The organism is Methylobacterium sp. J-118, assembly GCF_057836565.1.
This window is the reverse complement of sequence record NZ_JBYQFA010000001.1, coordinates 3,616,524-3,671,136: the sequence shown is the minus strand read 5'-3', so window position 1 is coordinate 3,671,136 and position 54,613 is coordinate 3,616,524. Positions and strand designations below refer to the sequence as shown.

General features: G+C 71.1%; 54 protein-coding genes, 1 pseudogene and 1 riboswitch (2 of these 56 only partly in view). Of the genes and pseudogenes, 31 read left to right on the top strand and 24 right to left on the bottom strand.

Features of this window, described 5'->3' with window-relative positions; all coding sequences use genetic code 11:
• The 3 genes from hslU to AC3IF3_RS17705 form a co-directional block, all read left to right on the top strand.
• On the top strand, positions 1 to 531 hold the 3' portion of the coding sequence (gene hslU / locus AC3IF3_RS17715) for an ATP-dependent protease ATPase subunit HslU (protein ID WP_243973793.1). Its footprint begins 783 nt before the window's first position; only the last 531 of its 1,314 coding nucleotides appear in the window; the start codon falls outside the window, past its left edge; its stop codon occupies positions 529 to 531.
• A 66-nt stretch (positions 532 to 597) separates the two neighbouring features.
• Positions 598 to 1,719, top strand: coding sequence for a Fic family protein (locus tag AC3IF3_RS17710; RefSeq protein ID WP_489229706.1), 1,122 nt, complete (start codon positions 598 to 600; stop codon positions 1,717 to 1,719).
• Between the two features lie 13 nt (positions 1,720 to 1,732).
• Complete coding sequence (locus tag AC3IF3_RS17705; RefSeq protein WP_489217497.1) at positions 1,733 to 2,662, top strand: EamA family transporter; 930 nt, start codon at positions 1,733 to 1,735, stop codon at positions 2,660 to 2,662.
• Here the strand turns inward: AC3IF3_RS17705 and AC3IF3_RS17700 are convergent.
• From AC3IF3_RS17700 to AC3IF3_RS17685, 4 genes are all read right to left on the bottom strand, one after another.
• On the bottom strand, positions 2,628 to 3,029 hold the full coding sequence (locus AC3IF3_RS17700) for a PTS sugar transporter subunit IIA (protein ID WP_243973829.1): 402 nt from the start codon (positions 3,027 to 3,029) through the stop codon (positions 2,628 to 2,630). The two genes, AC3IF3_RS17705 and AC3IF3_RS17700, sit on opposite strands and share 35 nt — an antisense overlap.
• A 175-nt stretch (positions 3,030 to 3,204) precedes the next feature.
• A complete protein-coding gene (locus AC3IF3_RS17695) occupies positions 3,205 to 3,648 on the bottom strand; it encodes an HPr kinase/phosphorylase (RefSeq protein WP_489229705.1) in 444 nt (147 codons plus the stop codon).
• A complete protein-coding gene (locus AC3IF3_RS17690) occupies positions 3,645 to 5,450 on the bottom strand; it encodes a stimulus-sensing domain-containing protein (protein ID WP_489229704.1) in 1,806 nt (601 codons plus the stop codon). The genes AC3IF3_RS17695 and AC3IF3_RS17690 overlap by 4 nt, the downstream gene beginning before the upstream one ends.
• 17 nt (positions 5,451 to 5,467) lie before the next feature.
• Complete coding sequence (locus tag AC3IF3_RS17685; RefSeq protein WP_243973797.1) at positions 5,468 to 6,178, bottom strand: response regulator transcription factor; 711 nt, start codon at positions 6,176 to 6,178, stop codon at positions 5,468 to 5,470.
• Between the two features lie 289 nt (positions 6,179 to 6,467).
• Here AC3IF3_RS17685 and AC3IF3_RS17680 point away from each other — a divergent pair, with 289 nt between their 5' ends.
• From AC3IF3_RS17680 to lepA, 3 genes are all read left to right on the top strand, one after another.
• Positions 6,468 to 7,253, top strand: a complete 786-nt coding sequence (locus AC3IF3_RS17680; protein WP_489229703.1) for a HugZ family pyridoxamine 5'-phosphate oxidase — start codon at positions 6,468 to 6,470, stop codon at positions 7,251 to 7,253.
• A gap of 25 nt (positions 7,254 to 7,278) precedes the next feature.
• On the top strand, positions 7,279 to 7,515 hold the full coding sequence (locus AC3IF3_RS17675) for a hypothetical protein (protein ID WP_409564917.1): 237 nt from the start codon (positions 7,279 to 7,281) through the stop codon (positions 7,513 to 7,515).
• Between the two features lie 227 nt (positions 7,516 to 7,742).
• Positions 7,743 to 9,545, top strand: a complete 1,803-nt coding sequence (lepA, locus tag AC3IF3_RS17670; RefSeq protein WP_243973799.1) for a translation elongation factor 4 — start codon at positions 7,743 to 7,745, stop codon at positions 9,543 to 9,545.
• A gap of 198 nt (positions 9,546 to 9,743) precedes the next feature.
• Here lepA and AC3IF3_RS17665 read toward each other — a convergent pair whose 3' ends face one another.
• The 6 genes and pseudogenes from AC3IF3_RS17665 to AC3IF3_RS17640 form a co-directional block, all read right to left on the bottom strand.
• Positions 9,744 to 10,061 (bottom strand): c-type cytochrome, encoded by a 318-nt coding sequence (locus AC3IF3_RS17665; protein WP_489231328.1) that lies wholly within the window; start codon positions 10,059 to 10,061, stop codon positions 9,744 to 9,746.
• Between the two features lie 180 nt (positions 10,062 to 10,241).
• Positions 10,242 to 11,510: a PQQ-dependent sugar dehydrogenase gene (locus AC3IF3_RS17660; RefSeq protein ID WP_243973801.1), complete on the bottom strand. Its 1,269-nt coding sequence runs from the start codon at positions 11,508 to 11,510 to the stop codon at positions 10,242 to 10,244.
• Between the two features lie 114 nt (positions 11,511 to 11,624).
• Entirely contained in the window at positions 11,625 to 13,127 is a 1,503-nt protein-coding gene (locus AC3IF3_RS17655; RefSeq protein ID WP_489229702.1) for an NAD(P)/FAD-dependent oxidoreductase, read from the bottom strand.
• Between the two features lie 107 nt (positions 13,128 to 13,234).
• Complete coding sequence (locus AC3IF3_RS17650; RefSeq protein ID WP_489229701.1) at positions 13,235 to 13,441, bottom strand: hypothetical protein; 207 nt, start codon at positions 13,439 to 13,441, stop codon at positions 13,235 to 13,237.
• 24 nt (positions 13,442 to 13,465) lie between these two features.
• Positions 13,466 to 13,846, bottom strand: a pseudogene (locus AC3IF3_RS17645) (NAD-dependent epimerase/dehydratase family protein); the annotation flags it as partial.
• A 125-nt stretch (positions 13,847 to 13,971) separates the two neighbouring features.
• Entirely contained in the window at positions 13,972 to 15,171 is a 1,200-nt protein-coding gene (locus AC3IF3_RS17640) for a glycosyltransferase family 87 protein (RefSeq protein WP_489229700.1), read from the bottom strand.
• Positions 15,172 to 15,368: 197 nt separating this feature from the next.
• Between AC3IF3_RS17640 and AC3IF3_RS17635 the strand changes: the two genes are divergently transcribed.
• On the top strand, positions 15,369 to 17,189 hold the full coding sequence (locus AC3IF3_RS17635; RefSeq protein ID WP_489229699.1) for a hypothetical protein: 1,821 nt from the start codon (positions 15,369 to 15,371) through the stop codon (positions 17,187 to 17,189).
• On the opposite strand, the gene AC3IF3_RS17630 is transcribed toward AC3IF3_RS17635, so the two are convergent.
• The 7 genes from AC3IF3_RS17630 to AC3IF3_RS17600 form a co-directional block, all read right to left on the bottom strand.
• Positions 17,161 to 18,390 carry a molybdopterin molybdotransferase MoeA gene (locus tag AC3IF3_RS17630; RefSeq protein WP_489229698.1) on the bottom strand — a complete coding sequence of 410 codons (1,230 nt, stop codon included), beginning with the start codon at positions 18,388 to 18,390 and terminating at the stop codon, positions 17,161 to 17,163. The genes AC3IF3_RS17635 and AC3IF3_RS17630 overlap by 29 nt on opposite strands.
• Positions 18,387 to 18,878, bottom strand: coding sequence for a cyclic pyranopterin monophosphate synthase MoaC (gene moaC, locus AC3IF3_RS17625; protein WP_489229697.1), 492 nt, complete (start codon positions 18,876 to 18,878; stop codon positions 18,387 to 18,389). Before moaC ends, AC3IF3_RS17630 begins: the two co-directional genes overlap by 4 nt.
• A gap of 3 nt (positions 18,879 to 18,881) precedes the next feature.
• On the bottom strand, positions 18,882 to 19,763 hold the full coding sequence (gene trpC, locus AC3IF3_RS17620) for an indole-3-glycerol phosphate synthase TrpC (protein ID WP_489229696.1): 882 nt from the start codon (positions 19,761 to 19,763) through the stop codon (positions 18,882 to 18,884).
• Positions 19,760 to 20,797, bottom strand: a complete 1,038-nt coding sequence (gene trpD, locus AC3IF3_RS17615) for an anthranilate phosphoribosyltransferase (RefSeq protein WP_489229695.1) — start codon at positions 20,795 to 20,797, stop codon at positions 19,760 to 19,762. Before trpD ends, trpC begins: the two co-directional genes overlap by 4 nt.
• 35 nt (positions 20,798 to 20,832) lie before the next feature.
• The gene (locus tag AC3IF3_RS17610) at positions 20,833 to 21,447 is read right to left on the bottom strand and encodes an anthranilate synthase component II (RefSeq protein ID WP_489231327.1); all 615 of its coding nucleotides are present in this window, start codon (positions 21,445 to 21,447) and stop codon (positions 20,833 to 20,835) included.
• 96 nt (positions 21,448 to 21,543) lie between these two features.
• Positions 21,544 to 23,064 carry an anthranilate synthase component I gene (trpE, locus tag AC3IF3_RS17605; RefSeq protein ID WP_489229694.1) on the bottom strand — a complete coding sequence of 507 codons (1,521 nt, stop codon included), beginning with the start codon at positions 23,062 to 23,064 and terminating at the stop codon, positions 21,544 to 21,546.
• Between the two features lie 3 nt (positions 23,065 to 23,067).
• The gene (locus tag AC3IF3_RS17600; RefSeq protein WP_489229693.1) at positions 23,068 to 24,969 is read right to left on the bottom strand and encodes a SurA N-terminal domain-containing protein; all 1,902 of its coding nucleotides are present in this window, start codon (positions 24,967 to 24,969) and stop codon (positions 23,068 to 23,070) included.
• A 185-nt stretch (positions 24,970 to 25,154) separates the two neighbouring features.
• Between AC3IF3_RS17600 and tpiA the strand changes: the two genes are divergently transcribed.
• Together tpiA and ppk2 are read left to right on the top strand one after the other, a co-directional pair.
• Positions 25,155 to 25,916 carry a triose-phosphate isomerase gene (gene tpiA / locus AC3IF3_RS17595; RefSeq protein ID WP_243973812.1) on the top strand — a complete coding sequence of 254 codons (762 nt, stop codon included), beginning with the start codon at positions 25,155 to 25,157 and terminating at the stop codon, positions 25,914 to 25,916.
• An 87-nt stretch (positions 25,917 to 26,003) separates the two neighbouring features.
• Positions 26,004 to 26,915 carry a polyphosphate kinase 2 gene (ppk2, locus tag AC3IF3_RS17590; RefSeq protein WP_489229692.1) on the top strand — a complete coding sequence of 304 codons (912 nt, stop codon included), beginning with the start codon at positions 26,004 to 26,006 and terminating at the stop codon, positions 26,913 to 26,915.
• A 43-nt stretch (positions 26,916 to 26,958) separates the two neighbouring features.
• Here the strand turns inward: ppk2 and AC3IF3_RS17585 are convergent, their stop codons facing one another.
• Positions 26,959 to 27,405 (bottom strand): nuclear transport factor 2 family protein, encoded by a 447-nt coding sequence (locus AC3IF3_RS17585; RefSeq protein ID WP_489229691.1) that lies wholly within the window; start codon positions 27,403 to 27,405, stop codon positions 26,959 to 26,961.
• Between the two features lie 247 nt (positions 27,406 to 27,652).
• On the opposite strand from AC3IF3_RS17585, the gene secG reads away from it, so the two are divergent.
• The 4 genes from secG to AC3IF3_RS17565 all read left to right on the top strand — a co-directional run bounded on the left by secG (position 27,653) and on the right by AC3IF3_RS17565 (position 31,926).
• Positions 27,653 to 28,054 (top strand): preprotein translocase subunit SecG, encoded by a 402-nt coding sequence (secG, locus tag AC3IF3_RS17580; RefSeq protein WP_243973815.1) that lies wholly within the window; start codon positions 27,653 to 27,655, stop codon positions 28,052 to 28,054.
• A 147-nt stretch (positions 28,055 to 28,201) separates the two neighbouring features.
• Complete coding sequence (pyrG, locus tag AC3IF3_RS17575; RefSeq protein ID WP_243973816.1) at positions 28,202 to 29,830, top strand: CTP synthase; 1,629 nt, start codon at positions 28,202 to 28,204, stop codon at positions 29,828 to 29,830.
• Between the two features lie 57 nt (positions 29,831 to 29,887).
• Positions 29,888 to 30,340 (top strand): DNA polymerase III subunit chi, encoded by a 453-nt coding sequence (locus AC3IF3_RS17570; protein ID WP_489217480.1) that lies wholly within the window; start codon positions 29,888 to 29,890, stop codon positions 30,338 to 30,340.
• Between the two features lie 2 nt (positions 30,341 to 30,342).
• A complete protein-coding gene (locus AC3IF3_RS17565; protein WP_489229690.1) occupies positions 30,343 to 31,926 on the top strand; it encodes a S10 family peptidase in 1,584 nt (527 codons plus the stop codon).
• A 61-nt stretch (positions 31,927 to 31,987) separates the two neighbouring features.
• On the opposite strand, the gene AC3IF3_RS17560 is transcribed toward AC3IF3_RS17565, so the two are convergent.
• The gene (locus AC3IF3_RS17560; protein WP_489231326.1) at positions 31,988 to 33,001 is read right to left on the bottom strand and encodes a DUF4424 family protein; all 1,014 of its coding nucleotides are present in this window, start codon (positions 32,999 to 33,001) and stop codon (positions 31,988 to 31,990) included.
• Between the two features lie 116 nt (positions 33,002 to 33,117).
• Positions 33,118 to 33,312: riboswitch (cobalamin riboswitch) on the top strand.
• A 35-nt stretch (positions 33,313 to 33,347) separates the two neighbouring features.
• On the opposite strand from AC3IF3_RS17560, the gene AC3IF3_RS17555 reads away from it, so the two are divergent.
• The 9 genes from AC3IF3_RS17555 to cobJ are packed head-to-tail and all read left to right on the top strand — an operon-like array spanning position 33,348 to position 42,669.
• Positions 33,348 to 33,530, top strand: a complete 183-nt coding sequence (locus AC3IF3_RS17555; protein WP_489229689.1) for a CbtB domain-containing protein — start codon at positions 33,348 to 33,350, stop codon at positions 33,528 to 33,530.
• Between the two features lie 16 nt (positions 33,531 to 33,546).
• Positions 33,547 to 34,284: a CbtA family protein gene (locus AC3IF3_RS17550; RefSeq protein WP_243967188.1), complete on the top strand. Its 738-nt coding sequence runs from the start codon at positions 33,547 to 33,549 to the stop codon at positions 34,282 to 34,284.
• Entirely contained in the window at positions 34,277 to 34,678 is a 402-nt protein-coding gene (locus AC3IF3_RS17545) for a DUF1636 family protein (protein WP_489229688.1), read from the top strand. The genes AC3IF3_RS17550 and AC3IF3_RS17545 overlap by 8 nt, the downstream gene beginning before the upstream one ends.
• Positions 34,675 to 35,709: a cobalamin biosynthesis protein CobW gene (gene cobW, locus AC3IF3_RS17540; RefSeq protein WP_489229687.1), complete on the top strand. Its 1,035-nt coding sequence runs from the start codon at positions 34,675 to 34,677 to the stop codon at positions 35,707 to 35,709. The genes AC3IF3_RS17545 and cobW overlap by 4 nt, the downstream gene beginning before the upstream one ends.
• Positions 35,710 to 35,755: 46 nt before the next feature.
• Positions 35,756 to 39,088, top strand: coding sequence for a cobaltochelatase subunit CobN (gene cobN / locus AC3IF3_RS17535; RefSeq protein ID WP_489229686.1), 3,333 nt, complete (start codon positions 35,756 to 35,758; stop codon positions 39,086 to 39,088).
• Positions 39,085 to 40,443 (top strand): precorrin-3B synthase, encoded by a 1,359-nt coding sequence (locus tag AC3IF3_RS17530; RefSeq protein ID WP_489229685.1) that lies wholly within the window; start codon positions 39,085 to 39,087, stop codon positions 40,441 to 40,443. Before cobN ends, AC3IF3_RS17530 begins: the two co-directional genes overlap by 4 nt.
• Entirely contained in the window at positions 40,440 to 41,132 is a 693-nt protein-coding gene (locus AC3IF3_RS17525; RefSeq protein WP_489229684.1) for a precorrin-8X methylmutase, read from the top strand. Before AC3IF3_RS17530 ends, AC3IF3_RS17525 begins: the two co-directional genes overlap by 4 nt.
• Positions 41,132 to 41,911, top strand: coding sequence for a precorrin-2 C(20)-methyltransferase (locus AC3IF3_RS17520; protein ID WP_489229683.1), 780 nt, complete (start codon positions 41,132 to 41,134; stop codon positions 41,909 to 41,911). Before AC3IF3_RS17525 ends, AC3IF3_RS17520 begins: the two co-directional genes overlap by 1 nt.
• Positions 41,908 to 42,669 (top strand): precorrin-3B C(17)-methyltransferase, encoded by a 762-nt coding sequence (gene cobJ / locus AC3IF3_RS17515; protein WP_489229682.1) that lies wholly within the window; start codon positions 41,908 to 41,910, stop codon positions 42,667 to 42,669. Before AC3IF3_RS17520 ends, cobJ begins: the two co-directional genes overlap by 4 nt.
• Here cobJ and AC3IF3_RS17510 read toward each other — a convergent pair.
• On the bottom strand, positions 42,636 to 43,418 hold the full coding sequence (locus tag AC3IF3_RS17510) for a cobalt-precorrin-6A reductase (RefSeq protein ID WP_489229681.1): 783 nt from the start codon (positions 43,416 to 43,418) through the stop codon (positions 42,636 to 42,638). The genes cobJ and AC3IF3_RS17510 overlap by 34 nt on opposite strands.
• 13 nt (positions 43,419 to 43,431) lie before the next feature.
• Here AC3IF3_RS17510 and cbiE point away from each other — a divergent pair, with 13 nt between their 5' ends.
• Genes cbiE through AC3IF3_RS17490 form a run of 4 tightly spaced genes read left to right on the top strand, consistent with a single transcriptional unit; the run spans position 43,432 to position 47,157 of the window.
• Positions 43,432 to 44,664 (top strand): precorrin-6y C5,15-methyltransferase (decarboxylating) subunit CbiE, encoded by a 1,233-nt coding sequence (gene cbiE / locus AC3IF3_RS17505; protein ID WP_489229680.1) that lies wholly within the window; start codon positions 43,432 to 43,434, stop codon positions 44,662 to 44,664.
• On the top strand, positions 44,661 to 45,065 hold the full coding sequence (locus tag AC3IF3_RS17500) for a cobalamin biosynthesis protein (protein WP_489217469.1): 405 nt from the start codon (positions 44,661 to 44,663) through the stop codon (positions 45,063 to 45,065). Before cbiE ends, AC3IF3_RS17500 begins: the two co-directional genes overlap by 4 nt.
• A complete protein-coding gene (gene cobM / locus AC3IF3_RS17495; protein ID WP_489229679.1) occupies positions 45,062 to 45,838 on the top strand; it encodes a precorrin-4 C(11)-methyltransferase in 777 nt (258 codons plus the stop codon). The genes AC3IF3_RS17500 and cobM overlap by 4 nt, the downstream gene beginning before the upstream one ends.
• A complete protein-coding gene (locus tag AC3IF3_RS17490; RefSeq protein WP_489229678.1) occupies positions 45,835 to 47,157 on the top strand; it encodes a cobyrinic acid a,c-diamide synthase CobB in 1,323 nt (440 codons plus the stop codon). Before cobM ends, AC3IF3_RS17490 begins: the two co-directional genes overlap by 4 nt.
• Positions 47,158 to 47,201: 44 nt before the next feature.
• On the opposite strand, the gene AC3IF3_RS17485 is transcribed toward AC3IF3_RS17490, so the two are convergent.
• Entirely contained in the window at positions 47,202 to 47,609 is a 408-nt protein-coding gene (locus AC3IF3_RS17485; RefSeq protein ID WP_489220366.1) for a helix-turn-helix domain-containing protein, read from the bottom strand.
• 381 nt (positions 47,610 to 47,990) lie between these two features.
• Here AC3IF3_RS17485 and hmuQ point away from each other — a divergent pair, with 381 nt between their 5' ends.
• Complete coding sequence (hmuQ, locus tag AC3IF3_RS17480; RefSeq protein WP_243967200.1) at positions 47,991 to 48,338, top strand: heme-degrading protein HmuQ; 348 nt, start codon at positions 47,991 to 47,993, stop codon at positions 48,336 to 48,338.
• A 450-nt stretch (positions 48,339 to 48,788) separates the two neighbouring features.
• Positions 48,789 to 50,294 carry a sugar transferase gene (locus AC3IF3_RS17475; RefSeq protein WP_243967201.1) on the top strand — a complete coding sequence of 502 codons (1,506 nt, stop codon included), beginning with the start codon at positions 48,789 to 48,791 and terminating at the stop codon, positions 50,292 to 50,294.
• Between the two features lie 33 nt (positions 50,295 to 50,327).
• Here AC3IF3_RS17475 and AC3IF3_RS17470 read toward each other — a convergent pair whose 3' ends face one another.
• Positions 50,328 to 50,813, bottom strand: a complete 486-nt coding sequence (locus AC3IF3_RS17470; protein ID WP_243967202.1) for a Fur family transcriptional regulator — start codon at positions 50,811 to 50,813, stop codon at positions 50,328 to 50,330.
• Positions 50,814 to 50,936: 123 nt separating this feature from the next.
• Here AC3IF3_RS17470 and AC3IF3_RS17465 point away from each other — a divergent pair, with 123 nt between their 5' ends.
• Genes AC3IF3_RS17465 through AC3IF3_RS17455 form a run of 3 tightly spaced genes read left to right on the top strand, consistent with a single transcriptional unit; the run spans position 50,937 to position 52,755 of the window.
• The gene (locus AC3IF3_RS17465) at positions 50,937 to 51,071 is read left to right on the top strand and encodes a hypothetical protein (protein WP_489229677.1); all 135 of its coding nucleotides are present in this window, start codon (positions 50,937 to 50,939) and stop codon (positions 51,069 to 51,071) included.
• A complete protein-coding gene (locus AC3IF3_RS17460) occupies positions 51,068 to 51,883 on the top strand; it encodes a metal ABC transporter ATP-binding protein (protein WP_489229676.1) in 816 nt (271 codons plus the stop codon). The genes AC3IF3_RS17465 and AC3IF3_RS17460 overlap by 4 nt, the downstream gene beginning before the upstream one ends.
• Positions 51,884 to 51,930: 47 nt before the next feature.
• Positions 51,931 to 52,755 (top strand): metal ABC transporter permease, encoded by an 825-nt coding sequence (locus AC3IF3_RS17455; RefSeq protein ID WP_489231325.1) that lies wholly within the window; start codon positions 51,931 to 51,933, stop codon positions 52,753 to 52,755.
• Between the two features lie 44 nt (positions 52,756 to 52,799).
• Here the strand turns inward: AC3IF3_RS17455 and AC3IF3_RS17450 are convergent, their stop codons facing one another.
• Positions 52,800 to 53,663, bottom strand: coding sequence for an SDR family oxidoreductase (locus tag AC3IF3_RS17450; protein ID WP_489229675.1), 864 nt, complete (start codon positions 53,661 to 53,663; stop codon positions 52,800 to 52,802).
• Positions 53,660 to 54,613, bottom strand: partial view of a tRNA epoxyqueuosine(34) reductase QueG gene (gene queG, locus AC3IF3_RS17445; protein WP_489231324.1) — the 3' portion only. Its footprint extends 192 nt past the window's final position; 954 of the gene's 1,146 nt are visible here — the last part of the coding sequence; the start codon falls outside the window, past its right edge — the gene reads right to left on this strand; its stop codon occupies positions 53,660 to 53,662. The genes AC3IF3_RS17450 and queG overlap by 4 nt, the downstream gene beginning before the upstream one ends.

Here is a 54,613-nt window from a genome sequence, read left to right as displayed (position 1 = left end):
TCCTCCGGCGACGTCTCCCGAGAGGGCGTCCAGCGCGATCTGCTGCCCCTGATCGAGGGCACGACGGTCGCCACCAAGCACGGTCCGGTGAAGACCGACCACATCCTGTTCATCGCGTCGGGCGCCTTCCATGTCTCGAAGCCGGCGGATCTCCTGCCGGAGTTGCAGGGCCGGCTGCCGATCCGGGTCGAATTGCAGCCCCTGACGGTGGACGATTTCCGCCAGATCCTGACCAGCACGGAGGCGAGCCTGCTCAAGCAGACCGTCGCCCTGATGGAGACCGAGGGCGTGACCCTCACCTTCACCGAGGATGCCGTCGATGCGCTCGCGCGGGTCGCCGTCGAGGTGAATGCGTCGGTGGAGAATATCGGCGCCCGCCGGCTCCAGACGGTGCTGGAACGGGTGATCGACGAGATCTCGTTCACCGCCACCGACCGGTCGGGTGAGACGGTGCCGATCGATGCCGCGTACGTGCGCGACCGGGTCGCCGACCTGGCGGCCAATGCGGATCTGAGCCGGTTCATCCTGTGAGGGCTGCCGGACGGGTTCTCCCGTCTCCGGCGATGCGTCGATTGAACTGCGCAATCGACGCATGTTATGCGTCGATTGATGTACATCTACAACCGGCCGGAGTGGCCACATTTCCGCTGGGACGACGCGGCGTTGCTCGCTCCACTGGGGGTTGTTCGCTACAGGCAGGGCCGCCTGCTCGGCCGGATGGAAGGACTCGGCTTCAACGTCCGCGAGGAAGCCGTCCTGGAGACGCTCACCCGGGACGCCGTCGAGACGAGCCAGATCGAAGGCGAGAGCTTGGCTCGCGACCAGGTTCGATCGTCCCTGGCGCGACAGCTCGGGATCGAAACCGCTGGACTCGTCCCGGCGGGACGGCAGGTCGAGGGGATCGCCACCGTGGTCCTCGACGCGACGCAGCGGTTCGCGGAGCCTCTGACGTCCGCGCGCCTGTTCACGTGGCATTCGGCCCTGATTCCGGATCGTGACGTCGGGCGACAGCCGATCACTGTGGGTGCTTGGCGAACCGATGCACTGGGACCGATGCGCGTCGTGTCGGGTTCATGGCGACGCGAGCGGGTGCACTTTGAGGCCCCTCCCGCCGCCCAGGTGGCCGCGGAGATGGAACGCTTCCTGAACTGGTTCGAGGACGCCGACGATACGACCGACGCCGTTCTCAGGGCGGCCATCGCGCACATCTGGTTCGTAACGATCCATCCGTTCGATGACGGCAACGGCCGCATCGCCAGAGCCATCGCCGACATGGCCCTCGCCCGGGCCGAGGGGACGGGACGCCGATTCTACAGCATGTCGGCGCGTCTGCGCACCGAGCGGAATGCCTATTACGAGACGCTTGAGGCGACCCAGAAGGGCGATCTCGAGATCACGGCGCGGCTCGCTTGGTTCCTCGGCGTGCTCGATTCGGCGATCGCCGATGCGGAGACCATGCTCGATGCGGTGCTGCGCAAGGAGCGTTTCTGGCGGGCCCTGGATGCCAAGCCGGTGAATTCGCGTCAGAGGGCGATGCTCACGCGTCTCCTCGACGGTTTCGAAGGAAACCTGACCTCGTCCAAATGGGCGCAGATCGCGAAATGCTCGCACGACACGGCGCTCCGCGATATCGACGATCTCCTCGTCCGGGGATTGCTGGTTCGCGGTCCGGCCGGCGGACGTAGCACCCGCTACATCCTGGTCGAACCGCAATCCTGAAGGGCTAGCCCGCGTGTCCCGCAACAGCTTCGGCGTCGGCGATCCGGCCCTCTCGGTCGCGGCCCTCGTCGCCGGCATGGTCTCCCTGCAATGCGGCGCGACCTTCGCCAAAAGCCTGTTCCCGGCCGTGGGTGCGGCCGGGACCGCATCCCTGCGGGTCGGCTTCTCGGCGCTGATCCTCATTGCGCTCTGGCGGCCGTGGCGTCGGAGCCTGCCGTTGCGGGAGGCGGGTTGGATCGCGCTGTACGGCGCCGCGCTGGGGCTGATGAACCTGCTCTTCTACCTCGCCCTGGCGCGCCTGCCCCTGGGGCCGGCGGTGGCGATCGAATTCGCCGGACCGCTCGCCGTCGCGCTCGTCGCCTCGCGCCGCCGCTCCGATTTCCTGTGGATCGGTGTCGCCGTCCTGGGCCTGACGCTGCTCTTGCCGATCGGCACGGGGGACGGGCTCGATCCCCTGGGCATCGCCCTGGATCTCGGCGCCGCCCTGGCCTGGGCGCTCTATATCCTGTTCGGCCAGCGCGCCGGGCGGGCCGATGGCGGTCAAGCGGTGTCGCTGGGGATGCTGACCGCCGCCCTCGTGGTCGCGCCGTTCGGCGTGGCCGAGGCCGGTGCCGGGCTGCTCGCCCCCGGCATCCTGACGGCCGGTCTCGCTGTGGCGCTGATGACGAGCGCCCTGCCCTATTCCCTCGAGATGGTCGCGCTCCGGCGCCTCGATCGGAAGAGTTTCGGCGTGCTGATGAGCCTGGAGCCCGCGGTCGCGACCTGCGCGGGGCTGGCGCTGCTTGGCGAGCGAATCAGCGCCGTGCAGGGGATCGCGATCGGCTTGGTGATCGCGGCATCGGTCGGGATCACCGCGCGCTCCCGACAGCCGGCGCCCGCAGCGACGATCCTGGGACCGGAGGGGCCATCTACTTCCCCGCGAGAACCCGCGAGGCGACGTTGATATATTTGCGCCCGGCTTCCTGGGCGTGCAGCACCGCGTCGCCGAGGTTCTCCTCGTCGCGGACACTGGCCAGCTTGATCAGCATCGGCAGGTTGATGCCCGCCACCACTTCCACCGAGCCGCCGTTCATACAGGACAGGGCAAGGTTGGAGGGCGTGCCCCCGAACATGTCGGTGAGCACCACGACGCCCTCGCCGCTATTCACGCGACAGACCGCGGACATGATGTCCCGTCGTCGCAGCTCCATATCGTCCTCCGGCCCGATCGTGATCGTCTCGATCTGATCCTGCGGGCCGACCACGTGCTCCAGGGCGGCCTTGAACTCGGTCGCCAGCAGCCCGTGGGTGACGAGCACCATGCCAATCATCGACACGTGTTCCAACGTCCTGTGTGTGCCGCCATGTTGTGCATCGCACAGACCCCCACAAGGCAAACGCGACTTTTTTGCCTGGACATCAACCGGATCATGCCACGGCCGCCTCTGACACGCCATGGGGCAACACCACCGCTGCGCGACTCGGGCCGGCTGTGCGGCTGCGAAGTCACGGCCGATGCTTTCGCAGCGCCGCACGAACGAGGAGCGCCGCCAGACCGGCGGCGCGGACCTGTGCATCGAGGACGAGGCGCGGGAGCACGACGCCGAGGAGGTCGGCGGGCTCGGGCGGTTCCAGGAGGCGCGGCGACGAGGCGACGAGGTCAACCACGAGGTGAAGCTCCGTCTCTGTCCTGATCGCCAGCCCGAGATCGGCGACCGGCAGGATCCCCTGCCCCCGGACCTCGACCCGGCCGGCGAGTTCGCCATGGGGGCGAGCGACGAGGCGCCCGTCCCGGACCGCGCAGATGACCCGATCGTCGGCCACGAAGGCGCCGTCCGCCCCGGCAGCCAGGAGAAGGGCGAGACTCGATTTCCCGGATCCGGACTCGCCGCGGATGAGGATGCCGCCGCCGCCGAGGGCGCAGCAGGCGCCGTGGAGCGTGGTTGTCACGCGTGGAGCTGGCGCGGTGCGGCCGGCAGACGGACGATGAAGCGCGCGCCGCGAACGGTCGGCTCGCCATCCTCGTCGGGGGCGCCGGGCCGGTTCTCGGCCCGGATCGTGCCGCGGTGGGCCTGCACGATCTGGCGCGAGATCGACAGGCCGAGCCCGGAATTCTGGCCGAAGCCCTGCTCCGGGCGGTCGGTGTAGAAGCGCTCGAAGATGCGCTCCAGGGCATGCTCGGGAATGCCCGGCCCCTCGTCCTCGCAGATCAGCTCGACCTCGCTCCGGACCCGGCGCAGCACGACGCGGACCTTCGCGTCGGTGGGCGAGAACGAGCGGGCGTTGTCGAGGAGATTGTTCACCACCTGACCGAGCCGGCTGTCGTGACCGACGATCGTGAACGGCGCGTCGTGGTCCGACGCATTGGCCTCGACATCGAGCTGGATCAGGCAGTCCTTGGGGCGGCGCCGCTCGTTGGCCACGGACACCACGGTGGTCAACAGCCGCCGGAGATCGACCCGCCGGGCCTCCGCCCGGGCGAGTTCGGCATCGAGGCGCGAGGCATCGGCGATGTCGCTGATCAGCCGGTCCAAGCGCTTCACGTCGTGCTGGATGATCGCCATCAGCCGGCCGCGCGAATCGTCGTTCCGGGCGAGCGGCAGCGTCTCGACGGCGCTGCGCAGGGAGGTCAGCGGGTTCTTCAACTCGTGGCTGACATCGGCGGCGAAGCTCTCGATGGCGTCGATGCGCCGGTAGAGCGCCTGGGTCATGTCGCGCAGCGCCCCCGACAGGTGGCCGATCTCGTCGGTCCGCTCGGTGAAATCGGGGATCTCCTCACGGGTCTTGATGCCCATCCGGACCTTCTCGGCGGCTTCCGCGAGGCGGCGCACCGGCCCCGCGATGGCGCCGGCGAGCAGGAACGACAGCACCACCATCACGGCCGAGGCCACGAGGAACACCTGCAGCAGGCCGAACCGCTCCGAGGCGATCACCCGGTCGATGGCGTCACCCTGGGTCGAGATCAGGAGCGCGCCGCGGACCGACCCGGCGCGGTGGATCGGTACCGCCACCGACACGGTGGTCTCGCCGATCTGGTTGCGGCGCACGAGGCTGCCGCGGTTGCCGCCGAGCGCCGCCTGCACTTCCCGGAGCGAGTGGCCGTTGACCGGCCCCGTCTCCTCCGCCGGCTCGGCCCGGCTGCCGAACAGGCCGCTCAGCTTCGTCTGAACCGTCTGGAAGGCCGATTCGAGCATCCCGGGCTTGTGCGGCCGGGGCTGCAGCGGATCCTGGCGGCCGGCGTCGCCGCGCTTGAACAGCGTCCGGGTGTCGAACAGGAGGCCGCCCTCCTGATCGTAGACCCGGGCCCGGTTGCCGGTGGGCGTCACCAGGCGCGAGAGCAAAGGCGCCACCTTCTCGGGATTGAGCGAGAAGGCGAGCGGCTGCGATTCCTCCTCCGCGGACTCCCCGGCCTGCTGCTGGAGCAGCCGGTCGGGATCGATGCGGATCGTGTCCGTGTCCACCGACGCGGAGGCGGCGATCGCGCCCGCGATGATCTCGCCCTGGATGGCGAGGCTCTGGATCCGCGCCTGGATCAGGCCCTGGCGGAACTGGTTGAGGTACAGGAACCCGACGAGCAGGGCGATCAGCCCGACGAGGTTGAGGACGACGATGCGGCGCGTCAGGCTCGACGAGGCGCGCTGGCCGATCGCGTCCCAGAGGGCGCGGGGCCAAGCGAGCGGGCGGGACAAGGCCTGGGCCAGGGACGCGCGCGGCTCGGCATCCTCGGTCTGGGCTGGTGTGCGCGTGGACATGCGGCGGATCTTGGGGATCACGCCTCCTTGAACCGGTAGCCGACGCCGTAGAGCGTCTCGATCATGTCGAAGCTCTGATCGGTCACCTTGAACTTCTTGCGCAGGCGCTTGATGTGGCTGTCGATGGTGCGATCGTCGACATAGACCTGATCGTCGTAGGCCGCGTCCATGAGGGCGTTGCGGCTCTTGACCACGCCCGGGCGCTGGGCGAGCGCCTGGAGGATCAGGAACTCGGTGACCGTCAGGGTCACCGCCTCGCCCTTCCACGTGCAGGTGTGGCGCTCCGGATCCATCATCAGCGCGCCGCGCTCGAGGGAGCGGGCCGCCACCTCGGCCTCGCTGCGGGGGGGCGAGCCGGGCGCCTCTTTGGCGAAGCGGCGGAGCACCGCCTTCACGCGCTCTACCAGGAGGCGCTGCGAGAACGGCTTATGGATGAAGTCGTCCGCGCCCATCTTGAGGCCGAACAATTCGTCGATCTCCTCGTCCTTCGAGGTCAGGAAGATCACGGGCAGGTCGGATTTCTGCCGCAGGCGCCGGAGCAGCTCCATGCCGTCCATGCGCGGCATCTTGATATCGAAGATCGCCAGATCCGGCGGAGAGTGGCGCAGGCCGTCGAGGGCGGAGGCGCCGTCCGTGTAGGTCTGGATGCGGTAGCCTTCGGTCTCAAGAGCGATCGACACGGAGGTGAGAATGTTCCGGTCGTCGTCGACGAGGGCGATGGTCGGCATGCGCGGTCCCTGACTGAACGGGTTCGGGCGCGGTCCCGGCTTACGCACAGGCCGCGCCGCGCCCGGCCCCCGTGGGGCAGACGAGTGCACGAACCGGGCGGTTTCGGCGCAGCCCGGCGCGCGCAAAGGGACAGGTGCTTTAGTACGGCCGATCGGAAAAAGCGAGCGGCGGTCATAGCTTGGCCGTAACGGCCGATCTGACGCGGGCCGGGCGCCTCGCGCGCCGACCGTCGCGGGGCTAACGTGGCGCAGGAATATGGCGGCCATTCGACAGGGGGAGGATGGGCTTATGGGCGAGACGACCGAGACCGCGCCGGGGCCGCGGGGACCGGCCCGGCCCCTGCCGGCGGATCAGGCGCCGTTCGACGCGATCGGCCTGGCGCGGACCCTGCTGCGCGGCATCCGCTCCGGCGCGCTCGCGACCCTCGACCCGGACGGCACCCCCTTCGCGTCGCTCGTCACGATCGCCACCGACGTGGACGGGACGCCGCTGATGCTGCTGTCGCGGCTCTCGGCCCATACCCGCAACCTGCTGGCCCGGCCGCGCTGCTCGCTGCTGTTTTCGCAGGGGGGCAAGGGCGATCCCCTGGCCCATCCCCGGCTCACCGTGGTCGGCCACGCCGTGCAGACCCCGGACGCCCGGGCTCGGGAGCGGTTCCTCGCCCGGCATCCCAAGGCCAAGCTCTATGCCGACTTCCCGGATTTCGGCTTCTTCGCCCTCGATGCAGAGGCCGGCCATCTCAACGGCGGCTTCGCCAAGGCCGCGACGCTGACGCGCGCGCAATTGCTCCTCGACCTCGCTGGCGCCGAAGAGATCGTGGCGGGGGAGCGCGGGGCCGTGGAGCACATGAACACCGACCACGCGGACGCGCTGGCGCTCTATGCCGCGGGTACCGGGGGCGAGGCAGGGGTGCCCTGGCGAGTCACCGGTCTCGATCCCGAGGGGATGGACCTGATGGCCGGCGACCGCACCGCCCGGGTCACCTATCCCGAGCGCGTCACCGACATGGGGACGTTGCGCAAGAGCCTCGTCGCCATGGCCGCGCGGGCGCGCGCGACCGGCGCGGACACGTGAGTGTGCAAGGACTTCACGATGGGGCATGGCGAAAAGTCGCTGGATGCCCCATATCGGCCCCATGAGCGACACCCAGACAGACACCTACCCCTTCAGCCTCGACGTGGAGCCCGTCGGCGACAGCGGCTCCCTGTACCAGTGGAGCATCCGCAAGCACGGCAAGCTGCACCAGCGCTCGGACCGGAAGCATCCGACCGAGGCCAAGGCGCGCTCCCACGGCGAGGCCGAGATCGAGCGCCTGATCCGCGACCGCGGCCGCTGAGCCGCCGGCCCGGATCTCGGCGACGGACTTGTCCTGCGGCGGGGGCCGGATCATTCCGGCCCCCGCCGTTCGTGCGCCGGTCCGATGACCGGTGACGGGATGACCCGTGGGACGTCCCTGCGCTTGGCGCGTCCCCGCCGCGCTGCTATCCCGCGCGTGAACCGATCCATCCGAACACGCCCCGACGTCAGACGGTGCGCGCCGTCGCGCGCCCGAACGGAATGCCGATGACAGCCCCGATCGAATTTATCCGCAACTTCTCGATCGTCGCGCATATCGACCACGGCAAATCGACGCTCGCGGACCGGCTGATCCAAGCCACCGGCACCGTGGCGCTGCGCGACATGAGCGAGCAGATGCTCGACTCGATGGATATCGAGAAGGAGCGCGGCATCACCATCAAGGCGCAGACCGTGCGCCTGGAATACAAGGCGCAGGACGGCCAGGACTACGTCCTGAACCTGATGGACACCCCCGGCCACGTGGACTTCGCCTACGAGGTCTCCCGGTCGCTCGCCGCCTGCGAGGGCTCGCTGCTGGTGGTCGACGCCTCGCAGGGCGTGGAGGCGCAGACGCTGGCCAACGTCTACCAGGCCCTCGACGCCAACCATGAGATCGTGCCCGTCCTCAACAAGGTCGACCTGCCGGCCGCCGAGCCCGAGCGGGTGAAGGAGCAGATCGAAGAGGTGATCGGCCTCGACGCCTCCGAGGCCGTGGCGATCTCGGCCAAGACCGGGCTCAACATCGAGGCGGTGCTGGAGGCGATCGTCACCCGCCTGCCGGCCCCCAAGGGCGAGCGCGACGCGCCGCTCAAGGCGCTCCTCGTGGACAGCTGGTACGACGCTTACCTCGGCGTCGTCGTGCTGGTGCGGATCGTCGACGGCGTGCTCAAGAAGGGCATGACCATCCGCATGATGGGCGCCGACGCGGTCCACGGCGTCGACCGGATCGGCGTGTTCCGGCCGAAGATGGCCGAGATCGACGCGCTCGGCCCCGGCGAGGTCGGCTTCTTCACCGGCTCGATCAAGGAGGTCGCCGACACCCGCGTCGGCGACACGATCACCGAGGACAAGCGTCAGACCACCGCGATGCTGCCGGGCTTCAAGGAGGTCCAGGCGGTGGTGTTCTGCGGCCTTTTCCCGGTGGACGCGGCCGAGTTCGAGAATCTGCGTTCGGCCATGGGCCGGCTCCGGCTGAACGACGCCTCGTTCTCCTACGAGATGGAGAGTTCGGCCGCGCTCGGCTTCGGCTTCCGCTGCGGCTTCCTGGGGCTCCTCCACCTGGAGATCATCCAGGAACGGCTGGAGCGCGAGTTCAACCTCGACCTGATCTCGACCGCGCCCTCGGTGGTCTATCGCCTGAAGATGCGCGACGGCACCGTCAAGGAGCTGCACAACCCGGCCGACATGCCGGATGTGATGAAGATCGAGCTGATCGAGGAGCCCTGGATCCGCGCCACGATCCTCACCCCCGACGAGTATCTCGGCGGCGTCTTGAAGCTCTGCCAGGACCGCCGCGGCGTCCAGATCGACCTCAACTACGTCGGTAAGCGCGCCATGGTGGTCTACGACCTGCCGCTGAACGAGGTCGTCTTCGATTTCTACGACCGGCTGAAATCGATCTCGAAGGGCTACGCCTCGTTCGACTACCACGTCTCCGACTACCGCGAGGGCGACCTCGTGAAGATGTCGCTGCTGGTGAACGCCGAGCCGGTGGACGCGCTCTCGATGCTGGTCCACCGCACCCGCGCCGAATCGCGCGGCCGGGCCATGTGCGAGAAGCTGAAGGACCTGATCCCCCGCCACCTGTTCCAGATCCCGGTCCAGGCGGCGATCGGCGGCAAGATCATCGCCCGCGAGACGATCAAGGCCCTGTCCAAGGACGTCACCGCCAAGTGCTACGGCGGCGACATCTCGCGCAAGCGCAAGCTGCTGGACAAGCAGAAGGAAGGCAAGAAGAAGATGCGCCAGTTCGGGCGCGTGGAGATCCCGCAGGAGGCGTTTATTGCGGCGCTGAAGATGGACGATTGAGCCGCGTCGCGGCTCACCCTCCCCCCTCTGCGGGGGAGGGTGGCCCCTGCGTCAGCAGGGGTCGGGAGAGGGGAACCCGGGTTCAGGACAAGGCGCGGCCTTCATGCAGCACAGCGCCTCATTCGGCACCGTCGCTCCCCTCTCCCGACCCCCTTCGGGGGCCACCCTCCCCCGCAGAGGGGGAGGGAGACGCGCGGGTCAGCCCGGCGGCAGCACGTCGACCTGGATGCCTGAGTAATACGCCGCCAAATTCGCAATTTCGGCGTCCGACAGCTCCCTCGCGACCACGTTCATGATCTCGTTCTGCCGCTTGCCGTCGCGGTAGTCGGTGAGCTGCTTCACCAGATAGGGCTCGACCTGCCCGGCGAGGTTCGGCGCCTCCGGCAGCTTCGAGAGCCCGTCCATCCCGTGGCAGGTCTGGCAGGCGGTCGCGCGCTTCTTGCCCGCGGCGGCATCGCCGGCCTGAGCCGCAAACGGGACAAGGGAGGCGATCAGGACAAGAAACGGACGGATCATCATCGGGCTCGGATTGCGCAACGGTACTCTCCTCCCCTGGCGATCCTGGGCCTGCCCGGGATCGCTCAAGCTTGCGTTGAGGAGTAGGAGGTGGGGGTGGAGCAGAAGGCACCACAGCGCCTCATCCGGAACCACCCCCACCCTCGATCCCTCCCCACAAGGGGGAGGGAAGAGCCCCACTTATTTCTCGTAGGAGATCCGGTAGATCGCCCCGGCGGAATCGTCGGAGACCAGCAGGGAGCCGTCGAGCATCACCGCCACGTCCACCGGGCGGCCGAGATACTCGCCGTCGCCCGTGAGCCAGCCTTCCGCGAACGGCTTGACCGCACCGAGCTTCCCGTCCGCTCCCATGGGGGCGAACATCACCCGGGCACCGACCGGCTCGGTGCGGTTCCAGGAGCCGTGCTCGGCGATGAAGATCCCGCCCTTGTACGAGGCCGGGAACTGCTTGCCGTTGTAGAAGGTCATGCCGAGATCGGCCGCGTGCGGCGGCAATTCGGCCACCGGGGCGACCGCGTCGGCCGGCGGGGTCTGGTCCTTGTACTCCACCGTGCGCACGGCGCCGCCGCCGAACCACGGGAAGCCGAAAGTCTCGCCCGCCTTGGTGGCGTGGTTCAATTCGCCCGGCGGCTTGTCGTCGCCCATGCCGTCGACCTGGTTGTCGGTGAACCAGAGCGACTTGTCGGCGGCGAAGTCCAACCCGACCGAATTCCGGATGCCCGTCGCAAAAACTTCGCGGTTCTTGCCATCGGCGTCGATCCGGATGATGCCCCCGATGCCCATCGTCTTGTACAGGTCGAGCTTCTCGGCCGGGGGCACGTTGTAGGGCTGCCCCAGCGCGATGTAGGTCTTGCCGTCGGGTCCGACCCGGCAGACCCGGGCGGTGTGGTTGAAGCTCTCCTCCGCGGCCGGGATCAGGGCGCCTTCCTTCACGAGGATGCCGGCCGCCACATCCGGGTTCTCATAGAAGAACTCGGCGGCCGGGAAGGCCAGGACCCGATTCTGCTCGACCACGGTGAGCACGCCGTCCTTCGAGAAGCAGACGCCGTTGGGGATCTTGAACGCGATGCCGGGCGCGAAGGGGCGCACCTCGTCGGCGACCCGGTCCTTGTCGCGGTCGGTGACCGTGTAGACCTTGTTCTTGCGCGTGCCGACGAACAGCACCCCGGCATTGGGACCGACCGCGATGGCGCGGGCGTCGGGCACCACCGCATAGAGGTCGATCTTGAAGCCCTCGGGCAGCTTGATCTTGGCCAGCGTCTTGCGGATCGCGTCGGCGCGCCGGCCGGTCTGCGGGATTTCCGCCGCGGCCTGGGTGTTGGTGCTGTGGAAGCCTTCGAGCTTCTCGAGATCGTCGGTCTTGGCCTTGGTCTCGGCGGGGGCGGCGCCCTGCGCCCAGGCGGGCACGGCGACGCCCGCCAAGAGCGCGGCGATGATCAATGAACGCATCGTTCGAAATCCTCCCGGCCGCCGCTGGACCTCGGCGTTACCGGGGGTGAACGATAGAGCCGTCGCCCGGACCGGCAAGCCGTGCCGATGACGCGGCCGTCGGCCTGTTGCCGCTCAGGCGACCTTGCGCGGCACGAGGCGCTCGCTGCCGAGGGCGGCCCGGGCGCCCGACACGCCGGCCTCCGTGTATTCGGCATCCTCGTTGACCCGCCAGACATCGTGCCGGCGCTGGCCCTGGAGGATGTTCTCCACGGTCAGCATCGCGGTCATCATCGCGTGGTCCTGATTGTTGTACTTGTGCATGCCGTTGCGGCCGACGAGGTGGAGGGTCGGAAAATCCCGCTCCAGCTCCCGCCGCACGGTGGCGACGTGGCCGGCATAATCCTCGTCATAGACCGGATAGGCCTTGGGCTGCCGGACCACGCAGGCATCGACCACGTCGGCCGGGTCGATCAGGCCGATCTGGCCGATCTCCCGCTTGGCCAGCGCCACGAGGTCCTCGTCCGAGGACGTCCAGAGCCCGTCGCCCTCGAAGCAGAAATATTCGAGGCCGAGGCAGGTATGATCCTCGTCCGGCACCATCTCGGGGGACCACGAGCGGAAGTTCTGCACCCGCCCGACCTGCACCGACGGATCGTGGATGTAGATCCAATTATCCGGGAAATTCTTTTGGGATTTGGCGATGAGCGCCACGGTCAGGAAGTCGCGGTATTTCAGCGCCCGCGCGTTGAAGGTGCTGAGCGGCCGCGGCCGGATCGAGTCGACCAGCTCGCGCACCGGGGCGGACGAGATCAGATGGCGGGCCGTGTAGGTCTCGCGGCTGCCGTCAGCGCTGCGGGCCGCCACCGTCCAGATGCCGGTGCCGGCATCGTAGCTGAGGGAATCCACCCCGCGGTCGAGGTGGACCCGGCCGCCCTGGGCCTGGACCTTGGCGGCGGCGGCCTCCCACATCATGCCGGGACCGCGGCGGGGATAGCGGAACGATTCGATCAGCGTCTTGATCACCGGGCCGCCGGCCTTCGGCGCCTTGCGCAGGCCGAGCGAGCGCTTGATTCCGTCGCGGATCGCCGCGCCGAGGTCGAGGCCCTTGATGCGCTGCGCAGCCCAATCGGCCGAGATCGCATCGCACGACATGCCCCAGACCTTCTCGGTGTAGGTCTTGAAGAAGATTGAGAACAGGCGCTCGCCGAACTGGTTGCGCACCCAGGCGTGGAAGTTCTTCGGGTCGCGCACCGGTTTCATGCGGGCATAGAGGTAGGAGGCGACGCAGGCCGCGCTGGTGAACACGCCGAGATTGCGCAGCGCCTCGAAGGCCTTGAGCGGATAGGCGTAGTACCGGCCGCGATAGTAGATCCGCGACAGGCGCGGGCGCTCGATGAAGTCGTTGGGCAGGATCTCGTCCCAGAGATCGACCACCGCTTTGGATTTCGAGAAGAATCGGTGGCCGCCGATGTCGAACAGGTAGCCGTTATGCGAGACCGTGCGCGAGATGCCGCCGACCTGCGCCGGATCCCGCTCCAGGACGGTGACGGACCGGCCCTGCTTCGACAGCAGGTAGGCGGCGGTGAGACCCGCGGGCCCCGCGCCGATCACCAGGGTCTCGGTGTGGTGGCTCATCCCCTGCTCCGGCGATTCGTGTTTGGCGTCGCACAGGCAGCGCCTGATTGCCGGCAGCATGAATCCTCGTGGTTAAGGAATCGCTGGCCTTTCCAGCGGGCGTGATTTTACGAAACCCATTTCAGCAGGGAGATCACCCCCATATTGGCGGCGTGCCGATGGGCGGATACGGCGCGGCGCGTGGCGATCTCCGACCGGTTCGCGGCATAATACCGATAGGTCGCGAGCAGCATCTCACGGTTGGTGAGAGTCAATGCCCAGCCCAGGGCGCCCTTGATCCGGCTGGTGTCGAAGATGAAATCCTCGGCGATCATCCGGTAATGATACGGCCCGAGCGGTCAGATCCGCAGGGGGTGTGCCGCCCGCATCGCGAGGAGCAGCGGCGCCTTCGGCAACCGGGTCGTGCGGGCGCCGGTGCCGGCCTGCGCGATCACAGGCTCGAACGTGTCGCGCATCGTGCCGACGTCGCCGGACCCGATCCCGAATGTGCCGGAGGCTCGGCGTCGCCAGGCCAGCACCATGGCCTCGCTCAGGTCGTCCACGGACACGAATTGGTAGCGGTTGCTGCCCTCGCCGACCAGCCAGATCCTCCGGCCTTCGGCGATGAACGCGAACAGGATCGCCAGCAAGCCGAGCCGCCCGGCCCCCATGATGGTCGGTGACCGGATGATCGTGGCGGCGAAGTCGCCGGCATGAGCCGCGAGGATCTTCTCGCCCTCCCATTTGCTGGTGCCTTAGAGTTCGCCCGGCGCCGGGGGATCGTCCTCCCGCACCGGCCGGTCGAAGCCATGACCCCAGAGGCACAGGACGCGGGCCGTGGGTCAGTCCGGCGTGCGATCGGAGGTCAGACGGCCGCCTCGAGCCGAGCGGGGGCGGCGGCCGGGACCGTCTCCCAGCCGGGTCTCGAGAGACGCGCGGCCTGGGCGAACAGCGCGCCGGGCACGATCAGGCAGAGGAGCGGTATCTCGAAGATGAAGAAGATGCGCGCCAGCGGGACCAGCAACCAGACCGCCACCGCCAGGCGCGATGGCCTTGGGTCACCCGCGAGCACGACCAGGGTCAGGGCCGGCGCCACGACAGCCAGGTCGTAATGCGAGGCGTAGGGTTGCATCACCAGAACGGCCAGCAGCACCACGAGGAGCCGGGCCGGACTGCGCATATCGCCGCGCAGGGCCCGTATGGCGGCGGCGAGCGCCAGGACGCTGATGCATCCCTGGATCGTCCAGGCGATGCCCGCGGGCAGTCCCCAGAATCGGGCTACGAAATAGGGTGTGACCGAGGTCTCGATCATCGGTGCGTTGAACGCGGTGATGAAGGAGCTCTGCAGCGGCATCGTCACGGTGACGAACCGTTCCCAGACCGCGACGCCGAACACGGCGACCGAGACGCCCACCAGCGCGGCCGTGGCGAACCCGGCCGCGACCAGACAGCGCCAGAAACCGCCACACAGCAGGATCAGCCCGAGTGCCGCCGCGAATTGCGGCTTCACGGTGAGGCAGGCGAAACACAGGCCGGCGAGCCACGGGCGACGACCGCTCTCCTGCAGCACGACGGTCGCCCCGAGGGCGATCAGGCCGCCGAAATGGCCGTAGAGCATCATCGTGATCGCGGGCGGCGACAGGCAGGCGGCCAGGACAAGGGTTCCATCGACGGCCTCGGCTGATCGGCGCGTCGCCCAGGCCAGGGCAGCGACGTTCACCGCGGTCCAGACGACGACGGCCGGCAGGAACGGCAGGCTGGCGAGCGGGACCAAAAACAGCAGCACGTGCGGCGGATAGACGAACAGAAGATGCGGATCGTAGCTCAGGCCGAAAGCCGCCTTGACCGCGTCACCGTAGGCCGGGAGATCGATCAGCGTGCCGGCCTGCCCCGCCATGACCAGCCGGGGCGCGAGCCAGAAATTGACGTAGTCGTGTCCGAGTGGCGCGCCGATCATCCAGGCGTACAAATCCCACGGCCTCAACGAGAGCCACGTCCCGAGCGCGATCACGAAACCCGTCGCGATGATCGGGATCTGCCTGCGACCCAGGATCTGTTTCGGCATGCCCGGAGGGTCCCAGTTCCGTATGCGGCGCGGCGAACTCGAACGGCACGATTCGAACCTAAGTGTGCGGCGCTGACGATCGGTTAACCGCCGCGCAACAGAAGTACGCCGATCATGCCCGGCGCCTCGACCGGGCGACAGGCGTGGCCGCGCCCGGTTCCGGGTCGAGGGGCCCGCCGCTCGTCTGGGTGTCCGCCATGCCCGCTTCGGCGGATCCGATCCCCGCCCGCGCCGCACGGCTCGATCCGCGCCCGTTCCTGTGGCTGCTCGTCGCCCTGTCGCTGGCGACCATGAACGCGCCGCAGGACATCTGGGACACGATCCGGCACCTGCGCGTGCCCGATACCGACGACGCCATGCGGCTCGTCGCGGTGCGCGATCTGCTCGCGGGCCAGGGCTGGTACGACAACGTCCAATACCGCTTCCTCCCGCCCGGAGGCGTATCGAGCCACTGGTCGCGCCTCGTGGATGCCCCGATCGCCGGGCTGATCCTGGCCCTGACGCCCCTCGCCGGCCGGACCCTGGCGGAGGGCTTGGCCGCCGCATTGTGGCCGGCGCTGCTGTTCGCGCTCTATTGCGGCGTGCTCCATCGCGGCACCCGGGCGCGTTTCGGCGGCCGCGCTGCTGTGCTGGCCGTCATCGCGGCGACCCAGACTCTCGGGGTCGGCATCCAATTCGCCGCCGGGCGGGTCGACCACCACAACGTCCAGATCATCGCGATCCTCGGACTCGCCTTCTGCATGATCCACGGCGGATTCCGGAGCGGTCTCGTCGGCGGCGGTCTTGCGGCCCTGTCGCTGGCGGTGGGGCTGGAAGGTCTGCCGTCCATCGCCCCGGCGGCCCTGTTCCTCGTGGGGGATTGGTGCCTGCGCGGCCGTCCGGCGCTTCGGGTCCTGGCCGGGTTCGGCCTCGGGCTCGGGATCGCCGCGCCAGTCTTGTTCGCCGTGCAGACGGATCCCGGGCTCTGGGGGGCTCCGCGCTGCGATGCGCTCTCGCTACCCTGGCTGTGGATCGCCCTCGGCGGCCTGCTCTTCGCCGTCTCCGCGGCCGCAGCTGGCGACCGTCTCGGGTCGATGCGGGCGCGCGCCGCCCTGGCGGCGGCCGGCGGCGCGATCCTGCTCGACGGCTTCGCCCTCGCCTTCCCGACCTGCCTGGGCGGGCCCTTCCCGGACATGCCGCCCCTCGTCCGGACCCGCTGGCTACTGACGGTGAACGAGATGGCCTCGCTCCCGAAGTTCATCGCCCAGGGTCAGTGGGAGGCCCTGGTCTTCTATCCGGTGGTGCTGCTCGCGGCGTTCGCTGCGACCTGGATGGCGTGGCGCGGGCCGCAGCGGCGTGCCTGGTCGGTGGCGGCACTATTCCTCTGGCCGGGCCTGATCCTCGGCCTGTTCGAGTTCCGGGGGCTCTACATCGCCTCCGGCTTCGTGCCGCTGGTCGCGGGGGCCGTCCTCGACCGCGCGCTCGCGCAGGATGCTGGAGCCCGGGCCGGTCTACCCCGCTGGGGTCTCGCGCTCCTCGGCGGCTGCCTCATAAGCTCGCTCTGGATGGCGCCCGCGCTCCTGGCCGAGGCGCTGGCCCCGGCCGCGCGGACGGCCCCCGATCCCGCCGGCGCGGTCGCCTGCCGGAGCGAGGCCGCCCTGGCACCCCTCGGCGCCCTCCCGCCCGGCACCGTCCTGGCGCCGATCGTCATGGGACCGGCGATCCTGCTGCACACGCCGCACCGGATCGTAGCCGCGCCGTATCATCGGGCGATCCCGGGGCTGATTGCGGCGATCGAGGGTCTGGGTGGCACGCAGGCGGATCTGGAGCACGTGCTGACGACGTTCGCGATCCGCTACGTGGTTGCCTGCCCGGCCCGCCCGGCCGAGGACCTCCAGGCGGAGCCCGCCTTCGCCACGCGGCTCACCGACGGCGCTGCGCGATCCGATCGGCTGGAGCCTCTCGACCTGCCCGGTACGCTCAAGGTCTGGCGGGTGAAGCCGGAGCCGCTCAGAGCAGGCGTCGGTCGAGCCGGATGATCCGACAGGGATCGCCGGCCCGGGCGGCGGCTTCGTGCGGCGCGCGGATCAGCAGCGCCTCGGCGTGGCCCAGCACCGCCAGCATCGAGGAATCCTGGCGCTGCTCCGGAGTCGCCACCGGAAGCCGGCCCGGCGTGACGGCGAGGCGCGCGCGCATGTAGTCGGCCCGTCCATCGTTGGCCGGGAGGTCGCGGCCGAGCGTCGCCGCCTCGCTGCGGTCTTCGCCGGCCCGGGGATCGCCCTGCAACGCGCGGATCGCCGGCACCACGAACAGCAGCCCGCAGACGATCGACGAGACCGGATTTCCCGGCAGCCCGATCACCAGCATGTCGCCGAGGCGGCCGTGCATCAGCGGCTTGCCGGGCCGGAGCGCCACCCGCCAGAAGCCGAGTTCCAGCCCCTCCCGGGCCAGCGCAGCCTGGACGAGGTCGTGGTCGCCGACCGACGCGCCTCCGAGGGTCACCAGCAGGTCGGCCCGGGCTTCGCGGGCGCGGCGGAAGGCGTCCGCGAGGGCCGCATGGTCGTCCGCCGCGATGCCGAGATCGATGATCTCCGCCCCCGCCTCGGTGGCGAGCGCGCCGAGGGCGAGGCTGTTCGAGGCGACGATCTGATCCCAGGCGGGATTCTCCCCGGGGGCCACCAGCTCGTCCCCGGTGGCCAGGATCGCCACCCGGGGCCTGCGCCGGACCGGCAGGCGCGGGTGGCCGGCCGCCGCCGCCAGGGCGAGGCGCCGCGCGTCGAGGGTCAGGCCTTGGGTGAGCAGCGTCTCCCCGGCCGTGAAATCGAGCCCGGCGCGGCGGATGAACCGGTTCGGCTCGACCGGTTCGACCACCCGCACGGTCTCGCCCTCGGCCTGTGCGTCCTCCTGGATCAGGATCGCGTCCGCGCCATCGGGCACCGGCGCCCCGGTGAAGATCCGCACCGCCTCGCCGGGGCCGATGCGTCCCGAGAAGCCGTGGCCGGCCGCGCTGGTGCCGATGAGCCGCAGGGTTGCCCCCGGCGATGCAGCGTCGGTGCCGCGCACCGCGTAGCCGTCCATGGCGGAGGCCGGGAATGGCGGCTGCGTCCGGGTGGCGACGATGTCGGCGGCCAGCGTCCGCCCGGCGGCCTGGGCCAGGGGCACGGTTTCGGCCTCGACGGGGCCGGTAACGCTCGCCAGGACCCGCGCCAGCGCCTCGGCGACCGGAATCAGGCCGCTCATGCCAGAGGCGCCCGGTAGGCGCCGGAGCGGCCGCCATCCTTGGCAACGAGCCGGATGCCCTCGATCCGCATGCCGCGATCCACCGCCTTCACCATGTCGTAGACCGTCAGACAGGCCACTGAGACGGCGGTCAGCGCCTCCATCTCGACCCCGGTCGGGCCCTGGACCCGCACCTCGGCGGCGATCCGCAGGCCGGGCAGCGCGTCGTCGGGCTCACATATGACCCGGATCTTGGACAGAAGCAGCGGGTGGCAGAGCGGGATCAACTCGTGGGTGCGCTTGGCCGCCATGATGCCGGCCAGCCGCGCGGTTCCGATCACGTCGCCCTTCTTGGCGTCGCCCTCTCGGATCAGCGCCAGGGTCTCGGGCCGCATCACGATGCAGCCCTCCGCCCGGGCGGTCCGGTCGGTGGCGGGCTTGTCGGTGACGTCGACCATGTTGGCCGCACCGCTGGTGTCGAGATGGGTGAGCGTCGTGCCGGGCTCCATCGCTCAGCCCTTGATCCGGGCCTTGGGGTCCTCACCGTCGCCGAAGAGCAGCGCGCGAGTCGCTGCGGTCACGTCCGCCTGTCGCATCAGGCTCTCGCCGACCAGGACCACGCCGAGACCGTTCTCCCGGAGACGCATCACGTCGGCGTGGTCGCCGATGCCGCTCTCGGCGACCGCGATCCGATCTTCGGGGATACCGGGCTTGAGGTGGATCGCGGTCTCGAACGAGACTTCGAAGGTCTTCAGGTTGCGGTTGTTGATGCCGATCAGCGCCGTGCCCAGGGGAATCGCCCGGGCGAGCTCGGCCTCGTCGTGGACCTCGACGAGGACGTCCATCCCGAGCAGGTGCGCCGTCTCGACCAGGGCGATGGCCTCGTCGTCGTCGAGGCAGGCCATGATCGCCAGGATGCAGTCGGCGCCCCAGGCCCGGGCCTCGTAGACCTGGTAGGGCTCGAACAGGAAGTCCTTGCGCAGCACCGGCAGCCGGCAGGCCTTGCGCGCCGCGGTCAGATAGTCCGGCCGCCCCTGGAACGAGGGTTCGTCGGTGAGGACCGACAGGCAGGTGGCGCCGCCGGCCTCGTAGGCGGCGGCGAGGGTCTTGGGGTCGAAATCGGCCCGGATCAGGCCCTTCGAGGGCGAGGCCTTCTTCACCTCTGCGATGAGCGCCGGGCGCCCCTCGGCGAGATGGGCGCGGATCGCCGCCGCGAAGCCGCGCACCGGATCGGCCTGCGCGACCTTGCGCTCGAGCTTGGCGAGCGGCACGCGCAGCTTCGCCTCGGCAATCTCCCGGCGCTTGTAGGCCTCGATTCGGGCGAGCACGTTGGGCCGCTCGGAGGGCGTCTCAGCGACCGTATCGCGATTCGCCTCTTGCGTCAGCGAGCTCATCGGCCCTCCTGCCCGGTGGCGTGGTCGTTCGAGGCCTGGACGAGGCGGGCGAGGGTCGCCCGGGCCGCCCCGGAATCGACCGCATGGTGCGCCCGCGCGAGCCCGTCCGCCAGAGTCGGGGCGGCCCCCGCGACGACGAGTGCCGCCCCGGCGTTGAGAACCGCGATGTCCCGGTAGGCGTTGCGCGCGCCCGCCAGCACCGCCTCCAGCGCCCGGGCATTGTCGGCGGGATCGCCCCCGCGCAGTTCTTCGGGCGCCCGCAACGCCAGGCCGAGGTCGCGCGGGTCGATGGTGAAGCGAGAGATCCGGCCGTCATCGAGGGCGACGACGCGGGTCGGGCCGGTGACGGTGATCTCGTCGAGTCCGTCGGAGCCGTGGACGGTCCAGACCCTGCGGCTTCCGAGTTCCGCGAGCACCCGGGTCAGCGGCTCGGCGAGCGCCTCCTGGGCGACGCCGAACAGCTGGCAGGCGACGCCCGCCGGATTGCACAGCGGGCCCAGCAGGTTGAAGATCGTCCGCACCGGCAGTTCCGAGCGGATCGCCGCCACGTGGCGCATCGCCGGGTGATGGGCCTGCGCGAACAGGAAGCACAGGTTGGCCTCGGCCAGGCAGCGCGCTTGCCCCGCCGCGTCGAGGCCGAGCCGCACGCCGAGGGCGGCCAGCACGTCGGCGGCGCCGGAGCGGGAGGTGGCGGCGCGGTTGCCGTGCTTGGCCACCGGCACGCCGCAGGCGGCCACCAGGATGGCGGCGAGCGTCGAGACATTGACGCTGCCGGACTGATCGCCGCCGGTGCCGACCACGTCGACGGCGCCCTCCGGAGCCGCCACCCGGGTCATGCGCGCGCGCATGGCCTCGGCGGCGCCGACGATTTCCTCGACGGTCTCCCCGCGCACCTTGAGGGCGGTCAGGAAGGCACCGGCCTGGACCGGGGTCACCGCGCCCGACAGCAGGTCGTCGAAGGCCGCGCGCGCCTCGGCCCGGTCGAGGGCGTGGCCCCCGGCGACCTTGGCGAGATGGGGTCTGAAACTGTCCATAGATTCTGTCGGAGGGCCGCCCCGGCCTCCGGCCGTCAATGCACGCCGGCGCGGGTCCTGTCACGCGCCGCGTTCCAGGCGGCGGCGAGATCGAGGAAGTTCTTCACGATCTCCGTGCCGTGCTGCGACCGGATGCTCTCCGGGTGGAACTGGACGCCGTGGAGCGGGCGCTCGGCATGCTCGAGCCCCATGATCAGCCCGTCCGCCTCGGCGGTGACCTTGAGCGCCGCCGGGCAGCTCGCGCGGTCGACCACCAGGGAATGGTAGCGCGTCGCCTCGAAGCTATCGTTCAGGCCGCGGAACAGGCCGCTGGCGCCGTGCCGGATGGTCGAGACCTTGCCGTGCAGCGGCAGCGGCGCGCGCACCACATCGCCCCCGAAGGCCTGCCCGATGGCCTGGAGGCCGAGGCAGACGCCGAAGATCGGGATTTCGTCGGACAGCTCGCGCACCACGTCGAGGCAAATGCCGGCCTCGTTCGGCGTGCAGGGGCCCGGCGAGAGCACGATCGCGTCGGGGGCCCGGCTGCGGATGTCCGCGATGCTGGTCGCGTCGTTGCGGGCGACCTCGATCGTACCGCAGAGCGGGCCGATCAGGTGGACGAGATTCCAGGTGAAGGAATCGTAATTGTCGATGACGAGGACATTGGGCATCGCGGCGGCACGCTCGGGCATGCAGGCGATGTGACCGCTCGGGGCGGAGCGGTCAACCGCGTAGGCAGCGCGGCGCGCGCAGGCGGCGGGATCGGCTCACTGCCCCCGCTTGGCCTGAGCCGCGAACCGCACCGCCTCCTCGGCGGCCCGGAACAGCGCCTTGGCCTTGTTGACGCATTCCTGCTGCTCGGACGCCGGATCGGAATCGTACACGATCCCCGCGCCGGCCTGGACGTGCATCCGCCCGTCCTTCACCACGGCCGTGCGCAGCACGATGCAGGTGTCCATCTCGCCGCGCGCGCCGAAATAGCCGACGCAGCCGGCATAGGGGCCGCGCTTGTCGTGCTCCAATTCGTCGATGATCTCCATGGCCCGCACCTTGGGCGCCCCGGAGACCGTTCCGGCCGGGAAGCCCGCCGCCAGGGCGTCGAGGGGATCGTGCCGCGGATCGAGGTCGCCCTCGACGTTCGATACGATGTGCATCACGTGGCTGTAGCGCTCGATGAAGAACGAGTCCGTCACCCGCACGCTGCCGATCCGCGAGACCCGGCCGGCATCGTTGCGACCGAGATCGAGCAGCATCAGGTGCTCGGCACGCTCCTTCGGATCGGCCAGCAGTTCCTCGGCGAGCGCGGCGTCCTCGGCCGGGGTCGCGCCCCGGCGGCGGGTGCCGGCGATGGGCCGCACGGTGATGGTGCCGTCGCGGACGCGCACCAGGATCTCCGGCGAGGAGCAGACGATCTGGAAGGATTCGAAGTCGAGATAGCAGAGGAACGGGGCCGGGTTCGTGCGCCGGAGCGACCGGTACAGGCTGAAGGCCGGCAGGGTGAACGGCGCCGAGAAGCGCTGCGACAGCACCACCTGGAACACGTCGCCGGCGACGATGTAGTCCTTGGCTCGTGCCACCATGGCGGCGAAGGCCTCCGGCGCCGTGTTCGAGACCGGCTCCGGATGGGCGACCGCCGCGAGGTCGACCCGGGCCTCGATCGGCAGCGGTCCCTCCAGGGCCTCCGCCACCCGGTCGAGGCGCTGGAGCGCGGCCTCGTAGGCCGCCCGGGCCGGGATGCCCGCCGCCGGCCGCACCGGGGACACCACGGTCAGCAGGTCGCGCACCGCGTCGAACACCACCATCACCCGCGGGCGGACCAGGATCGCGTCCGGAACGCCGAGGGGATCGGGGTTGGGCTCCGGCAGCCGCTCCATGGCGCGGACCATGTCGTAGCCGAGATAGCCGAACAGGCCGGCGGCCATCGGCGGCAGGTCCTGGCCATCCACGTCGCCGATGGCGCTCTCGGCGATCAGGGCGCGCAGGCTGGCCAGCGGCGCCCGGTCGTCCGGCGCGAAGGCGTCGAGATCGGGGCCGCGCGCGATCGCCGGCACGCCGTCGCGGCAGCGCCAGATCAGGTCCGGATCGAGCCCGATCATCGAGTAGCGGCCGCGCACGGCGCCGCCCTCGACCGATTCGAGCAGGAAGGCCGGGCCCGCATGGCGGTCGCGCAGCTTCAGGAACGCCGCCACCGGCGTCTCGAGATCTGCCACCAGGGTCAGCGCGACGAGGCTCGGCTGCCCAGCCGCGTAGCGCTCCGCGAAGGCCGCGTCGTCAGGCGCCTCGGCCATATGTCAGTACTCGCCGCCCAGCGCGCGGCGCAGAGCCGCTGCATCGATCTTGACGCCGGCGTTCTTCTGGACCTCGGCGATGTACTGCGACAGCACGTCGTCGGCGAGGGCCGCCTGGAAGTTCTGGGTGATGGTCCGGTCGCTCGGGCTGTCGGCCACGAAGGCCGGCATGGTCGCCGCCGTAATTTTGAACACCGCACGGGAATCGGCCGCCGCCGCGGTGCCGGCCTTGCCCACCGCCGTCGCGAAGATCAGGTTGACGTCGTCGGCGGTCAGCATGTCCTTGGCCTGGTTGCGCGCGAGATCCTGCGCCTCCTGCGGATTGACGCCGGCCTCCTGGGCGACCGCCTCGAGGGTCGCGCCCGTGTTCAGCTTCTCGACCAGTTCGCGTCCCTTGGCCTGGAGGCGCTTGGCGGTCTCGCCGGCCTTCCAGCCCGCGGTCACGCCGTCCTTGACCTGATCCAACGGCTTGTCGTGCGCGGGGTCGATGCCGGTGACGTCGTACCAGACGTAGCCGCCGGCCTTGGTGCGCAGGGGCTCGTTGTCGCCGCCGATCTCGGCGCGGAACAGGGCGGGCAGGGTCGTGTCCGGATCGGGGATGTCGCCGACCTTCCGGCCCTCCGGATCCTTGCCGTTGGTATCCACGGCCTTGACCGTCACGATCTTCAGGCCGCGCTCGGCGGCGATGTCGGTCAGCGGCTTGGCGGCGGCGCGCTGGTCCTCGATGGCGTCGCGGGTGGTCTCGATCGCGTCGCGGGCGCGGGCCAGGGCCAATCCCTTCCGGATCTCACCCTCGACCGCCTCGAAGGGCTTCACCGTGCCGGGCTCGATCTTGGTCACGCGCAGCAGCACGGTCCCGAACCGGCCCTGGACCGGCTGGCTCACGCCGCCTTCGGGCAACGCGAAGGCCGCGTCCCCCACGGACTTGTCGAACAGCTCGGCCTTGGTGAGCGTGCCGAGCGTCAGATCCTTGTCGTCGGTGCCGCGCTCGGCCGCTACCGCCTCGAAGGTCTTGGAGCCGTCTTCGATCGCCTTGCGCGCGCTTTCCGCGGCGGCGTTGTCCGGGAAGACGATCTGCTGGATCGTGCGCTTCTCGGGGGCGCCGTAACGGTCCTTGTTCAGCGCGTAGGCGGCGCGCGCGTCCGCGTCGCTGATCGCGTCGGGCTTGGCCATCGTGTCCGGATCGACCACGAGCAGGTTCGCCGTCCGGAATTCCGGCGCACGGAAGCCCGATTTGTTGGCCTCGTACCAGCCCTTCAGCTCGTCCTCGGTCGGGTCCGGGATCTGGCCGGCCGTGGAGGGGGTCAGCATCAGATAAGCGGCGGACCGGCGCTCAGTGGTGTAGCGATGGACCGCCTCGCGCATAGCCGCCGGCACGTGCAGGTCGGACGAGACCGCCTCTGCCAACTGGAGCCGCGCGATCACCGCGCGCTGCTCGTGCACGAACATCCCCTCGTTCAGGCCCGCCCGCTGCAACGTCTGATAGAAGAGCTGCGGCTCGAACTGGCCCTGCTGGTTCTGGAAGCTCTTCTCGTCGTGGATCGCCCGGATCACCGAGGCGTCCGGCACCGCGAGGCCGAGATCGTGCGTCTTCTGGTCGAGGGCGGCTTCGGTGATCAGCTGTGACATCACCTGCCGGTCGAGGCCGAGCATCCGTGCCTGATCGGGGGTCAGCGCGCGCTTCAGCTGCACCTGATAGCGCTGCATCTGGTTCTGATAGGCCTGGCGCACCTGCTCGGCGGTGATCGGCGTGCTGCCGACCGTGGCCACGTTGTTGCTGGAGCCGCCCCGGAAGAACTCCTCGACGCCGAAGATCCCGACGCCCGCGATGAGCAGCGTGAAGATGATCGTCAAGACGATCTTGCCGAGCCAGTGCTGGCTGGCGTTGCGGATGCCCTGGAGCATGGTCTGTGATCGGATACCTTCGGCGGCCGACCCGTCGCCGGGCCGGCACCATCCCTGAGAGCCGACCGCGATAGACCATTCGCGTCCACAGGCAAAGGCTCGGCGGCGCAGCCGCGTTTGCACGCTCAAGCTCGCTCTGGTAGGCCGCGGCAACTTGCGGAAGGTGGGGCGGAGCGGAGCCAGGGATGACGCAGTCGGGGCGCAGGCCGCTGGTCGCCGGCAATTGGAAGATGAACGGCACGCGGGACTCGCTCAAGGTCGTCCAGGCGATCCGCGACGGCCTCTCGCCGGAGCTGGCCGCCCGCATCGACGTGCTGATCTGCCCGCCCGCGACCCTGATCAGTGCCTGCGTCGCCGAGGCCGCCGGCTCGCCCATCGCCATCGGAGGCCAGAATCTCCACGCCCGGCCGAGCGGGGCCTTCACCGGATCGATCTCGGCCGAGATGCTCGCCGATCTCGGCGCCCGCTACGTGATCGTGGGCCATTCCGAGCGGCGGGCCTATCACCATGAGACCGACGACGGGGTCCACGCCAAGGCGCTCGGCGCCCGGCGCGCCGGCCTGTGCGGGATCATCTGCGTGGGCGAGACCATCGAGGAGCGCGAGCAGGGCCGGGCCCTCGACATCGTCCGCGCCCAGCTCGCCATCGGCCTGCCCAAGGGTGCCCGGGCGGCCGACACGGTGATCGCCTACGAGCCGGTCTGGGCGATCGGCTCGGGCCGGACCCCGACCCCGCGCGACATCGCCGAGGTCCACGCGTCCCTCCGGGAGATGCTCGACAAGCTCGTGGGTGACGAGGCGCAGAAGATCCGCATCCTCTACGGTGGGTCCGTGAAGCCGGGCAATGCCCGCGAACTCCTGTCCGTGGAGAATGTCGACGGAGCCTTGGTCGGCGGGGCCAGCCTCGTGGCCGAGGACTTCCTCGGGATCTGCGCCGCCTACGCCTGAGCCTGCGGACATTGCAGGCCAAGCTTCTCGGAGCTGTCACACGATCCTGCTTAAGAATCGCGGTGTTCAACCACCGCGATTCGAATCATGCCGGACCATCAAAACCTGACCGATGCCACGCTGATGGATACGATCCGTCGCGAGATCCTCGACAGCTACGCCGAGGAAATCGAACTTGGATTTGAAGAGGATCGTCTGGACAGTCTCGAAGGCGGGACCGAAGGCGGCCTCGACCGCCGGTTCTACTTTCGTGAGCTGCTGCGCCTCCAGCACGAACTGGTCCGGCTCCAGGACTGGGTGCAGCACAACAAGCTGCGCGTGGTCGTCCTGTTCGAGGGGCGCGATTCGGCCGGCAAGGGTGGTGTGATCAAGCGGATCACCCAGCGCCTGAACCCCCGGGTCTGCCGGGTGGCGGCGCTGCCCGCGCCGAACGAGCGCGAGCGCACGCAGTGGTATTTCCAGCGCTACATCGCCCATCTGCCCGCCGGCGGCGAGATCGTGCTGTTCGACCGGTCCTGGTACAACCGTGCCGGCGTCGAGCGCGTCATGGGCTTCTGCACCGAGGCGGATGTGGAGGAATTCTTTCGCTCTGTGCCGGAATTCGAACGGATGCTCGTGCGCTCGGGCATCGTGCTGCTGAAATACTGGTTCTCGATCACCGACGAGGAGCAGGCCCTGCGCTTCCACATGCGCATCGCAGACCCGCTCAAGCAGTGGAAGCTCTCGCCGATGGACGTGGAATCCCGGCGGCGCTGGGAGGATTACACCCGCGCCAAGGAGGACATGCTGGCGCGCACGCACATCCCCGAGGCGCCCTGGTGGGTGGTCGAGGCGGTGGACAAGAAGCGGGCGCGGCTGAACTGCATCAGCCATCTGCTCGATCAGATACCCTATGGCACGGTCGAGCATCCGCCGGTCGAACTGCCGGCGCGGGTCCGCAACGCGGATTACATCCGGGCGCCGATCGCGGCGGAGATGCACGTCCCGTCCCGGTACTGAGCGGCTGCCCGGCCTGGAAAAAATCCGGGGCGGGAGCGGTCGGTCAGATCTTGTAGGCCTGGCGCGCCAGGAGGCGCCAGCGGCCGGCGTCGCGGTGCCAGACCTGCATCACGCCGATATGGACCGGGGCGCTCTTGCCGTCGGTGACAGCCTCGCCGCTGAACACGTGCCGGGCGATGGCGTCGTCGCCCACCACCGAGACCGACCGGTCCGACAGGGTGATGCTCGGGAAGGTCGCGCGCTTGCTGGCGAGCGGCGCGATGAAGGCGGCCTTGTCCTGCACGAGGCCGCTGGAATGGCCGTAGCTCAGCCCGTCGAGGGTGAGCGCATCGAGGGCGGCGCCGTCCCCGGATAGCAGGGCTTTGGTGAGGGCATCGACCGCCTCCTCCACGGCGGAGCCGTCCGGGCTCGCGGCCGTCCCCGGACGCGCCCGCACCAGGATGGGTGTGGCGAGGGCAGCGGTCAGCGCAAAGCGGCGTGAGATCGGCATGGCGTCCTTCCCGGGCGGGACAGCGGCTTGAATCGGGCCGTCCTTCGCTCTGAGACAGACCACAGCCGGGCCGTCGGCGCGAGGGCTGCGGGAAACAGGCCTGGCCGGATCATAAAGTTGGCGCGGGACCACGAGTGGTGTATGGCCGGCGCAGATTTGCGGCCGTTGCCGGATGCACCGGCCGCCCCGCGCCAGCGCCCGTCCCCCGGGCCCCAAGCGCGAACCTGAAGACGTTTTCGGAATACCGATGCAGACCGTCCTGATCGTCGTCCACCTCATCATCGTCCTCGCGCTGATCGGCGTGGTGCTGCTGCAGCGCTCCGAGGGCGGCCTCGGTCTCGGCGGCGGTGGCGGCGGTGGCGTCGCGGGTTTCATGACCGGCCGCGGCCAGGCCAACGCCCTGACGCGGGCCACCGCGATCCTGGCAGCACTATTCTTCGCCACCAGCCTGCTCCTCGCGGTCCTGTCGCACCGGTCGCGGGCGCCGAAGTCGATCCTCGACACCGGCGCGCCGCAGAGTTCGGGCCAGCCCGCCAAGCAGCCGACCGGCGCCGACAACCTCCTCGACTCCCTTCGCCAGCAGCAGGACCGGGTCCCGAACACCGCACCGGCCCAGCCGGCGGTTCCGGACGCGCCGCAATCGCGCTGACCGCGCGAGGCGACGCGACTCACCCCTCCCACGCTTGATCGGTGCGACGCCGGTCCGGCCCATGCGCTGCGTGATCCCCAGTCCATACACGGGCCGGGGCATTCGCCGTTTGGCAAACGCCGACAGCTTCTTTATGGACCGAGGCCCATGACGCGGTACGTTTTCATCACCGGCGGCGTGGTCTCCTCCCTCGGCAAGGGACTCGCCTCGGCGGCCCTGGCAGCGGTGCTCCAGGCCCGCGGCTACCGGGTTCGGATGCGCAAGCTCGACCCCTACCTCAATGTCGATCCGGGCACGATGAGCCCGACCCAGCACGGCGAGGTCTTCGTCACCGACGACGGCGCCGAGACCGACCTCGACCTCGGCCACTATGAGCGCTTCACCGGCGTGCCGGCGAGCCGGGCCGACAACATCACCACGGGCCGGATCTATCAGGACATCATCGCCAAGGAGCGGCGGGGCGACTATCTGGGCGCCACCATCCAGGTGATCCCGCATGTCACCAACGCGATCAAGGACTTCGTTCTGGAGGGCAACGACGCCTTCGACTTCGTGCTCGTCGAGATCGGCGGCACGGTGGGCGATATCGAGGGCCTGCCGTTCTTCGAGGCGATCCGCCAGCTCGGACAGGAGCTGCCCCGGGGCACCTGCGCCTATGTCCACCTGACGCTCCTGCCGTTCATCCCGTCCGCGGGCGAGCTGAAGACCAAGCCGACGCAGCATTCCGTGAAGGAACTGCGCTCCATCGGCATCCAGCCGGACATCCTGCTCTGCCGCTGCGACAGGCCGATCCCCGTCGAGGAGCGGCGCAAGCTCGCCCTGTTCTGCAACGTCCGCGAGAGCGCGGTGATCGAGGCCCTCGACGTCGCGTCGATCTACGAGGTGCCGCTCTCCTACCGGACCGCCGGCCTCGACCGGGAGGTGCTCGGCCATTTCGGCCTGGATCACGGCGAGGAGCCGGATCTCGGCCGCTGGCGGACCATCGCCGAGCGCGTCCGCAACCCCGAGGGCGAGGTCTCCATCGCGATCGTGGGCAAGTACACGGGCCTGAAGGACGCCTACAAGTCGCTGACCGAGGCGCTGATCCATGGCGGCATCAGCCACCGTGTGAAGGTCAACCTCGAATGGATCGAGGCCGAGGTGTTCGAGCGCGAGGATCCCGCGCCGTTCCTGGAGGGGTTGAACGGCATCCTGGTCCCGGGCGGGTTCGGCCAGCGTGGGGCCGAGGGCAAGATCCGCGCGGCCCGCTACGCCCGCGAGAAGCGCGTCCCCTATCTGGGGATCTGCTTCGGCATGCAGATGGCGGTGATCGAGGCGGCCCGGTCGCTTGCCGGGCTCCCGGAGGCCAACTCGACCGAGTTCGGCGACACGGCCGAGCCGGTGGTCGGCCTGCTGACCGAGTGGCTGCGCGGCAACGAGCTGGAGCGCCGCGCCGCGGTCGGGGACCTCGGCGGCACCATGCGGCTCGGCGCCTACGAGGCGAAGCTCGACCCGGATTCGAAGATCGCCGGCATCTATGGGTCCGAGCACATCTCCGAGCGCCACCGCCACCGCTACGAGGTCAACATGGCCTATCGGGCGCGGCTGGAGGCCAAGGGCCTGCGGTTCTCGGGCGTCTCCCCGGACGGGCTCCTGCCCGAGACGGTGGAGCATGTCGGGCACCCGTGGTTCATCGGTGTCCAGTTCCACCCGGAGCTGAAGTCCCGCCCGTTCGAGCCGCATCCGCTGTTCAAGGGCTTCGTCGGCGCGGCGATCGAGCAGAGCCGCCTGGTGTGAGCCGCGGCGGCGCGCCGCTGCTCGCGTCGCGGCCCGTAGCCCTATATGCCACCCGACGTGACCGAGATCCTCTTCTACCACATGCAGCGGCAGCCGCTCGAGCGGGTCCTGCCCAACCTCGTCGAGCGGTCCCTCGAGCGCGGCTGGCAGGCCGCGATCCAGGCGGCCACGGAAGAGCGGCTCCAAGCTCTTGACGACCACCTCTGGACCTATTCCGACGAGAGCTTCCTTCCACATGGCACGGACCGCGAGCCCGATTCGGGCAGCCAGCCGGTCGTACTGACCCTACGCGACGTCAATCCCAACACCGCCTCGATCCGATTCCTCGTGGAGGGCGCCGACCTTCCGCCGGATGCCGATGCCTATGCGCGGATCTGCATCCTGTTCGACGGCACCGATCAGGACGCCCTGTTGCGCGCCCGCGAGCAGTGGCGGCAGGCCAAGGAGGCCGGCCACGCGGTGGCCTATTGGCAGCAAGACGATTCGGGCCGCTGGAACAAGAAGGCCTGACCGTGATCCTCAGCCGCCCCCTCGCCCGCGCCGTCCTCGGCCTCGCCCTGGCGTTCGCCGGATCCCCGCCGCTCCGGGCCGAGGATGCGCCGCACGGCCATCCCCCCGCTGAGGCCAGGGCGGCCCCCCGCGGCCCCGAGGGACGCCGCCTGCCGCCGGATTCGACGACGAAGCAGAGCATCACGCTCCCGGACGGCCGGACCCTGGACTTCACCGCCACCGCGGGCAGCCTGCCCCTCGTCGACGAGGCCGGCAAGCTCCAGGCCGAGATCGCCTACGTCGCCTATACGGTGGCGCCCGAGGCCGGGCGGATGCGCCCCGTGACCTTCGCGGTGAATGGCGGCCCGGGGGCGTCGTCGGCCTATCTCAACATCGGCGCGATCGGCCCCTGGCGGCTGCCCACGGGGGGCGCCAGCATCAGCCCGTCGCAGCCGGTGGCGCTGGCCTCGAACGACGGCACATGGCTCGACTTCACCGACCTCGTGTTCATCGACCCGGTCGGGACCGGCTACAGCCGCGCGGTGGACGGCAATGGCAAGGCCTACTGGTCCGTGGATTCCGATGCCGCGACCCTGGCGGCGGTGATCGCCCGGTACCTTCGGGTCAATGACCGGATCTCCGGCCCGAAATTCTACGTGGGCGAGAGCTACGGCGGTTTCCGCGGGCCGCTGATCGCCGAGAAGCTGCAGGAGGAGATCGGCGTCGGCCTGTCCGGGATGGTGCTGCTGTCGCCGGTTCTCGATTTCGGTTGGCTCGAGATGCCGCGGGCCAATCCCTGGGGCTACGTGCTCAAGCTGCCCTCCCTCGCCGCCGGCGCCCTGGAGCGGAGCGGCACCGTGCCGACGCCGGCCCTGCTCGGGGAGTCGGAAGCCTACGCGTCCGGCCCTTATCTCGCCGACCTTCTCAAGGGCCCGGCCGATGCCGGCGCGGTGGCGCGGATGACCGAGAAGGTCGCCCCCATGGTCGGGCTCGACGCCACCCTCGTACGCGGGCAGGCCGCACGGCTGTCGACCCGCAGCGTCCAGCGTGAGATCGACCGGGCCGAGGGTCGCGTCGCCAGCGCCTACGACACCGGGATCACCGGATGGGATCCGAACCCGGACGCGGTGCAGTCGGGCTTCGAGGATCCCCAGCTCACGGCGCTCCAGGCTCCACTCACCAGCGCCATGCTCGATCTCTATGCCCGTACGCTGAAATGGCCCGTGCCGAATATGCGCTACGAGCTCCTGAACAATGCGGTGAACCATGGCTGGAGCTGGGGTTCGGGGCGGCAGGCGCCGGAGGTTCTTTCAAACCTCAAGGGCGTGCTGGCGCTCGACGGCAAGCTGCGCGTCCTCGTCGCGCACGGCTTCACCGACCTGGTGACGCCCTACTTCGCCTCGAAGCTCCTGCTCGCACAGGTGCCGGCCTACGGCGCTGGCCGCCTGAGCCTGTCGGTCTACCCGGGCGGCCACATGTTCTACACGCGCCCGGATTCCCGCGCGGCGTTCCACCGGGACGTGGAGCGTCTCTACGCAGAGGCCGTGAAGGCGCGCGATGCGGGCCCGACGGCCATCCCGACCGAGCGCACGAGGGACGCACCCTGACGCCCGGCACCGGGCGGGTCCGGAGGACGTCGCGCGGTTCGCAATGCGTCCGCGAACCGGCTCAGCCCCGCGTGGTCGTCTTCAGGAAGAGAATGTCGATATCCCGCTGCGGGACGTAGTCCTTCACCACCATCTCGAAGGTCGTCGGCCCGGTCTTCCGGACGTTGCTGCCGCAGAACGAGACCATCGTCGCGGGATCACCCTTGTCCACGATCAACCGGAACGTGCCGATGGGCCCGGCCCAACCATGCCCGGGGGCAACCGCGTAGGAGAGGGACTCCTCGTAGGCCTGAAAGGACCGGCTGCCGTCGGCACTCGCCCGGCGGTACAGGCTCTGGGCGAGCCGCGCGAAGGCCGGATCCGTGCAGAATCGGTCCGCATAGCCGGCCATCGCCGCAGGCCCCAGATCCGGGGAGCCGAAGGACAGGCCGGACTGGCTGGCGAGGCTCGGCACGAAGTGTTGGCGGACCGCGAGCTCCCGCCCGGCCGGGAACGCCTGCCGCCGCCAGAACCGCGACTTCAGCGTCCAGAGCGGGACGTCCGCGAGCGTGCCGTCCGCGTGCTCCTGCCGATCGAGGATGCGGGCCTCGATCAGAAGACGGCGCCGGCTCTCCGGGAGGCGGCGCAGGGCGCCAGCCGTCGCGTCGACGGTCGGCACCAGCGGGATCCCGAGGTCCGCGAGTTCGCCGGTGATCTCGACCGGCCGGCCATCCCGCGTCAGGAAGGCGTGCTGCTCGACCTGCCACGGGACGGATTGGCCATCGACCGCGGCGTCGAACCCGAGGACGTTGTCATGCGCCGGATCGGGGATCGCCACGGCCATCCCGGGACCACCGACGATGTCGGGAATCGGAAACGCGAGGGTCGCCTCGATATCGGCCCCGGTCGCATTGCGGAACCGGTAATCGGCCTGCACGGCCGTTTCGGACAGGGTCAGGTCCTCCGCCACAAGGGCGATCGGGCCGGTCGTCTCCAGGATGAGCCCGCCCGCCTTGAGCGCGGCGACGGTGTCCTCGGCCCGGCCGGGCAAGGACGCCGCCATGAGGAGGGCGAGGGCCAGCGACGGGGTTTTCATCACGATCACGCTCAAGGGTCTCGAGAATCCGATGGCCGGCGCGGCCGCTCAGCGCCGTCCCCGGTGATGCGGACAGGATTCCGTCACGCCTCCGTTGTGCGAGAGCTGTCATGCGTCTACAACGATCGCGTGACGGTGCCCCGGCGACGGGGTGAAAAGGGAATGCGGTGAGGGGCGCGAGCCTCGAATCCGCGGCTGCCCCCGCAACTGTGAGCGGTGAGCGTCTGCCAGAGGGCCACCGGAGCGATCCGGGAAGGCGGCAGGTGCGTCGACCCGCGAGCCAGGAGACCTGCCGTCACGACAGGATCCCGCAATGCCGCCGGTGGGGCGGCTGGAGACACACTCGATGACCACCTCGACCCTCGCCCCCGTCGCCGTCGGTGCCCGCTCGTCGGAGCGCCCGGTCGCCGTCGTGCTCGCGGCCATCCTGGGCCTCGGCCTGCTGTTCATGGTCGGCTTCTCGCCGGCGATCGCGTTCCACAACGCGGCGCACGACTTCCGGCATACCCAGAACTTCCCCTGCCACTGACGCCATCGTCACAGGGATGATCATCCGGCTTCTGTCGGCGGCTCTGGCCGCCGGCTTCCTCGCGGCCGTCGTCGTGACGGGCCTCGAACTCACGCTCACGTCGCCGCTGATCGTGGCGGCCGAGCGCTATGAGCATGCCGAGCCGAGCCACCAGGCCGCGCGTGCCCTGCCGATCGTGCTGGCCCATGCCGGCCACGACCACGCGGCGCCCGATGCCGCACCCGACTGGGAGCCCGCTCCCGGCCTGCCCCGGATGGCGTTCACCGCGCTGGCGACGCTGGTCGGCGGCGTCGGCTACGCCCTTTTGCTCGGCGCCGTCATGCTGGCCTGCGGGCGCGAACCGACGCCGCAGGTTGCCCTCGCCTTCGCGGTGGCGGGCTTCGCGAGCGTCGCCCTGGCGCCAGGCCTCGGGCTGCCCCCCGAACTGCCCGGCAGCGAGGCCGCGCCGCTGGCCATCCGGCAGGCCTGGTGGCTGATGACCGCGGCGGCGACCGGGATGGGCCTGTACCTGATCGCGATCCGCCGCACGCTGATCGCGATCCTGGGCGGGCTCGTCCTGATCATCGCCCCGCACGTGGCCGGGGCGCCCCAGGCACCCGAGGGCGCGTCCGAACTTCCGGCGGCACTGGCGGCGCAGTTCGCCGCCCGCTCGCTGGCGATCAGCTTCGTGTTCTGGATGCTGATCGGCCTCGGGCTCGGCCGGGCCTGGCAGGTCTTCGGCCGCGAGACGGCGCGCGGGGTCGCCCGTGCCTGAGACCATACTGTACGTCTGCACCACCTGCCGCCGCGAGGGCGACGATCCTGACGGTCCCCGGGCCGGAGCCCGGCTTCTCGACGCCCTGCGGGACCGGGCCGGCGACGCGCCCGACCTGCGGATCGAGCCGGCGGAGTGCCTGTCCGTGTGCAAGCGGCCCTGCACGGTGGCGGTCGCCTCGGCCGACCGCTGGACCTACGTGTATGGCGACCTGGATCCGGCCGCCTCCGCCGAGATCATCTTGGACGGTCTGTCCGCCTACGCGAAGACCCCCGACGGCATCGTGCCGTGGCGGCAGCGTCCCGCGGCGTTCCGCACCGGGGTGATCGCGCGCATCCCCCCTTTTCCCGATCCGAGCCCGCCTCAGGCCGGCACCCTGGAGGCCGCGGAATGACCCTCGTCGCCAAGATCCCCTGCACCATCGTCACGGGCTTCCTCGGCGCGGGCAAGACGACGCTCGTGCGCCACGTGGTCGAGAACGCCAAGGGGCGGCGTCTGGCGATCCTGGTCAACGAGTTCGGGGATGTCGGCTTCGACAAGTCGTTCCTGGCCGCTTGTGGGGTCGAGGGCTGCACCGAAGATTCCATCGTCGAACTACCGAACGGATGCATCTGCTGCACCGTCGCGGACGATTTCGTTCCGGCGCTCGAGACGCTGCTCAGCCGCGCCGAGCCCCCGGAGCATATCCTGATCGAGACCTCCGGCCTCGCCCTGCCCAAGCCCCTGGTCCAGGCCTTCCAGTGGCCGGCGATCCGCTCGCGGGTCACGGTGGACGGCGTCGTTGCGGTGGTGGACGGGCCGGCGGTCGCGTCGGGCGCCTTCGCGGAGGATCCGGAGGCGCTGGCCGCCCAGCGGGCCGCCGACCAGTCGGTCGATCACGACAATCCCCTGGAAGAGGTGTTCGAGGACCAGCTCCTCTGCGCCGACCTCGTGGTGCTCAACAAGGCCGACCTGATCGACGCCGCGACCCGCGCCCGGGTCCGGGCCGAAGTGGAGGGCCATCTGCCCCGCGCCGTGAAGGTGGTCGAGACCGAGAACGGCGTCATCGACCCCCGCGTGCTGCTGGGCCTCGGCGCGGCGGCCGAGGACGATCTGGACGCCCGGCCCTCCCATCACGGCGACGGCGAGGATCACGACCACGACGATTTCGAGACCGTGGCGCTGCCGATCCGCCCGGCGGTGACGGCCGCCGACCTCGCTTCCCGGGTCGAGGCGGCGGCGGAGACCGCGGGCGTCCTGCGGATCAAGGGCTTTGCCGAGGTCGAGGGCAAGCCGATGCGCCTCGTGGTGCAGGGTGTCGGGCGTCGCGTCGTCCACCATTTCGACCGGCCCTGGCGGTCGGGCGAGGCCCGGGACGGCACGCTGGTGGTGATCGGCTTGAAGGGTTTCGACCGGGACGCCGTGGCGGCGGCGCTCGCGGGATGAAATCCGTCGTGCGCGCCCGTCCGGACACGATCTAAGGGCCCGCGCGATGCATCTCGTGCGCATCGATGCCGTCTCCCTCGACGAGGGCGAGGCGGCGGTGGATCTCGGGCAGGAGCCCGGGGATCTCGTGGTGCTGTCGTTCACCGACAGCGACCTCGCGGGCATCGCGCAGGCGCACGCCGCCGAGCCCGGGCTCCCGAGCCTGCGCCTCGCCAAGCTCGCCAAGCTCAGGCATCCGCTCTCGGTCGATCTGTACGTCGAGCGGGTGGTGGCGCGCGCCAAGCTCGTCGTGATCCGCTGCCTCGGCGGGCTGGATTACTGGCGTTACGGGATCGAGCGTTGCGCCGCGGCGGCCCGGGCGCATGGCGTGACGCTCGCGGTCCTGCCGGGGGACGACCGGCCCGATCCGCGGCTCGCCGGCTTCTCCACCGATCCCGACCTCGCCGCGCAGCTCGACGGTTATTTCCGCGCGGGCGGTTCGGACAATCTGCGCCGGATGCTGCGGCTGCTCGCGGTCCGGACCGGTGCCGACGTCCCGGTCGAGCCGCCGCTGCCGTTGCCGCGCGGCTTCCCCTGGTGCCCCGGTTGCGGCGTGCTTCCCCTCGACACGGCCGTGGCGGCTGCCCGGAGCGCGATCCCGCTCGCCGGATCGCGGTGCCGGTCCGAGCCGCTGGTCCTGCTCCTGGTCTATCGATCCGCCGTGCTCGGCGGCGACACCGCCCCCTTCGTGGACCTCGCCGCCGCCCTGCGCGCCCGGGGGATCGGGGTGCTGCCCATGGCGGTCTCGAGCCTCAAGGAGCCCGAAGCCGCCCGCGCGGTGGCCCTGGCCGTGGGGGCGCGCAAGCCCGACCTCGTGATCGCCGCCACGGCGTTCTCGGCCCGCGAGGACGGGATCGACTTCGTCCTCGACGGCGCCGCCTGCCCGGTGCTCCAGGCCTTCACGGTCGGGTCCCCGCGGACGGCCTGGGAGGCTTCGGCCCGGGGGCTCGGCGCGGCCGACCTCGCCATGCAGGTGGCCCTGCCGGAATTCGACGGCCGGCTTTCGGGTTTCCCGATCTCGTTCAAGGAAGAAGCCGCGGAACTGGCGGGTTTCGCCGAGCGCCGGGCCGTGTCCTACGGGCCCGGGATCGCCGCCCTCGCGGACCGGGCTGCGGGCTGGCTTCGGCTGGCCGCCCTGCCCCGATCCGACCGGCGGATCGCGCTGGTTCTGTCAGACTACCCAGCCCGGGGTGGACGGGCGGGCTTCGCGGTCGGTCTCGACACCCCCGAGAGCGCCCGCGCCATCGCCGCCAATCTCACCGCCGCTGGCTATGCGGTCGGCACGTTGCCGCAGCCCGGCGCCCTGATGGCGGCCCTGACCGAGGGCCCGGCGGCTTTCGACGTGCCGCTCGCCGCCTATTCCGTCTGGTTCGAGGGGCTTCCCGGGACGATCCGCGCCGCCGTCCTCGACGCCTGGGGCCAGCCCGAGGCCGACGCGGCCTGCACGGACGGCGTGTTCCGATTCCGGATGGCGACCGCCGACGCCGGCCTCACGGTCTTCCTCCAGCCGGATCGCGGACGGGATTCCGACCGGAAGGCGGGCTACCACGATCCGGAGCGCGTCCCGACGCACGCCTATCTGGCCTTCCATCTCGGCCTGCGGCAGCACTTCGACGTCCTGGTGCAGCTCGGGACCCATGGGACGGCGGAGTGGCTGCCCGGCAAAGCCGTGGCCCTGTCGCCGCACTGCTTCCCGGCCCTCTGCGTCGGCGCTTTGCCGGTGGTCTACCCGTTCATCGTCGACGATCCGGGGGAGGCCGCACCGCTCAAGCGTCGCCTCGGCGGCGTCGCCCTGGGCCATCTGACCCCCGCCGTCACCGGACCGGCGCCCTCTCCCGAGGCCGCGCGCCTGCGCGAATTGGTCGAGGAATACGCTGCCGCCAGCGTCCTCGATCCGCGCCGGGCCGGGCTGATCGCCAGCGCCATCCTGGACGATGCCGCCGCGGCCGGGCTCCTCGACGGCGCCGGCATCGGCCAGGACACGCCGATGGACGAGGCGCTGACCCGGCTCGACGCGCATCTCTGCGACCTCGGCGAAACCGTGTTTCGCGACGGGCTGCACGTCTTCGGCCGCGCCGCCGACGATGCGCCGGCCGCGCTCGTGGCATCGGCGGCCGGCGAGCGTGCGGGACTGTTGGCAGCCCTCGACGGACACTTCGTCGCGCCAGGGCCGTCCGGCTCCCCATCCCGGGGGCGCACGGACGTGCTGCCCACCGGGCGCAACCTCGCGACGCTCGACCCCCGGGCGATCCCGAGCCGGGCCGCGACGCTCCTCGGCACCCGGGCGGCGGCGGCGGTGGTGACGCGCTACCTGCAGGACGAGGGCGCCTATCCCGCCCGGATCGTGATGGATCTCTGGGCTTCGCCGACCCTGCGCACCGGCGGTGAGGACGTGGCGCACGCCCTCGCCCTGATGGGCGTCCGGCCGGTCTGGGACCATGCCAGCACCCGGGTGACCGGCTTCGAGGTGGTGCCGCTGGCGATGCTCGACCGTCCGCGGATCGACGTCACCGTGCGGGTCTCGGGGGCGTTCCGCGACACATTCCCGGAGACGCTTGCCCTGATCGACCGCGCCGCCCGGGCGGTGGCCGACCGGGACGAGGCCGACGACGAGAACCCCCTGGCGGCGGCGCGCCGCCGCGGCGAGACGGCGGCGCGGGTCTACGGCGCGGCCCCGGGCCGCTACGGCGCCGGAACCGCCGGCACCGCCCTCGACGGACCCTGGGAGACCCGCGCCGATCTCGGGCGCGCCTATCTCGCGGCCAGCGGCCATGCCTACGGCGACCGCGAGGGGCCCGATGCGGGCTTTGCGGCGCGGGTCGCGTCGGCCGACGCCTATTGGCACGCCTTCGATGCGGCCGAGCGCGACCTGTTCGACGGCGATGCGGCGGTGGACGCCATGGGTGGCTTCGCGGCCGCCGCCGCGCTTCAGGACGGTCGCCCGACACTCTACAGCCTCGACGTGTCCAATCCGGAGCAGCCGAAGGCCCGCACGGCCCGGGAGGATGCCGCCCGCCTGATCGGCGGGCGCCTCGCCGATCCCCGCTGGATCGCCGCGCAACTCCGCCACGCCTATCGGGGCGCGCAGGAGTTGGCCCAGGGGCTCGACGCGGTCTTCGTGCTGGCGGCGGCGAGCGATGCCGTGACCGATGCCGGTTTCGACCGGCTCTACGCGGCCTGGATCGCCGATGCGGATGTGTTCGAGCGCCTGCGCGCCGCCAACCCGGCCGCGACCCGCGCGATCCTGGAACGCTTCGACGAGGCCCGCGACCGGGGCCTCTGGCACAGCCGGCGCAACGCCCTGCCGGCCGATGCGCTCCTGCCGGCGGCGGCCGAATGAGCGCGCGTCCGCATCGCCGCGCCCTGCCGGAGGCGGCCGCCCGCCGGGGCTGGTGCCCGAGCCTCGCCCGCCCGATGCCCACCGGGGACGGGCTGCTGGCGCGGGTCCACCCGCCGCTGGGGGTCCTGACCCTGGCGCAGGCAAGTGCGGTGGCGCAGGGCGCACGGCTTTTCGGGAACGGCCATCTCGACCTCACCGCCCGGGCCAACATCCAGATCCGCGGCGTCACCGAGGCGACCCGCGCCGCGCTGTCGGACCGGCTCGCGGCGACCGTGCTCGGCGATGTCCGCACCGACGGCGGCCCGCAGCGCCTGACCCTCACCTCCCCTCTGGCGGGCCACGATCCGGACGCGTGGATCGACGGTCCGGCGGTCGCCCGCGCCATCGAGGCGGCGGGCCGCGCCATCCCCGGCCTGCCGGCCAAGACCCTCGTGGCCATCGCGGATCAGCCGGGCGTGGCGATGCCGGAGGCGGATTGCTGTCTCACCGCCCGGGGGCTGGGTGCCATCGCCATCACGCTGAGTGCCGGTGTCGGACAACGGGATCTCGGTCTCTGCACCGAGGGCGAGGCGCCCGGACGTGTCGGGGCGCTGCTCTCCGCCTTCGTGCGGACGGGCCGGCGGCGGATGCGCGATCTGACGGAGGACGAGCTGACGGCGGTGGTCGAGGCGATGCCCGCGTCCGGGGCGGCGGGGATCGACATCTCCGTGCGGCAGGGAGGCGACGGCGTTTCCTCGACCCCGGCGCCGTTCGCGCCGGCCGCCGGCCTTCATGCGAGGCCCGACCTCCAGATCCTCGCGATCGAAGCGCCGTTCGGCCGCTGCACCGCCGATGCCCTCGACCGCGTCGTGGCCGCCGCCGAGACGCTCGGCGTGGACACGATCCGCCTCTCGCCGACGCGCGGCATGGTCCTGCTGGCGGCACCCGGCACTCCGGCTGCGGCGGCGCTGGCGGATCTCGCCGCGGCATTCGTCGTCGTGACCGACGATCCCCGGCGCCATGTCGATGCCTGCACGGGCGCTCCGGGCTGCGCCTCCGGCTCGACGCCGACGCTGGCGGATGCCGCGCGGGTGGCCGAGCTGTTCCGGCCGCTGGCGGCCCGCGGCCATGTCGCGCACGTGTCCGGTTGCGCCAAGGGCTGCGCCAGGCCCGGCTCCGCCGACCTGACGTTGATCGCCCGTGCGGGTCTCTACGGCGCCGTGATCGGCGGCGCGCCCAGCGACGAGCCACGGATACACCTCCCTATCGAGGCCGTTCTGGACCGGTTAGGAAGGGCCAAGACCGTCGGGCTATCCGCCGCCTTCGCGCCGGATATCGCCCAAACGGGGTACGGGAGGGACGGAAGACCGGTATGAGCGCGAGCCAGAACGCCCAGCGCCAGACAGGATCGGAGCCGGCGACGGCTCAAGAACCCGCGTCCCGCTACGAGTATATCCGCGACGGCGCCGCGATCTACGCCCGCTCCTTCGCGATGATCCGCGCCGAGGCCGAGCTCGCCCGCTGGACCGGCGCCGCGGAGCGCGTGGTTGTGCGCATGATCCACGCCTGCGGCATGACCGACCTCCCGGCGGATGTGGAGATGGCGCCAGGCTTCGCCGAGGCCGGCGTCGCGGCCCTCCGGGCCGGCGCGCCGATCCTGTGCGATGTCCGCATGGTCGCCGACGGCGTCACCCGGGCGCGCCTGCCCGCCGCCAACCGGGTGCTCTGCACCCTCGGCGATCCCCGGGTGCCGGACCTCGCCCGGGACCTCGGCACCACCCGGTCGGCCGCCGCCATGGAGCTGTGGCGCGAGCACCTCCCGGGCAGCGTCGTGGCGGTGGGCAACGCGCCGACCGCCCTGTTCCGGCTGTTGGAACTGCTCGATGCCGGCGTGGCGCCCCCGGCCGCGGTGATCGGCATCCCGGTGGGCTTCGTCGGCGCGGCGGAATCGAAGGCGGCGCTGGCCCTGGACGGCCGGGTGCCGTTCGTGGTCGTCCACGGCCGGCGCGGCGGCAGTGCCATGACGGCGGCGGCCGTCAACGCCCTCGCCAGCGAGATCGAGTGATGGACGGGTTCGAACGGCTCGACGCCCCCGCCGAGGCGCTCCCCACCGCCGCGGTCACCGGCACGCTGTACGGCGTCGGGATGGGCCCGGGCGATCCCGAGCTGCTGACCGTCAAGGCCCAGCGAATCCTGATGCGGGCGCCGGTGCTCGTCCATTTCTGCAAGCGCGGCAAGCGCGGCAATGCCCGCACCATCGCGGACGCGATCCTGCGCGACCCGGCCCGCGAGCTGGCGCTGGCCTATCCCTACACCACCGAGATCCACCCCGAGCACCCGGACTACGTGGCGGCGCTCGCCGACTTCTACGACGATGCCGCCGGCCGGCTCGCCGACCATCTCGGCGCCGGGCGCGACGTGGCGATCCTCTCGGAGGGCGATCCGTTCTTCTACGGCTCGTTCATGCACCTGTGGCGGCGGCTGAAGGACCGCTTCCCCGTCGAGGTGGTTCCGGGCGTCACCGGCATGTCGGGCTGCTGGACCCGGGCGGGCACGCCGATCACCTGGGGCGACGACGTGCTGACCGTCCTACCCGCGACCCTGCCGCTCGCCGCGCTCACCGAGCGGCTGCGCGGGACCGACGCCGCCGTGGTGATGAAGCTCGGGCGCCACCTGCCGAAGGTGCGCGCGGCGCTAGAGGCGGCCGGCCTGCTGGGCCGGGCGGTCTATGTCGAGCGCGGCACGATGGCGGGCGAGCGCGTCGTCATGCTCGTCGACAAGCCCGACGATGCCGCGCCGTACTTCTCCATGGTGCTGCTGCCGGGCGAGGGGCGCCGGCCTTGACCGGCAGCCTCGTGGTGGTCGGCCTCGGCCCCGGGGATGCGGGCCTGCTGACCGAATCCGCCCGTCGCGCCCTCGACGCCGCGGAGGACCTCGTCGGCTATTTCCCCTACGTCGCCCGGGTTCCCGAGCGCCCGGGCCTGGTCCGGCATGCCAGCGACAACCGGGTCGAGGTCGACCGCGCCCGCCATGCCCTGGAACTTGCCGCCTCCGGCCGCCGAGTCGCGGTGGTCTCGGGGGGCGATCCCGGCGTGTTCGCCATGGCCTCGGCCGTGTTCGAGGCGGTCGAGCATGGCGAGGCGGCCTGGCGCGACCTGGCGATCACGGTCGAGCCCGGGATCACCGCGATGCTGGCCGCCGCCGCCCGGCTCGGGGCGCCCCTCGGCGGCGATTTCTGTGCGCTGTCGCTCTCCGACAACCTGAAGCCCTGGCCGGTGGTGACCGCCCGGCTCGAGGCGGTCCTGCGCGCCGATTTCGTCGTCGCGCTCTACAACCCGATCTCGGCCGCCCGACCCTGGCAGCTCGGCGCGGCCCTCGACCTCGCCGCCGGGATCCGGGCGCCGGAGACCCCGGTGATGTTCGCCCGGGCGATCAGCCGGCCGGACGAGGCGATCCAGGTGTCGAGCCTCGCCGCGGCGCGCGACGTCCCGGCCGACATGGCGACGGTGGTGATCCTCGGTGCCTCGACCACGCGGCTGATCCCGCGATCCGCCGGCCTGCCGTTCGTCTACACATCGCGCAAGGTCACGGGGGCGGTATGATCGCCCGCATCGAGCCAGCGGAGCGCGCCGGCGGCATCCGGAACGCTCGGCACGCCGGGCTTCTCCGGCCGGCGCACCATGATCACCGGGATCGCCAGGCTGCGCGCCGCCGCGATCTTGCCGTAGGTCGCAACCCCGCCGGAATTCTTGCTGACCAGGATCTCGATGCCGGCCTCACGCATCAGAGCGGCCTCAGCCGCCGCGTCGAACGGGCCGCGCGCCTCGATGGTCAGGAGGTGGGGCACCGGCAGCGCGTCGCCGAGCGGCTCGACCGTGCGCGCCACGTAAGCGTGCTGCGGCGCCGCCGCGAAGGCGCCGGCCTCCTGCCGGCCGATCGTCAGGAACACGCGCCGGGGATCGAGGCCGAGGGCGGCGACCGCCGCGTCCATGCCGTCGACCTCGGTCCAGAGATCGCCCGGAACGGCTGTCCAGGCCGGCCGGCGGATGGCCAGCAGCGGCACACCCGCCAGGGCCGCCGCCCGGGCGGCATTGCCCGAAATGGTCGCCGCGAAGGGATGCGTCGCGTCGATCAGGCGATCGATACGCTGGGCGCGCAGATAAGCGGCGAGCCCCGTCACGCCGCCGAACCCGCCGATCCGGGTCGGCACCGGCTCGGCCTTCGGCGCCGCGGTGCGGCCGGCCAGGGACAGCATCACGGCGCGATCGGCCCGGCCAGCCAGCGCCCGCCCCAGGGCGCTGGCCTCGCCGGTCCCGCCGAGGATCAGGATTCGCATCGCGCCGCTGGTCATGGACGCCTTGTCCATGAGCGCTGACCCCCTGTCGAGCCGGCCCGGGGCCGGGCGCTGGCTGTCGATCGTCGGCATCGGCGAGGACGGGCGGGCGGGTCTGGCGCCCTCTGCCGCCGCGGCCTTGGAGAGCGCCCGCGTGATCTATGGGGGCCGACGCCATCTCACGCTCGCAGGCTCCCTCGACGCCGAGATGCGGAGCTGGCCCAGCCCGATCCAGGACGCCTACCCGAAGATCCTCGCGCGCCGGGGTGCGCCGACCTGCATCCTCGCCACCGGCGACCCGTTCCATTACGGCATCGGCGCCGAGATCGCCCGGCTGGTGCCGCCGGCTGAGATCTGCGCCTTCCCCCAGGTCTCGGCGTTCAGCCTCGCCTGTGCGCGGCTGGGCTGGCCGCTGGCCGAGTGCGGCCTCGTCACCCTCCACGGCCGGGCGCTCGCCCGGATCGTCCCGCATATCCAGCCGGGGGCGCGCCTCCTCGTCCTGTCGTGGGACGGCGCGACCCCGGCGGCCTTGGCGGGCCTGCTCACCGAGCGCGGCTTCGGCGCGTCTCTGGTGACGGTGCTGGAGGCGATGGGCGGCCCGCGCGAGACCATCCGCGCCGCACGCGCGGACGCCTTCGAGCTCGCCGGGATCGACCCGCTCAACACCGTGGCGATCGCCGTCGCGGGTGCCGGCAGCGCCCTCCCCCTCGCGCCCGGCCTCGACGATACCCTGTTCGAGAATGACGGACAGCTCACCAAGGCCGAGATCCGGGCGCTGACCCTCGCGGCGCTCCGCCCCCATCCGGGCCAGCACCTGTGGGATATCGGGGCCGGCGCCGGCTCGGTCGCCATCGAGTGGATGCTGCGCCATCCCACCGTGCGCGCCACCGCCATCGAGGCGCGACCGGACCGGGCCGCGCGCATCCGGCGCAACGCTGAAACACTCGGCGCGCCGGACCTGACTGTCGTGACCGGCGCGGCGCCGGCGGCCCTCGCCGGCCTGCCCGCGCCGGACGCGGTGTTCGTCGGCGGCGGCGTCTCGGAGCCCGGACTCCTGGCGGCGGGTCTGGCGGCGCTCCGGCCGGGGGGGCGCTGCGTCGCCAATGCGGTGACGCTCCAGGGCGAGGCGGCCCTGCTGGCCGCCTTCGCGGCGCATGGCGGCAGCCTGCGGCGCTTCGGCGTGGAGCGGGCGAGCCCCGTGGGCGGCCTGCATGGCTGGCGGCCCGCCATGCCGGTGACCCAATGGGCCTGGACCAAGCCATGACCGGCCCCCTGGTCGCCGGGATCGGATTCCGCCGCGGGACCGGCGCCGACGAGATCGCGGCGCTGATCGCCCGCGCCCTCGGGCAGGTCGGTGCGGCCCGCGGCGACCTGGCGGCGGTCGCCACGGCCGCCGACCGGGCCGTGGAGCCGGCGATCCGGCAGGCGGCGGCGCGGTTCGGCCTGTCGCCCTGCCCGGTCGCCCCGGAGGCGCTTTCGGCCCGCGACGGCGACCTCGTCACACGCTCGGCGCGGATCGAGCGCCTGCGCGGGGTCGGCTCCCTGGCCGAGGCCGCCGCCCTGGCGGCCGCCGGACCGGAGAGCCGCCTTGCCCTTCCCCGGATCGCGAGCGACGGCGCCACCTGCGCGCTGGCGCTGCGTCCCAGCGCAGCGACGGCACCATGACGGTTCATTTCATCGGTGCCGGTCCCGGCGCGGCCGATCTCATCACGGTGCGGGGGCGCGACCGGATCGCGGCCTGCCCGGTCTGCCTCTATGCCGGCTCCCTCGTGGCCCCCGAGATCCTCGGCTGGTGCCCGCCGGGCGCCCGGATCGTCGACACCGCCCCCCTCGACCTCGACGCCATCGTGCGGGAAATCGAGGCGGCCCATGCCGCCGGTCAGGACGTGGCGCGTCTGCATTCGGGGGATCTGTCGATCTGGAGCGCGCTGGCCGAGCAGATGCGTCGGCTCGACGGGCTCGGTATCCCCTACACGGTGACGCCCGGCGTCCCGGCGTTCGCGGCGTCTGCGGCCCTGCTGCGGCGGGAGCTCACCGTGCCGGGGGTGGCGCAATCGGTCGTCCTGACCCGCACCTCCGGGCGGGCGAGCGCCATGCCGGAGCGCGAGACGCTGGCGGCCTTCGCGGCGACCGGCGCGACCCTGGCGATCCACCTCTCGATCCACGTGGTCGCGCGGGTCGCGGCCGAACTGATCCCGTTCTACGGGCCCTCCTGCCCGGCCGCGGCCGTGTTCCGCGCCTCCTGGCCGGACGAGCGGGCGCTGACGGCCGATCTGGCCACCCTGCCGGCCCTGGTGGCGGAGGCCGGCCTCGAACGCACGGCGCTGATCCTCGTCGGCCCGGCGCTCGGGGCCGAGACCTTCCGGGACAGCGCCCTCTACGCCCCCGACTACGATCGGCGCTACCGGCCCGGCGGCACCGTCGGGAGCCCGGCATGACCAGCGCCCCCGGCCTCCTCGTCGCGGCCCCACGCTCGAGCTCGGGCAAGACCACCGTGGCCCTCGCCCTCATGCGGGCCCTGACCCGCCGGGGCCTGCGGGTGCGCGCGGCCAAATGCGGACCGGACTACATCGATCCGGCATTCCATCAGGCGGCCACGGGCCGGCCGAGCTTCAACCTCGACAGCTTCGCCATGGCGCCGCCGCTGCTCGACGCCCTGGCCCGCGCCACGACGGCCGATGCCGATCTCGTGATCGCCGAGGGATCCATGGGCCTGTTCGACGGGGTCCGGGCCGCGGAGAGCCGGACCGGCGCCAATTCCGACATCGCGTCGCGCTACGGCTGGCCGGTGGTGCTGGTGGTGGACGTTTCCGGGGCGGCGCAATCGGCCGCCGCCGTAGCGCTGGGCTGCCGCCTGTACGATCCGCGGGTGACGATCGCCGGGGTGATCCTGAACAAGGTCGCGAGCGCGCGCCATCGCCGCCTCGTGGAGGCCGGGATGGACCGGGCCGGGCTTCCGGTGCTGGGGGCGCTGATGCGCGACGCGCAGCTCGTCCTCCCCGAGCGCCATCTCGGCCTCATCCAGGCCGGCGAGACCGCCGACCTGGAGGCGCGGCTCGACCGGCTCGCGGAGCTCGCGGAGGCGGGGATCGACCTCGACGCCGTGATCGCCGCGGCGGGCGGGGCCGTGCCGGCCTCGGATGAACCGCTGCCCCCGCCGCCCGGCCAGCGCATCGCGGTGGCCCGGGACGCAGCGTTCAGCTTCCTCTATCCGCATCTCGAAGCCGGATGGCGCGGGGCCGGGGCCGAACTCGTGCCGTTCTCGCCCCTGGCGGACGAGCCGCCGCCGGAGGCTTGCGACGTCTGCTGGCTGCCGGGGGGCTATCCCGAGCTGCATGCCGGCCGCCTCGCCGGCGCCGGCTGCTTCCTGGACGGCCTGCGCGCCTTCGCGCGCACCCGCCCGGTCCACGGCGAGTGCGGCGGCTACATGGTACTCGGACGGACACTGGAGGATGCGGACGGCGCTACGCACGCCATGGCGGGCTTGTTGCCGGTGGCGACGTCCTACCGCCGCCGCAAGCTCCATCTCGGCTATCGGGTGGCGCGCCTGTGCGGGGACGGCCTGCTCGGGCGGCGCGGCGCACGGCTGATCGGCCACGAATTCCACTATGCCAGCGAGCTCTCGCCGGCCGCTCCGGAGCCGGACGCCCTGGCCCAGGTCACGGACGCGGAGGGCACCGATCTGGGCTTTGCCGGACACCGGATCGGCACCGTGACCGGAAGCTTCTTCCACCTCGTCGCCGGCGATCCGGCCTGAAGCCGGGCGGCGATCCTGAGTGCGACCCGGATCCCGCGCGGATCTCAGGCCGGGTCGGCCGGAGGGGATCGGTCGCGCGCCTGGGCGAGCCGCGCGGCGCTGCGAACGAGCGCCAGCACGTCACGGCGCATCTGCTCGTCGTCGATCTGCGCGTAGGCGCGCAGCAGATCGATCGCGCCGTTGCCGCTGAGGAAGCCGAAGACGTCTTCCTGGGTGCTCGCGCGCGACTCGCTCTCCTCGAAGAAGGCCGAGACGGGCACTTCGAGCAGCCGCGCGATCTCGCGGAGCCGCCCGGCGCCGACCCGGTTCTGGCCCTTCTCGTATTTCTGCACCTGCTGGAAGGTGACGCCGACCGCATTGCCGAGTGCGGTCTGGCTCATGCCGCGGGCCTTGCGCAGGGCGGTGATCCGGATGCCGACGAGGCGATCCACGTCCGTGGTCTGCTTCGGCATCGTCTGACCGGGCGCATCCTTGTCAGCGGGACTTAGTGCGTCCTGCTGCGCACGCGGTGTCTTCGCCTCGCCGTCGCGCCGCTTCACCGTCCGCCCCTACGTCCAAGACCGTAAAATTCGTCCGCGCCGCGCGAAGCTCGCAGACGGCAAAACGCCGGCCTGCCACACTTGAGGACGGCGTCGCAGTAGGACACCAAGTTGTCAAGCTCCGCAAGTCGATGATTACATCTTCTAGTTTAAGCACACACAACTTTGCAACATTGTTGCTCAAATGTCGAGCGCTCAACTCTATAGGGATTATGGGGTGCGCCCTGTGGCCGCGCGGGGGGTCGCATCGCGGGTGGGAACGCGAGTAGACTCGAGGCCTCACAGGAGAACGCCATGTTCGTCGCGATGAATCGCTTCAAGGTTGTCAAGGACGCCACCGCTGACTTCGAGGCCGTCTGGCTCGGTCGCGACAGCCATCTCGGAGAGATGGACGGCTTCGTCGAGTTCCATCTGCTGCGCGGGCCCGAGCACGAGGACCACGTCCTCTACGCGTCCCACACCATCTGGCAGTCGCGCGCCGCCTTCGAGGCCTGGACCCGCTCCGAGCAGTTCCGGAAGGCCCATGGCCGCGTTCCCTCGACCAAGCCGCTCTACCTGGGCCACCCGGAATTCGAGGGTTTCGAGGCGATCCAGACCGTCGGGGGATCGAGCGACGCCGCCGCACACGCCGACGCCGTCTGACCGGCCGAGCCCGGCGCCCGTTCTGTCGCGATCGGCACGAATGGACGCCGGGCCGGCGCGAGCATGCCTGACGTCGAGGACCGGGTTCCAGTCCCGATCGCGCGACCGTCGAAAGCAGTTCGCACCGTGTCGCGGAGCAAAACCGGACGTCCTCAACCTATCGCTTTTGGTTGAATCTGTGTTCGAAGTAACTCCTTTGGATTGAGACTTCACAGCTGCGCAAAGTACGTACTGACACTGATTGTGCCGAAAACGGTCGAAAAATCGGCCCTAAATCAATTGTTCATTGCCGCGACCGTCACCGCGTATTAGAGCGGGACATCCCGGCAGAAACGGGTTCGTGATTCTCCGGGCCCGCCGCTTGCTCCGTCAACGGTACAGGCCGGCACTGAAACATCGTCTGTTTCAGACTGGTACATAGTCCGATCAAGACGGGACGTGGCGCGTCACATGTTTCACGAACGGCTGCCGGAAACATACCAGCTCCTGCCGAGTTCGGCCGAGCGCAGACGCAGCGTCTGGTCGGCCCTGCTGCCCCACCGCGGTCGGGCGGCGGCACGGGTCGCCCTGTCGTCGGCACTGGCGGCCACCGATTTCGCGGCGATCCTGGCGGTCACGCTGTGCATGGAGTTCGCCTATCAGATCGCCTACCAGGACGGTGCGATCGGGCTGGGCAGCCTGCGCGGCATGCGTTTGGCGGCGCTCCTCAGCCTCGTCATCGTCGCAACGAACGCCCTGCGGACGGAATACAGCCTCGACACCGTGATCGCGCAGAAGCCGAACCTCCAGCGGGCGACCTCCCTGTGGCTGGTGGCGTGGGCAGCCGTGCTCGTCGTCGGCTTCATGACCAAGACCACCAACGATTACTCGCGCCTGGTCTCCCTCGGGGCCTTTCTCGTCGGCCTGCCGGTGCTGGTGGCGACCCGCGCCGGGATGGTCCGCCTCGTGCGGCAGCGCCTCACCGCCGGCTCGGCCTCGGTGAGCCGCGTCCACCTCGTCGGGTACGAGGAGGATATCGCGCGGTTCTATACCAGCAACGCGGTCGATCACCTCGGCCTGCGGATCGTCGGCACGAGCTACCTGCGCCGCGTCGATCCGAGCGCCGACACCGCCGCCCGCCACGACCAGCTCCAGGAGGATCTCGACCTCGCCGTCTCGGTGGTGCGATTCCTCCGGCCGGACGACGTGTTCGTGCTGGTGCCGTGGACTGATACCGCCGAGGTCGAGCGCTGCATCGACGCCTTCCTGCGCGTGCCCTCGGCGCTGCACCTGCGGCCCGGCACGATGCTCGACCGCTTCCCCGACCTTCAAGTCGCCCGGGTCGGCGGCGTCTCGGGGATCAATATCGGCCGCCGTCCGCTCAACCTGGGCGAGGTCGTGCTCAAGCGCGCCCTGGACCTGACGGTGGCGACGATCGCCCTGGTGTCGCTGTCGCCGCTGCTCGCCGCCATCGCGGTGGCGATCAAGCTCGACAGCCCCGGTCCGGTCTTCTTCCGCCAGCGGCGCTACGGGTTCAACCAGCAGCCGTTCGGGGTGTTCAAGTTCCGGTCGATGCGGGCGGAGCCGAACGCGGTCTTCCGGCAAGCGACCCGCAACGACAGCCGGATCACCCGGATCGGGGCGATCCTCCGGCGGACGAACCTCGACGAGTTGCCCCAGATCCTCAACGTCCTGCGCGGGGAGATGTCGTTGGTGGGCCCCCGTCCGCACGCCCTCGCCCATGACCGGAGCTTCGAGCGGCGGATCGCCCTCTACGCCCGCCGCCACAACGTGCGGCCCGGAATCACGGGCTGGGCCCAGGTCAACGGCTTCCGGGGCGAGACCCTGACCGACCTCGATATGGAGCGGCGCGTCGCCTGCGACCTGCACTACATCGACAATTGGTCGGTCTGGTTCGACATCCAGATCATGATCCAGACGCTGATCTCGCGGCGCGCCTATCGCAACGCCTGCTGACGCGCCGCCGGGCGGGGCCCGCCTCCGAAGGCGTCAGGGCGCCTGATCGCGGTCGCGGCAGGCGCCGCAATCGCCCTCGACCTCCAGGATGCTGTGGCTCGGCGTGAAGCCGGCCCGCTTCAAGGTGCGTCCGAGGCCGCCCTCGACCTCCTCCGACGACGCCTCGTCGACCACGCCGCAGCTGCGGCAGATCAGGAAGATCACCCCCGCCCCGGGGGCATGGTCGTGCGCGCAGGGTATGAACGCGTTGCGGCTGGCGATCCGGTGGACGAGCCCCTGCTCCATCAGGAAATCGAGGGCGCGGTAGACCGAGACCGGAGCCACGCGCTTGCCCGGTGCGCTGAGCCGTTCGGCGATGTCGTAGGCCCCCTGGACCTTCCCGACCGCGACCACCGCTTCCAAAACCTCGCGGCGCAGCGGCGTGAACTGCAGCCCGCGCTCGCGGCAGACGGCCTCGGCCCGCGCGAGCATGTCCCGGGTACCGCTCCGGCAGGCATCGTGCCCCTCGTGACGGTGCATGATCGCTCCAACGACAGATCCGCAGGTTGTCCCACGGGTTTGTTACAGTGTATCACCGCCGCCCCGGACCGCACCAGTCATCCCGCACGGTCTCCGCGCCGGCGCCAGCGCGACGAGGACACCTTGCCCACCACGCCCACCCCGAGACCGGCGGCCCGGCCTTCGCTGTTCCAGAGCGGGATCGGCCCGCGCCTCGCCCTTGCCGGCGCGCTCTCCACCCTGGTCTGGCTGGCGATCGCCTGGGCGCTGGCGACATGAGCGCCGGACTCCGGAGGCCGGATCCGATACGCCTCGTCGGCCTGACGCTCGGCTACGACCGGCATCCGGCCATCCACCATCTCGACGGGACCGTGCGCGCCGGCGACCTCCTGGCCCTGGTCGGGCCGAACGGGGCCGGCAAGTCGACATTGCTCAAGGGCATGGTTGGCGAGATCCGCTGCCTCGACGGGCGCATCGAGCGCGCGGGCCCGATCGCCTACATGCCGCAGGCCGACGAGATCGACCGGAGCTTCCCGCTGAGCGTCATGGACCTCGCCGGCATGGGCCTCTGGCGCCGGGACGGCGCGTGGCGGAGCCTGGGCCGGCGGCGGCGCCTGATCGAGGCCGCGCTCGCTGCGGTGGGCCTCGACGGATTCGAGGCCCGGCCGATCGGCACCCTGTCGGGCGGGCAGTTCCGCCGTGCCCTGTTCGCCCGGCTGATCCTGCAGGATTGCCCGGTCCTACTCCTGGACGAGCCCTTCACCGGGATCGATGCCCGCACCGTCGACGATCTGCTGGCGCTGCTCCGGACCTGGCACGCGGAGGGCCGCACCGTCGTCGCCGCCCTGCACGATCTCGGTCAGGTCCGCGATCACTTCCCGACGACGCTGCTCCTCGCCCGGGAGCCCGTCGCCTGGGGTCCGACAGGACGGGTGCTGACGCCCGAGAACCTCGCCCGCGCCCGCAACCTCTCCGAGGCCTGGGACGATTCCGCGCCGATCTGCGCCGGGCCGCACGCCTCCGGGGCGCCGGCCCATGACCATGGCGGGCACGGGGTCGGCGCGCATCATCACCACGAGGATGCCGCGTGATCGAGCCCTTCGGATCCCTGGTCGCGCCGTTCGTGGAGTTCGGGTTCATGCGCCGGGCGCTGGCGGGTTGCCTGGCGCTGTCCGTCTCGGCGCCGCCGGTGGGGGTGTTCCTGACGCTGCGCCGGATGAGCCTGATGAGCGATGCCATGAGCCACGCCATCCTGCCCGGCGCCGCGGCCGGATTCCTGGTCGCCGGCCTGTCGCTGCCGGCGATGACGCTGGGCGGCCTCGTCGCCGGCTTGGCGGTGGCGCTCCTGGCGGGGGCGGTCACCCGCACCACGGTGGTGCGCGAGGACGCCAACCTCGCGGCCTTCTACCTGATCTCCCTGGCCGGGGGCGTGCTGTTGGTCTCGCTGCGCGGCTCGCAGATCGACCTGATGCACTTCCTGTTCGGCTCGGTGCTGGCGCTGGACGACGCCGCCCTGTGGCTGCTCGGCGGCATTAGCACGCTGACCCTCCTGGCGCTCGCCGTGATCTACCGGCCGCTGGTGATGGAATGTGTCGACCCGCTGTTCCTGCGCACGGTCAGCCGCAGCGGCGGCCCGGTCCACCTCGCCTTCCTGGCCCTGGTCGTCGTCAACCTCGTGGGCGGATTCCAGGCGCTTGGGACCCTGCTGGCGGTGGGGCTGATGCTGCTCCCGGCGGTGGCGGCGCGGTTCTGGGCCCGGGATCTCGGCGGGCTGATCCCGGTCTCGATCGTGATCGCCGCCCTTTCCAGCGTCTCCGGGCTCAGCCTGTCCTACCGGTTCGACCTGCCGAGCGGCCCGGCGATCGTGCTGGCGGCCGGGGCGCTCTACCTCACTTCCATGCTGGCCGGACCGCGCGACGGCCTGCTCCGCCGCCTCGTCCGGTCGCGCCACCTCGCAGCGTGATTGGCGCATCGTCCCGAACTTTGGCCGCCGTTCGGGACGATGGGCTAAGGCTGATCCTTCAGGGCGGCCAAGCCCTCGCGGTAGGTCGGATAGGCCAGGGCGACGCCGAGTTCCGCGCGGATCAGCCGGTTCCGCACGCGCTTGTTCTCCCCGTAGAAGCTCCGGGCCATCGGCGACAGGTCGGCGGTCTCGAAGTCGATCTCCGGCGGCAGCGGCAGCCCGGTCAGGGCGGCGGCGTGCTCGGTGACCGTCTGGGGCGCGGTCGGCTCGTCGTCGGTGACGTTGTAGATCGCCCCCGCCCGCGGCCGGTCGATGGAGGCGATCAGCGTCGTGGCGATGTCGTCGACATGGATGCGGTTGAAGACCTGCCCCGCCTTGACGATCCGTTGGGACCGGCCCTCGCGCAGCTTCACGATCGGATTGCGCCCCGGCCCGTAGATGCCGGACAGCCGGAACACCTGGACGGCCTTGCCGGTGGCGGCGCCGAGCGCGAGCCACACCGCCTCGGCGTCGAGCCGGATCCGGGAGCGGGCGCTGCGCGGTGCCGCGGGCGTCGCCTCGTCGATCCAGGCGCCGTCCTGGTCGCCGTAGACGCCGATGGTCGAGAGATAGCCGATCCAGCTGATCCGGCTCGCCGCGATGGCGTCCGCATAGCGGGCCAGCACCGGATCGCCCGCCTCCCCCGGGGGCGCCGAGACCAGGAGGACGTCGGTGTCGGCGAGGTCGGCGGCGATGCGGGGATCGTCGGCCCGGGGGCCGAAGGCGCGCATCGCGAACCCGGTCTCCGCCGCGAGGCGCTCGGCGGTGGCCGGGTCGGTCACCGTGGCGCGCACGCGGCCGAACCGGTCGCGCGCCCGCTCGGCGAAACGGCGGCCGGTGAAGCCGAGCCCGAAGACGAAGAGGTTCATGCCGCGGATGTCTCGCCCGCGCGGGCTCCCGTCAAGCCGGCGGCGGCCCGCCACTCGTCGCGGACATGTTGATCGGTCTCGCCGGACCCGTGCCGCCGGTGAAGATCCCGGACGGCCGCTTGCCCGAGGAGGCGTCCGCACGCCCAGACGGCCATGCCGCGCACCAGCGGCGACGGATCGGTGAGGCGCGCCACCGCCGCCTCGGCGAGATGTGCGCTGCCGGAATTGCCGACCGCGATCATCACGTTGCGCAGGAAGCGGTCGCGGCCGGTGCGCTTGACCGGCGTCCCGGCGAACAGCGCACGGAAGGCCGCCTCGTCGAGGGCGGCGAGATCGGCGAGGGGCGGCGCCTTCAGGTCGGCCCGCGCCGCCAGGCGCGTCTCCGCGGCCGTGCGGGCGAACTTGTTCCAGGGGCAGACGGCGAGGCAATCGTCGCAGCCGAACACCCGATTGCCGATGGCGACCCGGAACGCCGCGGGGATCGGGCCGGCATGCTCGATCGTGAGATAGGAGATGCAGCGCCTCGCATCGAGCCGATAGGGCGCGGGGAACGCGTCGGTCGGGCAGATGTCCAGGCAGGCGCGGCAGGAGCCGCAATGATCGCGCCCCGGCACGTCCGGCTCGAACTCGGCGCTGGTGTAGATCGCCCCGAGGAGCAGCCAATTGCCGTGCTCGCGGGAGATCAGCACCGTGTGCTTCCCCTGCCAGCCCAGGCCCGCCGCCTCGGCCAGGGTCTTCTCCATCACCGGGGCGGTGTCGCAGAACACCTTCACGCGTACGTCGCCCTTCGCCGACAGGTAGCCGCCGAGCTCCTTCAGTTTGCCCTTCAAAACCTCGTGATAGTCGCGCCGCTGGGCGTAGGCCGCGAGCGCGCCGCGCTCCCCCTGCCCCACCAGCGCGAGCGGATCGTGCTCCGGCCGATAGCTCATGGCCAGGACCAGGATGCTGCG

Bases quoted from the DNA above. Each gene is read 5' to 3' on its own strand.
- AC3IF3_RS17710 (WP_489229706.1), top strand. From the start codon at position 598: ATGCGTCGATTGATGTACATCTACAACCGGCCGGAGTGGCCACATTTC.
- AC3IF3_RS17700 (WP_243973829.1), bottom strand. From the start codon at position 3,029: ATGATTGGCATGGTGCTCGTCACCCACGGGCTGCTGGCGACCGAGTTC.
- AC3IF3_RS17690 (WP_489229704.1), bottom strand. From the start codon at position 5,450: ATGTCCACGCGCACACCAGCCCAGACCGAGGATGCCGAGCCGCGCGCG.
- AC3IF3_RS17685 (WP_243973797.1), bottom strand. From the start codon at position 6,178: ATGCCGACCATCGCCCTCGTCGACGACGACCGGAACATTCTCACCTCC.
- AC3IF3_RS17680 (WP_489229703.1), top strand. From the start codon at position 6,468: ATGGGCGAGACGACCGAGACCGCGCCGGGGCCGCGGGGACCGGCCCGG.
- AC3IF3_RS17675 (WP_409564917.1), top strand. From the start codon at position 7,279: ATGGCGAAAAGTCGCTGGATGCCCCATATCGGCCCCATGAGCGACACC.
- lepA (WP_243973799.1), top strand. From the start codon at position 7,743: ATGACAGCCCCGATCGAATTTATCCGCAACTTCTCGATCGTCGCGCAT.
- AC3IF3_RS17665 (WP_489231328.1), bottom strand. From the start codon at position 10,061: ATGATCCGTCCGTTTCTTGTCCTGATCGCCTCCCTTGTCCCGTTTGCG.
- AC3IF3_RS17660 (WP_243973801.1), bottom strand. From the start codon at position 11,510: ATGCGTTCATTGATCATCGCCGCGCTCTTGGCGGGCGTCGCCGTGCCC.
- AC3IF3_RS17655 (WP_489229702.1), bottom strand. From the start codon at position 13,127: ATGAGCCACCACACCGAGACCCTGGTGATCGGCGCGGGGCCCGCGGGT.
- AC3IF3_RS17650 (WP_489229701.1), bottom strand. From the start codon at position 13,441: ATGATCGCCGAGGATTTCATCTTCGACACCAGCCGGATCAAGGGCGCC.
- AC3IF3_RS17640 (WP_489229700.1), bottom strand. From the start codon at position 15,171: ATGCCGAAACAGATCCTGGGTCGCAGGCAGATCCCGATCATCGCGACG.
- AC3IF3_RS17635 (WP_489229699.1), top strand. From the start codon at position 15,369: ATGCCCGCTTCGGCGGATCCGATCCCCGCCCGCGCCGCACGGCTCGAT.
- AC3IF3_RS17630 (WP_489229698.1), bottom strand. From the start codon at position 18,390: ATGAGCGGCCTGATTCCGGTCGCCGAGGCGCTGGCGCGGGTCCTGGCG.
- moaC (WP_489229697.1), bottom strand. From the start codon at position 18,878: ATGGAGCCCGGCACGACGCTCACCCATCTCGACACCAGCGGTGCGGCC.
- trpC (WP_489229696.1), bottom strand. From the start codon at position 19,763: ATGAGCTCGCTGACGCAAGAGGCGAATCGCGATACGGTCGCTGAGACG.
- trpD (WP_489229695.1), bottom strand. From the start codon at position 20,797: ATGGACAGTTTCAGACCCCATCTCGCCAAGGTCGCCGGGGGCCACGCC.
- AC3IF3_RS17610 (WP_489231327.1), bottom strand. From the start codon at position 21,447: ATGCCCAATGTCCTCGTCATCGACAATTACGATTCCTTCACCTGGAAT.
- trpE (WP_489229694.1), bottom strand. From the start codon at position 23,064: ATGGCCGAGGCGCCTGACGACGCGGCCTTCGCGGAGCGCTACGCGGCT.
- AC3IF3_RS17600 (WP_489229693.1), bottom strand. From the start codon at position 24,969: ATGCTCCAGGGCATCCGCAACGCCAGCCAGCACTGGCTCGGCAAGATC.
- tpiA (WP_243973812.1), top strand. From the start codon at position 25,155: ATGACGCAGTCGGGGCGCAGGCCGCTGGTCGCCGGCAATTGGAAGATG.
- ppk2 (WP_489229692.1), top strand. From the start codon at position 26,004: ATGCCGGACCATCAAAACCTGACCGATGCCACGCTGATGGATACGATC.
- AC3IF3_RS17585 (WP_489229691.1), bottom strand. From the start codon at position 27,405: ATGCCGATCTCACGCCGCTTTGCGCTGACCGCTGCCCTCGCCACACCC.
- secG (WP_243973815.1), top strand. From the start codon at position 27,653: ATGCAGACCGTCCTGATCGTCGTCCACCTCATCATCGTCCTCGCGCTG.
- pyrG (WP_243973816.1), top strand. From the start codon at position 28,202: ATGACGCGGTACGTTTTCATCACCGGCGGCGTGGTCTCCTCCCTCGGC.
- AC3IF3_RS17560 (WP_489231326.1), bottom strand. From the start codon at position 33,001: ATGAAAACCCCGTCGCTGGCCCTCGCCCTCCTCATGGCGGCGTCCTTG.
- AC3IF3_RS17555 (WP_489229689.1), top strand. From the start codon at position 33,348: ATGACCACCTCGACCCTCGCCCCCGTCGCCGTCGGTGCCCGCTCGTCG.
- AC3IF3_RS17550 (WP_243967188.1), top strand. From the start codon at position 33,547: ATGATCATCCGGCTTCTGTCGGCGGCTCTGGCCGCCGGCTTCCTCGCG.
- cobW (WP_489229687.1), top strand. From the start codon at position 34,675: ATGACCCTCGTCGCCAAGATCCCCTGCACCATCGTCACGGGCTTCCTC.
- cobN (WP_489229686.1), top strand. From the start codon at position 35,756: ATGCATCTCGTGCGCATCGATGCCGTCTCCCTCGACGAGGGCGAGGCG.
- AC3IF3_RS17530 (WP_489229685.1), top strand. From the start codon at position 39,085: ATGAGCGCGCGTCCGCATCGCCGCGCCCTGCCGGAGGCGGCCGCCCGC.
- AC3IF3_RS17525 (WP_489229684.1), top strand. From the start codon at position 40,440: ATGAGCGCGAGCCAGAACGCCCAGCGCCAGACAGGATCGGAGCCGGCG.
- AC3IF3_RS17520 (WP_489229683.1), top strand. From the start codon at position 41,132: ATGGACGGGTTCGAACGGCTCGACGCCCCCGCCGAGGCGCTCCCCACC.
- AC3IF3_RS17510 (WP_489229681.1), bottom strand. From the start codon at position 43,418: ATGACCAGCGGCGCGATGCGAATCCTGATCCTCGGCGGGACCGGCGAG.
- cbiE (WP_489229680.1), top strand. From the start codon at position 43,432: ATGAGCGCTGACCCCCTGTCGAGCCGGCCCGGGGCCGGGCGCTGGCTG.
- AC3IF3_RS17500 (WP_489217469.1), top strand. From the start codon at position 44,661: ATGACCGGCCCCCTGGTCGCCGGGATCGGATTCCGCCGCGGGACCGGC.
- cobM (WP_489229679.1), top strand. From the start codon at position 45,062: ATGACGGTTCATTTCATCGGTGCCGGTCCCGGCGCGGCCGATCTCATC.
- AC3IF3_RS17490 (WP_489229678.1), top strand. From the start codon at position 45,835: ATGACCAGCGCCCCCGGCCTCCTCGTCGCGGCCCCACGCTCGAGCTCG.
- AC3IF3_RS17485 (WP_489220366.1), bottom strand. From the start codon at position 47,609: ATGCCGAAGCAGACCACGGACGTGGATCGCCTCGTCGGCATCCGGATC.
- hmuQ (WP_243967200.1), top strand. From the start codon at position 47,991: ATGTTCGTCGCGATGAATCGCTTCAAGGTTGTCAAGGACGCCACCGCT.
- AC3IF3_RS17475 (WP_243967201.1), top strand. From the start codon at position 48,789: ATGTTTCACGAACGGCTGCCGGAAACATACCAGCTCCTGCCGAGTTCG.
- AC3IF3_RS17470 (WP_243967202.1), bottom strand. From the start codon at position 50,813: ATGCACCGTCACGAGGGGCACGATGCCTGCCGGAGCGGTACCCGGGAC.
- AC3IF3_RS17460 (WP_489229676.1), top strand. From the start codon at position 51,068: ATGAGCGCCGGACTCCGGAGGCCGGATCCGATACGCCTCGTCGGCCTG.
- AC3IF3_RS17455 (WP_489231325.1), top strand. From the start codon at position 51,931: ATGCGCCGGGCGCTGGCGGGTTGCCTGGCGCTGTCCGTCTCGGCGCCG.
- AC3IF3_RS17450 (WP_489229675.1), bottom strand. From the start codon at position 53,663: ATGAACCTCTTCGTCTTCGGGCTCGGCTTCACCGGCCGCCGTTTCGCC.